The organism is Neobacillus bataviensis (assembly GCF_019969725.1).
The window spans coordinates 461,372-519,042 of sequence record NZ_JAHXYW010000001.1; the positions used below are offsets into that span (position 1 = coordinate 461,372).

The following is a 57,671-nucleotide window of genomic DNA, read 5'->3' on the forward strand; positions in this document are numbered from 1 at the left end:
TTGGTTTTTCCTGGCCAATGAATGAGATAGAGGTCCAAATAGTCCAGCCCAAGTTTCTTTAAGCTTGTTTCGTATGCTTTTAGAGTGGATTCATACCCTTGATCAGAATTCCATACTTTAGAAGTAATAAACAATTCTTCTCTTGGTACACCTGCCTCTCTAATCCCTTGACCTACGCCTTCTTCGTTTTGATAAATGGCGGCTGTATCAATGCTTTTATAACCATTTGTAATTGCAGCCTTTACAGATTCAATTACTTCCGAACCTTCTTTAACTTTAAAAACACCGAGTCCGAACCATGGCATTTCAACGCCATTATGTAAGGTTGTTGTATCCTTTAAACTTGTTAGCATCGATATTCTCCTTCCTTAGGGAAAAATTTTTCCTACTTAAAATACTATAATAAATTGTGAAATTTATCCAAGAACTATGCTCAAAAAATAAAGCACCCAAAAGAGTGCTTGTCCGAAACCTTATTCTACTGCTCTTTGAATAACAATATCCTCTATTACACGGTGCTTACTTAATTGCCCAGTGTGAACAATTTGCTGACCACGATTTTGCCTTTTGAGCACCTTTTGATTTACTTCATTTAATAGCAGACCAGAAAATAATAAATACGGGACTACAATTACCCTTCCGGCCGCACCGGTGCTACTATTCTCTAAACCTTCATCCAGTCTCGGCTCAGCTGCTGCCAAAAAACAAACGGAAACACGCTCAACACCAAGACGCTGACGAATACCTAAGGAAATTTCTTTAAAGGCATCGTGAATAGTTGGATCACTGCTGCCTCTCCCGACAATCAGGATAGAATCGTTTGAAGATATATCTGATACAGTATCTCTAACAAGCTCAGCAATACCATCAAGGAGGATCCCCTGTACTCCGAAAGGATCCTTTACCTTTATCGGAATGTGTGGAAAATTCTCACGTAAGGCAAAAATAATATTAGGGATATCTTCTTTTATATGACCAGCAGCTAAAAGGAACAGCGGAACAACAGTTACTTCTGTTGCTCCCCTTTCCACACATCGCCGAAAGCCCTCTTCAATAAGTGGGTGAGTCAACTCAAGGAAACTGATTTCCTGAATCGGAACATTAATCCTTTCCATTACCCTTTGGATAAAAGATATGGCTTCCTCCGCCCCTTTTTTTGAACGAGTTCCATGGCCAATGTATAGAATCGCCTTCACCGTGACTGCTCCCTTCGCACGAAACCTTCTAAATTATGTTCTTCTCTCGCAGGTAATTTAATACCTGCTCCACTGCTTCTCCAACCGTAAGCAGATTAGAATGAATGGTGATTTCCGGTTTTTCAGGGGCTTCATAAGGAGAATCAATCCCTGTAAAATCTTTAATCTCACCACGGCGTGCTTTTGCATAAAGCTGCTTAGGATCGCGTTTTTCACATTCTTCGATTGGACAGCTAACAAAAACTTCAATGAATTCTCCCTCTTCAAATAAATCCCTTACTTGTTCCCGATCGGAGCGGAAAGGAGAAATAAAGGCGGTTGTGACGATTTTCCCGCTATCCACGAAAAGCTTCGCCACCTCCCCAATACGGCGAATGTTTTCTGTCCTGTCATGGTCTGAAAAGCCAAGGTCTTTGTTTAAACCGTGTCGAATATTGTCACCATCTAGAACATACTCGTTAATTCCCTGGCGGAACAATTCATTAGAGACAGCATTAGCGATTGTCGATTTGCCAGAACCAGAAAGACCAGTAAACCAAAGTGTACAGCTTCCGTGTCCATTTTGTGCATTGCGATCAGCTTTCGAGATAGTTGTATCATGCCATGTGATATTCGTTGATTTACTCATCTTAGTTCACCCTTAAACAGTTGTTTTTTCTCTCATGCCTTCAATTAGAACTTCGACCACTTCTTTTCTGCTGAAGGTGGACGGTGGAAGCTGTCCGGCACGAAGTAATTCTCTAACCTTTGTACCTGAAAGAATCACACGATCTTCCTTACCATGCGGGCAAGTTTTATCCGATGCCATACCATCACATTTTGTGCAGTAAAAGCTATGCTCAAAGAATAAAGGTTTAATTCCAAGTTCCTCTTCTGTAAAATTGCTAAAAATGTACTGCGCATCGTAGGTTCCATAATAGTTGCCTACTCCGGCATGGTCACGGCCGACAATAAAGTGGGTGCAGCCAAAATTCTTCCGGGCAATCGCATGGAAAACCGCTTCTCTAGGACCAGCATAGCGCATTGCGGCAGGGTAAACTCCAAGCTGAACACGTTCTTTTGGATAGTAGTTTTCTAGTAATACACGATAGCTTTTTAGGCGAACATCTGCTGGAACATCGTCAGACTTTGTTTCACCAACAAGCGGATTAACAAACAGTCCATCGACCGTCTCAAGAGCAGCTTTTTGAATATACTCATGTGCGCGGTGAATAGGATTACGAGTTTGGAAACCAACAACAGTCTTCCAGCCTTTTTCTTCAAATAACGCACGGGTTTCTTTTGGCTCAAACCAAACATCTCCGAAAACGCCTTTTTCCGGTTTTTTAACGAGCACTACATCACCTGCAACATAAACAGGGCCTCTTTCAAATAGACGCTTCACACCTGGATGAGCAAGTTCATTTGTCTTATAAACTTCAAGTGCTTCTTTCTCTAAGTCTGGCTCATACCATTCAGAAACCTTAATGACTCCATAAACTTCATCATTATATTTTAACTTAATTTCTTCCCCCGCAACCAACGTAGCCGCAAATTCATAGGAAACTGGAAGGGTAACAGGAATTGACCAAATTGTATTATCCGCCAAACGCATATTGCTTACAACTGACTCATAATCTTCTTTCCCAAGGAAACCTTTTAATGGACTAAAAAGCCCAATGCCAATCAATTCAAGGTCACTTAATGCAATCGCATCAATTATAAGTTCTTTTTCAACATTAGAGAAATCATAGTAAGGATCGAATGCTTCTACAAGCTTTCCTCCATGAGGTTTAGGTAAAAATGACATAATAATCAACCTTTCTTCACTAGTTTGAATTCATTTGTGATTGTTGTATTGGAAGCCGCACCAGACGGTGAAGACTTTCTCATTAAGGATAGAACTCCGAAAACGGAGATGAGTGCACCTAGCATTACAATGATTGGGTAAAAATTTTGGACAATTACTAATTGGATGATCGTATAGGAAAGCACCATTGATAATACGGGTGAAACAATCCAAACTTTCAATAACTGTACAACGATGTCCTTTTTCAAAACGGATTTCCCGTGCTTGGCAAAACCAATTCCTATAATCGAAGACGTAGTGATTTGCGTTAAAGGCACCGGTATTCCGAAAATGGAAGCAGCAGTGACAATGCTTGCTCCAGTACCTGAAATGACACAGCCTTCCTCTAACTTAAGCGTAGTAATTTTTTTGCCATTTGTTTCAATCACTTTGTGACCAAGAAGGAAAGCACCTAAGGCAACAGCCAGACCGCCCCAAAGAACTCCACTTCCTTTAGACATTAAACCCGCAGCCACTAATGGTCCAACAGCATTTGCCACATTGTTCATTCCTGCTGAAAAGGCTTCGAACAATCCCATGATGATAACCATAACTGCTAAAATGGGCCCAGCCTTTGACTTTTCAACAAAGGACTTTATTGGTTTTATTTTTAAAAAGCTTGCAGCAAGGATGGCAATCACAAAGGCTGCAAAGGGTGTAAACAGCCAAAACAGGGCAATCCATAAAAGCTTCCCTAAGTATACCGATTGATAGACAATGCCTGCGCCAACCACAGAACCTACTGTCACTTCACTGGTGGATAGCGGGATTCCAAATACATTTGCTAAAAATAAGGATAAGGCTGCTGCAGCTAACACAATTAAGGCAATCGCATTTGTAAAAGTACTGCTTGGAACAATACCGCTGCCAATTGTTTTGACAACTTCTCCACCACCAAGCCAGGCACCCAGGAAGACTACTATTCCACAAAGGAACAAGGCCACTTGTTTTTTAATTACTCCAGCACCATAGGAAATTCCCATTGAGGCGGCTGCCCCGCTGGCCCCAATATTTACGGCAAAGAATAATCCGATGGTAACAGCAATGATTGTAAGCGTTAGAACCCCCTCCTTACGATGAGTGCAAACCGCACTCAGTCTTGCTGCTTCCAGTCCAGCGCCCTTCACGTGAATCACCATTAGAGCTTACAGCCTGAGTACAAGGAAAACATCCTATACTTGGATAATTACGATCGTGCAGTTCGTTATAAGGAAGGTCTTTCTCGCGGATATAGGACCAGACTTCATCCCATGTCCAGTGAATCAATGGACAAATTTTAATATTTTCAAATTTGTCATCCTTGTTTAGAAATTGAGTATTTTGCCTTGTTGGAGACTGCTCGCGGCGAAGCCCCGAAATCCATGCTTCCTTCTGGGTCAGTGTTTCCCTTAACGGAATTACTTTTCGAATTTGACAGCATTGGTTTGGATCCCGTTTCCATAAAGCTGACCCATATTGGGCAGATTGTTCATCCAATGTAAGTGCCGGCTGTTTCTTTTCAATTTTCAATGTTGGGAAACGGGCTTGGATTTTATCAATGACATCATAGGTTTCCAGAAAATGCAGCCCTGTGTCTAAAAAGACGATATGGGCATCCGGATTTACCTGTTGAATCAAATCAATTAATACAATTGCTTCCGCACCAAAACTGGATGCATAAACAATTTTCTCCTCTGGGTAATTGTTATAGGCCCACTTTAGAACGCCAAGAGCACCCTTAGTTTCATCTTCTATAGAAAACGTATCGGAAATTTGATTCCAATTTTCATAAGTTACTGAACTCGTCATTTCTTATTAGCCTCCTCTCAGTCTATAAAAAAAGCAGTCTTCCATCAGAATTTTGGTGAAGACCGCCTCTAGTTTATCTAGTCAGCGCGTTTTATTTGATTGAAGACGAACCTTTTCATTTTTCTCAATTTGTATTACCTTTCCATCTTGAACCACTAGGGTGATGGATCCGAATTTTAATGTGCCAAGCATTTGCTCAAGGTGTGAAGCAATTTCTTGCCATTCTGATGGTTTCAGATAATTCGCCCCCCTTTTCACAAAAACGCCTTTCCCATTAAGGAAAGGCGTCTTCACTTATGTAAAACACCTTATCTCCCAAAATGAGCACATTTTGCTGGAATTGGCACCTTTCTTCGTAGGTTGCCGGGCTTCAACGGGCCAGTCCCTCAGCCGCTCTAGATAAGCGATATTTAGTTGATGACATTAATCCTACTATACCAATAGGGATTCGTCAATATAAATGATTAAAATATTTTAACAATTTATTTTGTTTAAAATAACTGCGTTTAGAATAATTTAAAGCTGCTGGGAAAAAGCTACTATCAAACCATTTAATGATAAGGAGATCCCCAATGGATAAAGAACTATCTTATGGAGATGATTATAAATTTATTCCCGCCACTTCTATAGGAAGCGGCGTCGGGATTGATGTATTACCAGATTTGTATTGTCACACCATTCAGATTGTCAATATTTGCTTTATAGGTAACCCTGATTCAAAGTCATTTGTGTTGGTTGATGCGGGAATGCCCGGATCAGCAGATGAAATTATCTCGGCAGCAGAGCAGCGTTTTGGTGCTGGGAGCAGGCCGCAAGCGATTATTTTAACACATGGACATTTTGACCATGTGGGTGCGATTATTGAGTTAATGAATCATTGGAGAGTCCCAGTTTATGCGCATGAAATGGAATTACCTTATTTAACAGGTAAAGAAAGTTATCCAGAACCAGATCCGACTGTAGAAGGCGGAATGGTGGCGAAGATGTCTCCTCTATTTCCAAATGAGCCAATCAATCTCGGAACGAGAGTTGAAAAACTCCCTTCTGATGGAAGCGTTCCACATTTACCTGGATTCCGCTGGATCCATACACCTGGCCATACACCTGGCCATGTTTCCTTTTTCAGAGAGGAAGACCGTGCTCTAATCGCTGGAGATGCTTTTATTAATGTAAAGCAGGATTCTTTATATAAAGTCATTACACAAGAACAAGGTATTAATGGTCCGCCAAGATATTTTACAACCGATTGGCAAGCAGCATGGGAATCAGTTAAAAAATTGGAAGCTTTGAAGCCTTCTGTTGCTGTAACCGGCCATGGATTGCCAGTGACTGGAGATGTATTGGAAGATGGCTTGAACAGCCTAGTGAATGAGTTTGATCGAATTGCAATTCCGAATTTTGGTAAGTATGTTGATCGGAGCCTGCATTAATTAATAAAAAAGGATTGCAAGCTTCGCTTGCAATCCTTTTTTATTTAAACCATGATTTTGCAAATATCATTAGTAAACTCAACCGGATCATTAATCGGCAGACCTTCAATTAACAAGGCTTGGTTGTACAACAGGCTGGTGTATAAAGACAATTTTTCTTTATCATTCGCAAATGAATCCTTTAACGATTTGAATACTTCATGATTTGTATTAATCTCTAATACCTTGTCCGCTTTTATGTTTTGGTTGCCAGGCATAGCTTTCAAAATTTTCTCCATCTCAATCGTTACTTCACCATCAGTGGTTAAGCATACCGGATGGGTCTTTAATCTTTTTGAAACCCTAACATCCGTTACTTTGCCGGATAAGATGTTTTTCATATAATCAAAGAGGTCCTTGTTTTCAGTCTCTTCTACTGAATCATTCTGCTTATCATCTGCCTCAATTCCGAGATCACCACTAGAGACAGATTTGAATTCTTTTTCCTTATAGTTCATGAGCATTTTAATCGCAAACTCGTCAATATCATCGGTGAAATATAGAATCTCATAACCCTTGTCTGCCACTAGCTCCGTCTGCGGCAATTTTTCAATTCTTTCAATGGAATCACCGGTAGCATAATAAATATATTTCTGGTCCTCCGGCATTCTTGAAACATATTCATCTAAGGTTACCATTTTCTTTTCTTTAGAAGAATAGAACATCAAAAGATCCTGCAATTCTTCTTTATGTGTTCCGAAATCACTGTATACACCGTATTTTAGCTGTCTGCCAAATGACTTGTAAAATTCATCATATTTTTCGCGTTCATTTTTCAATAAAGCCTGTAATTCGCTTTTGATTTTCTTGCTGATATTTTTCGCGATCAACTTTAACTGGCGATCATGCTGCAGCATTTCACGTGAAATATTCAGTGATAAATCCTCCGAGTCGACCATACCCTTAACAAAGCTAAAGTAGTCCGGAAGTAAATCAGAGCATTTGTTCATGATTAATACTCCACTGGAATAAAGCTCTAAGCCTTTTTCAAATTCAGGTGAATAGTAGTCGAACGGAATGTTTTCTGGGATATAAAGGATGGCATTATATCTTACAGCACCATCGACACTAATGTGGATATGTTTTAAAGGCTTATCAAAACCATAATGCTTTTCTGCATAGAAATTAGTATAATCTTCGTCCGTCAGGTCCTTTTTGTTTTTGCGCCAAATTGGAACCATACTATTGATGGTTTGTTCTTCTTGATAATCCTCGTATTCATTTTCGCTGCCTTCTTTAAGTCTTCTTGAAGAAACCTCCATTTTAATTGGGTAGCGAATAAAGTCTGAGTATTTTTTAATGATTGATTTTAAACGATATTCCTCTAAATACTCATCGTAATTCTCGTCTTCCGTATTCTCTTTAATTTTTAAAATAATTTCGGTACCTACGGAATCTTTCTCACATGGCACGATCGTATATCCTTCCGCTCCACGAGATTCCCATTTGTAAGCCGTATCACTCCCTAACGGTTTGCTGGTAACTGTAACAACGTCAGCTACCATAAAGGCAGAATAAAACCCGACTCCAAATTGACCAATGATTTCATGGCCATCTTTCACTTCATTTTCGCTTTTAAAGGCTAAAGAGCCGCTCTTAGCAATAGTTCCAAGATTATTTTCAAGCTCTTCTTTCGTCATCCCAATCCCAGTATCTGTGATCGTAAGAGTTCTGGCCGCCTTATCAGCCGCTACCTTTATGTAATAGCTATCTTTATCAAAGGTTAAAGAATCATCTGTTAACGCTTTATAATAAAGTTTGTCAATGGCATCGCTGGCATTGGAAATTAACTCTCTTAAAAAAATCTCACGATGAGTATAAATGGAGTTAATCATCATGTCTAATAGTCGTTTAGATTCTGCTTGAAACTGTTTTGTTTCCATCATTTAAGATATCTCCTTTCAAATTTGAACTCGTTAGCACTCCATCACTTTGAGTGCTAACCATTATTTTAAATAACATAAATATTTTACTTAGTCAATCCCTCAAAGGAAAATAAAAAAACTGCCCAAGATAATCCTCGGGCAGCTGGTTTATTTATTTTTTATTGGAATCAGCTGTATCTTTTTTATTATAATCGTATTTTGAACGATCAACGGGCGTAAAGTTTTGAGGGGTGTAGAAACGTAATAAATCCCCATTCACAACTTTATCCGAAAGTAATAATTTTTCTTCTACGATTTTCTGATCTTTCTTAGCCTCTTCTATCTGTTCATCATTTATTTTCATACCGTTAGTTGAATTATAGAATTTACCATCAACAGAGGTAATCGTTGGACTAACAAAATCTCCATTGCGGAATGGAATCAGATCATCGTGCTGTTCTGACAATAAATCAGTTCCAAATTGAATATAATTTTTTGTATCAATACCTACCAAATGCAGCAGTGTAGGAAGAATATCAACTTGTCCACCATATTCGTGATTTACTCCGCCTTCCATACCGGGTACACGAATGAAGAATGGTACACGTTGTAATCCAGTGCTTTCAAAAGGAGTAATTTCTTTTCCAATCACTTTTTCCATAGCTTTATTATGGTTCTCTGAAATACCGTAGTGGTCACCGTACATAATAATAATGGAATGATCATATAGACCTGATTTCTTCAAGTAATCAAAGAATTGCTTTAACGCTTCGTCTGCATAACGGGCAGTCTGGAAGTATGAATCAACTGATTTATCCCCCGTAGTAGCTGGTGCGATGGTAGCTTCTTTTTCATCAAGAGGATAAGGATAATGATTCGAGACGGTAATAAATTTTGTATAAAATGGCTGCGGCAAGGTTTCTAATAATGGAATGGATTGATTAAAGAAAGGCTTGTCCTTTAGTCCATATTCCGCCAAGTTATCAGAGTCCAATTTATAATATTGTGAATCAAAAAATTTGTCATAACCAAACGATTTATAAATTTCATTTCGGTTCCAAAAACTTCCCGAATTCCCATGGAAAACGGCTGAAGTATATCCATTCTGTCCTAAAATAGCTGGAGCTGCCTGGTACGTATTTAAACCTTTAGTAGTATAAGCCGAGCCCTGTGGTAACCCGAATAACGAGTTTTCCAGCATAAATTCTGCATCAGATGTTTTACCTTGGGCAGTCTGATGGAAAAAGTTATCAAAATATTGAGTATTCTTATCTTTCGTTAATGAATTTAAAAATGGAGTCACTTCTTCTCCATTTAACTTGTAATTAATCAAGAAGTTTTGCATGGATTCAAGATGTAAATAAATCACATTCATACCTTTACCGGCACCAAAGTACTTCGGATTAGGACTAGCATAATTTGATTGTGTATAATTGAGGACTTCTGTAACGTCATCACTGTTTGCCATAACTCTTTGGGCAGATGCTTTTGTACTATTAATTGCATCGTAAATCGTATAATTATACATCCCTAAGTACTTCACAATATAGTTACGGTCAAATCCTCTTGTTAATAATTGAGGACGATCAACTTCAGCTAATGCAAGATTGGTACATGAAATGAATAATGTCATGGAAAATAAGGCAGCTAATTTATGGCGGCCCATATCTTTGACCTCAAGTTTTACAAAACGAAAGGCCATTAAAGCAATCAAAACAAAGATATCCACAAAAAACAAATAATCGTAAGGCCTTAATAAGGAAGTGACACTGCTGCTTACGTCACCAAAATTTTGTGTCTGAGTTAATGTCGGGAGTGTAATAAAATCATTAAAGAAACGATAATAAACGACATTTGCATATAAAAGAAACGACAAGAAAAAGTCGATAATAATAAGCCATATATATTTTTTACGGCCCTTAGAAAAGGATGCCAATCCTAAAAAGAACAGAGATGATCCTAATGGATTAATAAATAATAAAAACTTTTGTAAATAATTTTCTATCCCTAAGTCAAACTGTGTTAGTTGAACTATATAGGTTTTTATCCACAGGAAAATAACGGCCAATAAGAAAAAGCCAATATATTTATTAAAAATACCTTGACTCTTTTGAAATAAAGTATTCATTTATTAACACCTACCTTCTAGAACAGTATTACATATTTTTAGAACACAGTTCTATATCATATTCAAACCAATCCATCTATCTTTTATCATAATTGCTAAATATGTCCTATTTATGAACGAATTAAGAAATAAGGAGAATTTTTAATAAAAAAAACGCACTAAATCATAGTGCGTTAATGCTCTATATTTTTATTTAATGCCTAGCGCTTTTTTCGTTGCTGGTCCAACAATCCCATCAACTGTCAGCGATCGGGCTTTTTGAAATTGTCTTACTGCATTTTCTGTCTTTACTCCAAAAATTCCATCTGTCCCTTTCGTATTATAGCCTAAGGAAGTCAACTTTCGTTGAAGTTCCATTACGGCAGGACCCTGGCTTCCTTTCTTAAGAATCCCTCCATTTGTACTTACTGGAACTGCCGGTGTACTAGACCCTCCTGAAACCTTATAGCCATTGGCTGCAGCAATTGTATTAAAGGATTTTCCCGATGAGGTGATTACAACTGGAGTATTGATCGGCACTTGACTGAATAGCCACTCTACCTCGTTATCATACATCCGAATACAGCCGCTGCTCACATACCCTCCAATGGAACTTGGATTATTATTTCCATGAATGGCGTACGTTGTTCCCCATGTACCTCGTGCATTTAGTCCGAGCCAGCGGTTGCCAAGGGGATTACGTGGGTCTCCTCCAGGTATATGCCCCTTATAGTATGGCCGGTTCACAATCTTATTCACAATTTTAAATTTTCCTTCCGGCGTTAACGAATTGCTTCTTCCCGTCCCAACTTTAAACTCGCGGATAAATCGACCATTGTCATAGTAAGCAAGACGATTATTTGCCTTATTAATGATAATAAGCTTGCCCCCAGAAGCCGCATACCCCTTGGGAATCCCAAAAGTGAAATTTGCCAACATCAAAAAAGCCAAAACGAACAGTAACACCCATCTTCTTGGCACTTTTCCCCCTCCAATATGATGTTTAATTGACCAATCCGTGTATCATATGTTGGAGGGGCTTGTTTAGATTACAAAAATATTAAAATTATTACATTTACGAAAAATAAAAAACACCCAAATATTAGACACTTAATTATTTCAGTGGCCAACATTTGGGTTATAAGTTATTTCACATTTAAGAGACAGGCTTTTTTGAGAACTTTAGTGTAAACCCTTCATAACCATTTGCCGCAATTTCATCGCATTTTTGGCGATATGCACCAACACCGCCAAGATAAATCAAAAATCTGCGCGGTTTTCCTGGAATATTCGCCCCCATATACCAAGAGTCAGTCTTTGTAAAGAGCGTTGCTTCTGCAACCTCCCTGCAATGTTGACTCCATGCTTCTTCAGCATCAACATTTGCCTCAATCGTTTCCATACCATTTTCACGAAGATACTCGATGCAATCCCCAATCCATTCCACGTGTTGTTCAATTGAAACAGGCATGTTGCTTAGAACGGAAGGACTTTCTGGACCGGTAATCATAAAGAAATTGGGAAAGCCGGAATTGGCTACTCCCAGGTAGGTTCTTGTCTGGGATCCTCCCATCCATTTTTCCTTAAGGGACACACCATCTTTACCCCTGATATCCATTTTTAACAATGGTCCTGTCATACCATCGAATCCCGTTGCAAATACAATCGCGTCAAGTTCATACTCTGCTTCAGTGGTTTTGATCCCCTTCTGTGTAATTTCTACAATCGGTGAACTTTTTACATCAACCAATGAAACATTGTCACGGTTGAATGTTTCATAGTAATTGGTATCAATGATTGGCCTTTTAGTACCGTAATAATACGAAGGAAGTAGCTTTTGGGCCATTTCTGGATTTTTTACTATTTCGCAAATTTTAGAGCGGATAAATTCAGCCGCCGTTTCGTTAGCAGCTTCATCTATGGTGATGTCATAATAGGAGCTAAAAATGCCTAAACCGCCATTTTCCCAGGCGTCGTTGTATACCTGCTCACGTTCTTCTTTGGAAACTTCAAGTGCCGACTTGGTTGGAGTCGGTACAGGCTGACCTCCTTGGGACTCACGCATTTGCTTTTTGATTTCTTTAAAGTTCTCTTTTGATTGCCGGATGTATTCAGGGTCATAAGGATGATTCCTCGCCGGTGCACTGTACTGTGGTGTCCGTTGAAAGACTGTAAGCTCCCCCGCCTCATCAGCAATTACTGGGATTGCCTGGACCCCACTTGAACCAGTACCGATGATTCCAACCCGTTTACCTGTGAAATCAACTTTCTCATGTGGCCAGTGCCCTGTATGGTACCACTTACCTTTAAAATTTTCTAAGCCTTTAAAATTAGGCAGATTGGCAGCAGATAAACAACCTACGCCGGTGATGAAATACTTTGCCGTCACAGTTGCCCGATCATCTAGCTGAATCCTCCAGTTATTTTGATCTTCATCGTAATGTGCCTCCGTGATGCGTGTTTTGAACTGGATATCGGGACGCAATTTGAATTTGTCCGCAACGAAGTTTAGGTACTTTAGTATTTCAGGCTGTTCAGGATATCGCGATGACCAGGTCCATTCTTTATAAAGTTCTTCCGAAAAAGTGTAGTTATAGTAGATGCTTTCCGAGTCGCAGCGCGCTCCTGGGTAGCGATTCCAATACCAAGTGCCACCAACTCCTTCTCCTGCCTCAAAAACCCGAGTGGAAAAACCTGCCTCGCGTAAGCGATACAGCATATACAAACCCGAAAAGCCTGCCCCAACCACGACCGCGTCGAAATTGTTAAGCTTATTGGTCATTGATCCCTACCCCCACACTAAGAATTATTGATTAAACTCTACTAACCTTTTGGTCAATTTCACTTAAAAATTGGGTGAATTTAGAAATAGATTCTTTAATTCGCTCAGGGAAAACAGCCATGTTCGTAAAGTATCCGTGGACTAAACCTGCTTCAATGGTTGTTTCAACTCTTACTCCAGCCTGCTTAAGGCGTTCAGCATAGGCCAAACCTTCATCTCTTAATACATCATTTTCTGCTGTTAGGACATAAGCCGGCGGTAAATTGGTTAAATCCTCAGCCAATAAAGGCGCCACATATTTATTTTTTGTATCCTCTTCACTATTAATATAGTAATTTCCAAACCAAATCATTAAGTCACGATCCAACCCAAAGCCGTTTTCGAATTCTTGATAGGATTTCGTGTCGTATCCCAGGGCTGTTACTGGATATATCAATACTTGTGCCGCTATTTTTGGTCCATTTTGTTCCTTTGCAAGCAATGATACTACGGCAGAAAGGTTTCCACCTGCACTATCTCCGCCCACCACAAGATTGGAAGCGTTTCCATTTAAAGTCGCATCATTTTCACTGACCCACTTCAAAGCTGCATAGGAATCTTCAACAGGCACTGGGAACTTAAATTCCGGAGCCAATCTATAATCCACGGAAACTACAACTCTTCCTGTCCTATTTGCAAGCATTCGGCAGCTGGCATCTGCTGTTTCAAGATCCCCGATCACCCAGCCTCCGCCATGGTAATAAACAAAGAGAGAAAATGGTCCTTGGCCTTCAGGGGTATAAATTCTAACTTTAATCTCAGCATCATCGGCGACAGGAATCATTCTATCCTCCACCTTTGCAAGTGGAGCTAGTTCCACTTCAACAGGCGGTGCTAGAGCAAACATTTCTCTAACTGTCTGTGCGTCTAAGGACTGGAGTGCGGGCATTTGGCTAAACATTTCTAAGTATACTTTTGCTTGTGGGTCTAAATTGGCCAAAACACATCTTCCCTTCTTAATTGAATATTTTTCATACATTAAGAGATACGATTTCTCATAATGCCTATCTATAGGATATAATTATTTATATAATTAGAATATTCCCAATTTAATACGTACTATATCCCCTAAAAGGAGTTGATAATTTGGCTTCTCAGTATACCTTACAGCAGCATATCCATAAGCTGGATCATGCTTCATGCCATGAGGAAAGGTTATATAAAATCCTCGAATCATATATGGAGCTCTTTCCTGTCAAGAATGCCTACTTATTTAGATTTTCTCCATTAGGCTACCTTGGAGAAGGTATCATATTATTGACTCAAAATGGAATTGTGCATATAGGCGAAATTCGTGATGATATCCGTTCATTACCCATCATTTATTCCGCTATTCGTGAGAAAAAAGCGAAGCATTGCACTGGTTTGGATCTGCTGAAACAAATTAGCAGTAAGTACATAACGACCTCTAATATGAATTCTGTCGTGGTTGTACCCATTTGCTACAGGTCTGTGGTTATTGGATATATTTGTTCAAATGAGGTTTCTGGGGAAGCAGTTTTTGACGATAAAACTCTGACAGCACTGACCCTTTATGGCAAATTAGTCGGAAAATACCTTGAAAAGTATGAGATTGCTGAGGATTCACAGGTATTAAGCAAACGGGAATTAGAGGTCATGAGAAGAATCGCATGGGGAGAAAGCACAAAAGAAATGGCTGATACTATGGATATAAGCGAGTTGACGGTTAAACAATATGTGAAATCAGCCATCAAAAAACTGGGAGCGCAAAATCGTTCACATGCTGTCGGAGAACTATTTCGAAAAGGGATTATTTCTTAAAATATTGAAAGCGCTTTATTTCGTGTCAGGGGGAGAAAAATGAAGTGGATTTTTCCATTTATTTCATTTGTCGGTGGTGTTGCAATAGCAATTCAAGCCCAAATTAATGGAGGATTAGGTAAAAAAACTGGAGCCTTGGAAGCATCATTCATTTCGTTTTCAATAGGTTCACTTGCCCTATTTTTTCTTGTCCTTTTCTTTGGCAAAGGTAACCTTGGAGCTATTTTTTCTGTACCAAAATGGCAGCTGCTTGGAGGGTTACTAGGAGCATTATATGTTTGCATTATGGTGATAGTTGTTCCAAAAATTGGGGTAGCCCCCACCATGGTTGCTGTAATAGCAGGGCAATTAATCATTGGAGCCTTAATCGATCATTTTGGCCTTTTTGGTGGAAAAACAATTCCAATCGATACAAAAAAGATAGTAGCTATTATCCTATTATTTACTTCTGTCTTACTGTTTCAAAAAAAATGATTTTCTTAATTGGTACAATTATATTGACTTTACGCATTGTGACTTAATCACAATGCGTTTTTTGTTTCACTGTTTAATTCATAACCTGCCGTCCTGAAAAATAAACTTTATAAGATAAAGGCCATTGTCCAAACTAGGAGGGAGTTTATGTTTAAATTTTTTTCTTTTAGAAAAAAACAGAAAGAAAATAATATAAACTCTCAAATTGTTACGAAACTTGACCGGATCATTGAGCTGCTTGAACAGGGTCAAAAGCAGAGCAGCGATAAAAATCTCCATTTTGATCATGTTCAAATTGATTACTTGGAGAATATTGTTTTCCGCTTGGATAATATTGAAATTGACGAGCTGAGTGGGAAATTAATTATCGGGAATAATATCAGCAGCACCGAAGACTTGATAGAACCGCTTATTCTAAAGGTTGACAAGGAAAGTGTCAAAAAAGAAGCAAGGTCTGAACACGCTTCTAATCACCAAGAAAAAATGGTTAAAACCTCAAAAGGATTTCGATTCCGAAACGATTTATAGATTATTCCTTCATGATATTGGCAATTTTGATATCCTGGTCTTCAATGATCGCATCAATTGTATCTTGATCATAATTCAGATTGAAATTATTTGATAATTGATTGCTATTACCAAATAAACTTCCTTGCGAATGATTCACTTTTTGATTTGCGTCCATCCCCGTTACATGTCCTTTTCCTACGAAAATTGAGCTATTATCCACTTGTGTATTTACATTAATGCTATCAAGATTGATATTTGAAGCTTGATTTTCTTTCCCCGGAAAATCAAAGGATAAATTTATATCCCGATCATCAATTGGTGTATCAACAAAATCAGGGTCCAGTAATATCGAAGTATTTTGATAGAGAAAATTGGATCGACCGCTAATACTTCCAATTACATTATTCTCCTTTCCATGTGCGCTCCAGCCAATAGCATTGTTATGTTCCCCGATAAATATGCCGGATTGTCTCTGCATGGTTTGGACATTTATTCCCCCGATAAAATTAAATTGTGAAGTTTTCAACATAAATGGTTCACCACATTTTAAATTTGTATGAAATTACTGTATGTTTGCGGCTGCTGGATGGTGATTTCCCTCAGAATAGTGTCATTAGCCCACGGATTGAATACCCTAATATATAATGAAGCAAGGGGATGGCTACGTGATTAATCTCTCACTTGGAAAAATCGATATCATGAATTTGAGTAAATCCGCTGGTATTTTTATCGGTAATAATAACAAGCTAAAAAGTTTTCATGCCACTGAGGTCACAAATGAAGTAATGGGTGTTATTTCAGGAGATGAAAATAGCATCAGAGAAAATCAATGGGTTAAAACCAAAGTGATAATGGAGGATGAATAAAAATGGCGTCACCTATTTTATCCCCAACTTTTCATATTGGAACGATAAAAATTGGAAGCATTGAAGGAGCTTCCTGCTTTAGCATCGGAAATAATTTTATTGAAGACTTTAAAAATAACAAAAAACATTATCAAGGATTAGGTAACATCCATGGCGATCGAAACAATCTTGCCCGTACGAGTGCATCCTTAACGAATTATGAACAAAAAGCGACGAAAAGAAAACAACTAAAAGAAGAACACAAATTGCAAAAAATGGCCAAAAACAAACAACAAACCCATTTATAAATTGGGTTTGTTGAGCTATCCCTTCTCTATGCATTTCCACCAATACTTGGTTTAAAGTCTTGGTCAAATATAACCCCATCCATAACTTCAAAACTATCTGCATTATTAACGAGGTTCCCTGTTACAGCATTAAGAGAACCATAAATTCCCCCAATCCCTAAATTATATTTTCGGTTCGCGTCCATCCCTGTTACGACAGATTCCCCGATAAAGATTGCCGCACTTGGCTGCTGGGAATTAACATTTAACATTCCTAAATTGATTACTGAGGGCACCCAATTTCCTCCTATTCCAAACACTCCGTAACTGTTAACCATTTTATGTTCTAAACACAAAACCGGTGACGAACAACCTTAATGATTAATTTTATTAGGAGGAAATGGTTCCTCAAATTTGTTCAGCGAATTACAACAGGTTTATGTTTTTAGGTAATTGAACGGAAGTCAAAATTTCTAGTTCAGTTAATCTTTTCTGAGTATAGGAAGACCCATTTAATAAGTGATGATCAAGATATGCTGGGTGACACATGACTTCAACTGTTAGCCCATCATATATCCCATCATTTAGCCTGTAAAAGTAATCTGCTCTTACCCCGTCCCCATAGAAATCGGACAACGAAACATCAGTGAAGGATTCAACATTAGGAATGGAAATGAATCCATTGGGCCGAACAGGCAGCCCGTATTTATGAGATAAGTTTTTAACCACAGGATACAATTCTTTCATCGTATGAACATGGTGGTGACTATCAAGATGGGATGGTTTTAGATCTGAACGGATAAACCGGTCAATCTGAGCAGTCCACTCTCTTTCTAGTTCCTCTAATGAAATATCAGTTGGATTAAAAGCCGACAAGGAATAAAAGTACCCTCCTTCATCAACTAATGATGGTACGTTATCAAGAATGGGTTTCCCGCATGTAAGATTGAGATGAATTCCTACGCGCAATTCTGGATTATTTTTCGCCAATTGAATGGCATGTTCTGTACCGTCCATATTCATCATCATCGTCGTTGAATTTACAATTCCATACAAAAAGCTGTCAACTATTCCATGGTTTACTCCATGGCTAAAGCCAAAGTCATCAGCATTTACAATTAAATTAATCATTTTTAATTCGTCCCTTAGGTAATTTCTCTTAAAGGTTTAGAAATCATTTGATTTTCTGATAAAGCTCAACCATTTCTGCAGCCAGATCCTTCACTGTAATAGCATTCATTAAATGATCTTGAGCGTGAACCATCAAAAGAGAAATCTCCGTTTTTTCTCCCCTAATTTCCCGCTGAATGAGCGAGGTTTGAATATGATGCGCTTCATTTAAGGCATTTTCTGCTTCCGTTAATTTTCCCTCTGCCTGTTCAAATTCTCCTTGTTTTGCGGCTTGTATGGCTTCCATCGACGCGCTTCGGCCATTGCCGCCATGTAGAATGATTTGAAAGATGACAGATTCTAAATTTTCCATTCTATCTCTCTCCTCTTTTGAAATTGCGGCAGGTAGTCTTTGTGTGCTTCGAGCATCTCGTCTAAGATAACCTTTGCCAGACGATCACTTGGTACAAGAGGGTTAATGGTCATGGCCAGTAATGCCATTCCATAATTACCACTGATGGCAGCTTCAATCGCAACCCTTTCAAAAGATTTGATTTGCTGTACAAGTCCTCGAATTTGTATTGGTAATTCACCAACAGAAATAGGTTTCGGTCCATCCTTCGTAATAACACAGCTGATTTCAACAGCTGAATCATAGGGCAGACTTGAAATAGCGCCTCTGTTGATCGTGTTAACTGCCTGTATGTCCCGTTTATCGGTATACATCGAATGAATCAGCCGAACAGCAGCATCGCTATAATAAGCACCGCCCCTTTTCTCTAATTGAGGGGGCTTAATGGCTAAATCAGGATCTTTATATAGCTCAAACAGCTCATTCTCCAGCTTTTTTACGACCTCTGCGCGGGTGCCGCCATCTTTATAGTTTTTCAATTCTTTCTCTAACATGTCTCCTGATTTATAATAGTAGTTATGATACGGGCACGGAAAAACATCTAAAGCTTTCAGAAATTCAGGCTCCCATCCCATTGCATGGATGTTTTGCATGGTGATGCTGTTCTTCGGGTCATTAATGAGGGAAATCACCTGATCTTTAACAGATACACCATCGATAAAAACATCTAATCCATAAACCATGTGATTTAATCCAGCAAAATCAATTCTGACCCTGTGATGGTCCACTCCTAACAGATTGGCAACGCCCATTTCCATCCCGATAGGTACATTGCACAGCCCTACTACTCTACGAATATTACTGTAACGAAGCACTGCCTCCGTTACCATACCCGCGGGATTGGTAAAGTTAATGAGCCAGGCATTGGGACAAAGCTCCTTTATATCCCGGCAAATATCAAGAATAACAGGAATGGTCCTAAAGGCTTTAAATAAACCTCCCGGCCCATTTGTTTCCTGACCAAGTACACCATGCTTTAATGGAATACTTTCATCTTTTTTACGAGCTTCCAGTAATCCTACACGAAATTGAGTCGTTACGAAATCGGCAGACTTTAATGCTTCTTTACGATCTAACGTTAAATAGATTTTAATCGGAACTCCTGCTTTTTGCACCATTCTTTTTGCTAGATTTCCGACGATTTCAAGCTTTTCCTTCCCTTCCTCTACATCAACCAGCCAAATTTCGCTTACAGGAAGTTCAGGATAATATTTAATAAAACCTTCTATTAATTCAGGGGTATAACTGGAGCCTCCCCCTATCGTTGCTATTTTTAAACCTTTTTTCATTCTTCCTCACCTCTGGTTGCTTCGATTAGATATTTAATGTGTTATTAGGTTGTGATGCTTCTTCTACCTTTTCTCTCCTTGCATTCATACGTCCTTGAGCAATAACAAAAGGCAAATATATAATGATCGATATGCCTAAATTTACTGCCGCTAAAATCGCGCCGGAAATATGTCCTCCGGTTGCTAATAAGCCGCCCACGATTGCTGGTGTTACCCAAGGGATATCTGCGACAACGGGATGGACCAAACCTAAGCTGATAGATAGATAAGATACAATGGTCATAATAATTGGTCCTAAGATGAAAGGAATAAACCAGATGGGATTTAATACAATCGGCAATCCGAAAAGAATGGGTTCATTAATTTGGAATATCCCCGGAGGAGTACCTAAGGCAATTAATTGCTTATTACGCCTTCGACCGGCAATAATCATGGCTACAAGCAAGCCTAATGTGGCTCCTGAACCTCCTAAATAGACAAAAGCATCTAAGAATGAGCCAGATAGGACGTGATATTTGCTTAAATCATCTACACCTTGGGCATACATGTTGACATTTTCCTGCCCCAGCTTTGTCATTAAAGGAGTGGTAATTCCCCCAAGGATGTTTGGTCCGTGAAGACCAAGAATCCAAAAGCCATGTACCAAAAATACGATTAAAATAGCAAACAGGATGGAGTCCACTGCGCCTGTGAGAGGTGAAACAAGTACTTTATTGATCCAGTCGTTTAAATAAACTCCGTCACTAATAAATTTGCGTAAAACTAGACCAAACAATCCAATGATAAAAATCGTTGCCATTCCAGGGAGGAGCTTAGCAAATGATCGTGATACTGCCGGCGGAACGCCATCAGGTAATTTAATGACCAGATACTTAACTTTAGCTAAACGGACAAAAATTTCAGTAGCAGCAATCGCAACAATAATACCAGTGAATAATGCCGTTGCATTGAAATAATTCCAGCCAATAAACCCCCAGGCACTGCCTGTTACAGCTTCACCGCCCTCAGGCGTAATCGATACGTTAGCAACTTGAGGAATGAGAACAAAGAAGGCTGCTCCAGCAACAAGCATCGCTTCAAAACCATCGTCTCCATAAGACCTTGCCAATTTATAGGCAATTCCAAAAACCGCGAAGATGGTCATAAAAGCAAGGGTGCCCCACCATATATCCCCGCCTAATGTTGTCCAAGTTTCCCCGAAAAGGGATACCATTAGTTTTTCATAATATTTTCCGATCCCTGGGACTTTTCCTAGATTGTTTAGGAGCACTGCCAAGGAACCGATCATGGTAATAGCGATCATCCCGACTAATGCATCGCGTATAGCTAGAAGGTGCCGATTGTTCCCCAATTTATTTGCAAAAGGCATAATAAATTTATCGATAAAATTCATCATCGTATCTACTCCCCTTTTATTAATTGAATGGCCTGCTTTAAAACTTCCTCTCCATTGCAAAGACCATAATGCATCGGGTTAATCAATTCAACCGGAATCCCCAGCTTTTCTCCTGTCTTTTTTAGCTGAGAAAGCATATAGCGAACTTGCGGTCCGAGAAGCAATACATCTGCCTTATTGATTTGTTCATTGATTTCAGTAGAGCCCACGGCCCAAATGGTACACTCTATTCCTTTGGATTTTGCGCTAGCTTCCATTTTGGCAACCAATAGACTCGTAGACATACCAGCTGAACAGCATAATAAAATGTTCATTCATATCCCCCTTGTGAAAGCGATTACATATTTTAAATGATTGCAAAAGCATGTTTTGTTTATAGGAACCTCCTTTCACCAGATTGCAAAAATGAAACCAATTTCAGATAAAGCTATATGCGATGTTATACCCATTGTAATAACAATTCAGAATATTTACAATACAATTTTAAATCATTTGTTATTATTTTTTATATTTGTAATAACAAATATAAAAATTTGTATTTTACTAGTACATTTCCTTCCAGTTTTTTGATATTCTATAGATATTGAGGGGGAAGTTCAAAATGATTGAAGATGTAAAAGACGGAAGCGCGCTGCACCTTAAGGTAAAGGATGCAATCATCCAGTTGATAAACGAAGGAGAATACAAACCAAACTCTCAGCTGCCGACAGAGGCAGAATTTTGCGAAAAATACGGAGTAAGCAGGACAACCATTCGAACTGCCTTACAACAATTGACAGTGGAAGGCTATGTCTATCGTAAACGGGGCAGCGGAACATTCGTATCGGCAAATAAAGTAAAACAAATTTTAACTACTACGGTTGACCATTTTTCCAGTCAAATTTCAATGCAGGGAAAAAAACCATTAATCAAGGTATTGCAATTAGATGTGATACCTGCAGACGAATTTCTAAGTGAGCAATTAAAGATTCCAGAAGGTGATCCTGTTAATGTCCTTGAAAGAATCCGGTATGTAAATGAAGAAGCGATTCAGTATGAAACCGCTTATTTACCTTGGTATAAAACGCCGGCTTTAAATAAACAAGGGTGTGAAAAATCATTATATAACCAATTGGAAACTCAATTTGGATTAAAAATTGACAAGACCATAGAAAGTCTTGAGTTGTTTATCGCAGACCAGGAGGCAGCTGAAAAACTCCATATTAAAATCGGTGATCCATGCTTTGTACTTGATACCTTTGCCTATCTTCAAGATGGATCAATCATAGAATTTTCAAAAACCATCTACCGTGGTGATTTGGCCCATTTTGTCATTGAACGAAATTACTAACGATAAAAAAGAAGGAGCAATGATTTATTCATTGCTCCTTTACATCGATCCTATTTACTATTACACGAAATTCTTATTGGGTACATTTTTTTGAAGTGAATGTTTCGTACGTCTTTTTGTTAATCTTCTGTTTTTTTCCGTTTCGTAAAGGTAATGAACAACAAAGTAAGAAGCTATTCCTAGAACAATCCCGAAAAAAGTCATACCGATTAAAACATGAACTCCTCCATGCAGGAGCGTTAATAATGAACGGAAATCGCCATGCATTAAACTTTGAAACGAGAATGGTGTATGGTGCCCAACCCTAACTTTCATTGGCAGGATTAACTTCCCTATTTTTCTAGCAAAGGGTAATAAAATGATTGGTAAGAATGTAAGCTTTCCAATCACGTTGCCAATAACAGACGCGGGTAAAGATCCTTTAGCCAAACGTACTGCCGGAATGAATAATATATATATAAGTGATGCTGTTGAAATCACTAACATTTCTAAAGCAAATCCAATCGCAAACCCTAACGATACCTTTTTTGCCCCTCCTGAAGACCGTAAAAGCTTTACATAATTCAGCTTAAAAGCCCTTCCAATTCGTGTGAGAATATTATATTTTTTTTGATTTATCTTCATAGGTCACCCCGTCTTGAAAATAAGTATAGTCATTTTAGTTAAAGTAAATTATTCAAGGCCAGGCCTAAACTCTAAAGCGTTGTCACTTGAAATTAATTCTTCTTACTTACAATATAGCATAAAATAAGCCTTTTGTTCTAAAATGAAAATTAACAATTTCAGGGGATTTTTAATTTTCTTAAATATTAAAAAACCTCCGCCCAATTTTTAGGAAAGAGGTCCATAGAACTAACTGCGTTTAAAGCCTTCTTCAACTAAAAACATCTCAGCTTCCTCATAAGTGCTGAAGGTTTCTTCCAGGTTAAGTCCAAAATAAATATTCCAAGCTTCGTCTTCATTTATTAAAAGAAGTTGTTCATTTTCTGCGTTAACCCAGCGTTCTTCTTGATTTTCCCCAATAATTGCCGTCTCTGACACCGGTTTTTCAACAGCAGTTAAGCTAATGATGGATTCTTTAATGATTTGTTTTAATTCTTTCGCAGAAAAGTCACGGATATTTGCCATGCCTTTATCATTAGTCTGATAATTTTGCAGCCGGCCAGCATAAACAAAGCCATTTCCATTTGGATGAAGGTGATAAACAACATTTTTCTTATCGGAAACACTTTCGTTAAATTGGAAATTAACCCTGCCAAGCGAAACATTTACTCTCTCAAGTTCAGGAAATTCTTCTATAATTGCAAGTTTTTCTTCAAAATTTAGCATATTTGCCTCCAGACGATAATAAATACCATATTCTTATATTTGATTATTTTAACACTTTTTGTCTAACATAATCCAAATGTAAATACATTTGATGAAACGCCTCGAACGGATCCCTTTTTGCCAATGCCTCGTAAATCGCAGTATGATGTTGAATAGTTCGTTCCGGTTCACGAATTTTAATTTCACTATTTATTTTCACATGTGTAACTATTAAAGAATCTATCATACCTTCGACGATCGGATTATTTGCACTTAGGGCAATCGTCCGGTGAAACTCAATATCTGCTTCACCATAGTCTTTGTCTTTATTATTAGCAATAAAATCAATTGTTTGTTTTAATGTAGCAAGCTGGTCCTCATTAATTTTTTCAGCAGCCATTGTCACTAAACCTAATTCCAGTGCCATTCGGGCCTCAACCATTGCCGGCAGATTGTCATAGGCAAGAGCCAGCATGATCGTAAATGGATGACTGCTGATCTTATTGTTAAAAAAAGTACCTTCACGCGTTTTACGTGTTATAACGCCTAAGGACTCTAGTGAACTGAGGGCCTCACGCAGGACGGGGCGGCTAACATTTAGAATTTCCATCAATTCCATTTCAGTCGGAAGCTTATCTCCCGGTTTCAATTGACCGGATATTAATAGCTGGACAATGCTTTCCAGGACCTGTTTTGCCAGGGTATTACGATTCACCGATTCGAATGTAATTTTTTTTGGAGAATCACTCATATGCTCTTTCCTCGTATATGTATATTTGTAAGACTAATTATATAATATCTCCATAACTGTTTGTACTAAATGATGCAAAAAGCTGCCAAAAACTTGGCAGCTTCAAACAATCGAAAAGATATTATTTTTTTATTTCAATAAACGGCAAATGTTTTCAGATGAAAATGCCAAATTTGCTTCACCATTATCCAATGCATCTTTTAAGGTTGACACTTCGTTTAAAATGCCGACAATCGCCGTAAATCCACTATCATATAATGGCTCCACTCCAGAGCCAATCCTTCCTGCAAAAGCAATGACGGGAACAGAATGTTTCCTCGCAATGGAAGCTACCCCGTATGGTGTCTTGCCAAACAAGGTTTGCCCGTCAATACTGCCTTCACCAGTAAAAACATAGTCAGCACCTTTGATGCGAGCCTCTAGAGCAGTATATTCAATAACAAGGTCGATACCTTTTTTTAACTGTGCGTTTAAAAAGGCCATTAATCCGGCACCAAGTCCACCTGCTGCACCTGCACCGTTAACTAAGGCAATATCCTTACCCATTTGCTGTTTTATTATATCGGCAAAATGAGCTAAATTTTGATCAAGGATTTGGACAACTTCAGGTGTCGAGCCTTTTTGGGGACCAAAAATGGCTGAGGCACCGTTATCACCAATCAATGGATTGGTTACATCACACGCTACATCAATTTTGACGGTTTTCAATCTTTCATCCATTCCGCTTACATCAATGGTATGCAGCTGATTTAGTGCTCCACCGCCAAATGATAGTTCTTCTCCGTTCTGATCTTTAAACGAGACACCAAGTGCCTGGAGCATCCCTAATCCGCCATCATTTGTCGCGCTTCCACCAATTCCAATCAAAAATCTGCTCAAACCTTTATCCAAGGCATGTTTGATCAATTGGCCAGTACCATAGGTTGTGGTCAACAATGGGTTTCGCTCTTCTGGTTTGATTAATTCAAGCCCGCTTGCACTTGCCATCTCAATGACCGCAGTCTGCCTTTCACCTAAAAGACCATATACCGCCATCACTGGTTTTCCTAAAGGTCCAAGGACCTCTGTCTTAACCAATTCACCATTCGTCATACTTACGAGCGATTCAACCGTTCCTTCACCGCCGTCCGCCATCGGAACTATCTCACAATTCGAATCAGGAAAAACTTTCTTAATTCCTTTTTCCATTGCAAGGGCAGCTTTTTTCGCCGTCATACTTTCCTTAAATGAATCAGGCGCCAGCACAAACTTCATTATAATCTGTCCTTTTCATTTATTTTAGCTTGGAAAAAACAGGGATGACCAATCAGCCACCCCTTAGATTTGTTATCGTACAAGGCAAGGTCGTTTGTTATCGAACTTCCAGCCCGGAATGTAGAATTGCATACCTACTGAATCATCACGGGAGTTAAGTCCCATGTTGTTGTATAGTTCATTAGCCTTCAGGATTTGATCCATATCCACTTCAACACCCAAGCCTGGTTTGTTAGGGATGGATAAATGACCATCCACGATTTGGAATGGGTCTTGCGTCAATCGCTCAATACCTTCCTGCCAAATCCAATGTGTATCAATGGCTGTGATTTCGCCAGGTGCTGCTGCAGCCACATGAGTAAACATAGCAAGCGAAATATCAAAATGGTTATTGGAGTGTGAGCCCCAAGTTAGACCCCATTCATTACACATTTGCGCAACACGAACAGAACCCTGCATGGTCCAGAAATGTGGATCGGCAAGTGGAATATCAACAGATTGCAAAGAAATCGTATGCCCCATTTGACGCCAGTCCGTGGCAATCATATTCGTTGCTGTTGGAAGTCCAGTTTGTCTTCTAAATTCTGCCATTACTTCGCGGCCAGAGTAACCATTTTCAGCACCGCATGGATCTTCTGCATAAGTTAGAATACCATGCATATCCTTACATAATTCCACTGCTTCTTTTAAGGACCAAGCGCCGTTAGGATCTAAAGTAATTCTAGCATCTGGGAATCTTTCTTTTAGAGCTTTAATCGCTTTGATTTCTTCCTTACCTTCTAACACGCCGCCTTTTAATTTAAAGTCTTTAAAGCCATAAAGTGCTTGAGAGGCTTCTGCAAGTTTTACGACAGCTTCCGGTGTTAGTGCTTCTTCATGGCGGATACGATACCATTCCACGTCAGATTCAAGATTACTGTAGTAAGGTAAATCTGTTCTATTCCGGTCGCCAATGTAGAACAAGTAGCCTAGCGTTTTTACTTTATCACGCTGCTGACCTTCTCCCAATAGGGCAGCCACAGGTACATGTAAATGCTTTCCTAATAAATCAAGGAGGGCAGCTTCAATTGCAGTTACAGCATGGATGGTAATCCGCAGGTCAAAAGTTTGTAATCCACGGCCGCCTGAGTCACGACTAGCAAACGTCTTTCTTACATTATTTAAGATATTATTGTAATTACCTATAGAAGATCCAATAACTATTGATTTTGCGTCTTCCAGGGTTTTTCGAATTCCTTCCCCGCCAGGTACTTCCCCTACACCAACATTACCGTTGCTATCCTTCAAAATGACAATATTTCTAGTAAAATAAGCTCCATGTGCACCGCTAAGATTTAATAGCATGCTATCACGGCCGGCAACAGGATATACTTCCATTTCTGTAACAACTGGAGTAACATTAACAACATTTTGTACGGTATTCATCGTGATTTCTCCAATCTAAATGGTTTTATATTATCGGCTTACTTCCACATTTGCTAATTTTTCATAATATTTTAATAGACTGCTATGATCATCGAATTCATGTCCATCTACTTTTAAGGCATACATCATTTCTAGTACAGCGGCTGTTAATGGAGCTGGAGCACCAAATTCATGGCTTGTTTCCAATGCATTGGTCAAATCTTTTATATGCAAATTAATGCGGAAGCCTGGATTAAAGTTTCTATCTAGCATCATTGGTGCTTTTGCATCTAGAACCGTACTTCCTGCTAAGCCGCCACGGATTGCCTGATAAACAGATTCTGGGTTTACTCCAGCTTTTTGAGCTAGCACAAAGGCTTCAGATACGGCTGCAATATTTAACGCAACGATTACTTGGTTAGCAAGCTTTGTTACATTACCAGCACCGATTTCACCAACGTGTACAACGGATCCAGCCATAGCTGCTAATATTTCTTGAACTTGTTCAAATACTTCCTTCTTGCCGCCAACCATTACAGAAATCGTTCCATCAATTGCTTTAGGCTCACCGCCGCTTACTGGGGCATCCAGCATTTCTACTCCTTTTTCCACTAGTGCTCGATAAACTTCCTGTGATGCTGCAGGTGCAATAGAACTCATATCCACATAAATTAAACCTTCGTGTGCTCCATAAATAAGACCATTTTCACCTAAAGCAACTTCCTTTACGTTTGGAGAATTGGGAAGCATTGTGATCACGATATCAGCTTTTTCAGCGATCGCCTTTGGAGTTGATTCTACTTCTGCTCCTAATTGTTCAAGTTCTTTTACTGCATCCTTGTTATAATCACTAACAATTAACTGATAACCAGCCTTGATTAAATTTTTGCTCATTGGTTTACCCATAATTCCTAGTCCAATAAATCCAATTTTCTTCATTATTTATTCACTCCTACAAATTTTTTTATTTAAAGAGCGGTACAAGTAAGTACCATTCTTATTTAGAAATTTTGAAACCATAGCGGACAGCAAACTCCCAATATAATGGGCCATATTGCTGTATTTGCTGCCCGGTTGACTCAAAAGATCGTAATTATCCGACGAACATATTAAGAATTAATACCCCGATTAACCCCAAGATAGCAAGTGTGGTTGTATAGGTTGTTCTTATTTTTATTGCTTCACCGACCGATAAATTAAGGTATTCCTTAAACATCCAGAATCCTGGGTCGGTTACGTGAGAGAATGCAAGACTTCCGCATGTAACCGCAAGAGTCATTAATTCCATGCTTATTCCTGACGCTTGAGCGATAGGTAGTACCATCCCAGCAGCAGTCATAACAGCTACCGTTGCTGAACCAAGAGCAATCCGTAAGAGAGCAGCGATGATCCAAGCTAGAATGATTGGAGACATATTCCAGCCAGCTGTTATATCTTTGATATAATCTGCAATTCCACCATCAACAAGAACTTGCTTAAATGCGCCGCCCGCACCAATAACCAAGATGATCATTGCCATTGGCTTAACAGCATTAGAACAAGACTGCATAACATCTTTTAATGGACGGCCAATTTTTGGTCCTAAAAGCCACATAGAAATCAACAGGGCAATTAATAATGCCATTTCTGATGAACCGATGAAATCCATTACGTGCCTAAAACCGTTGCCTTCTGGTAAAAATAAAGTTGAAATAGCATCAATCGCCATAAGTACCACTGGAATTAGAGCAACGAAAATACTTGATACAAAGGATGGCATTTCTTCTTCTTTAAACGTTTTGTTCGTAATAAGGCCTTCCGGAATCACTGGATTAATCTTTTTAATAAATGAAAGTCTAGGCCAAGTAATTGCGATAAAAGAAGCTACAGGTATAGCAATAATTAAACCATATAAAAGAGTTAAACCCATGTCTGCATGGAAGACGCCAACAACGGCTGCTGGCCCCGGGTGTGGCGGGAGAAAACTATGACACGTTGATAACCCGATCGACATTGGTAAAGCAACCCATAAGAGATTTAACTTTGTTTGACGAACAATGACAAACACAAGTGGAATTAATAACACAAAAGCTACTTCATAAAACATGGTTACGCCAAGTACGAAGGCAGCGATTAATATTGCAAATTGAACTCGTTTAATGCCCATTTTGTCTACTAAAGTTGTAGCAATCCGCTGTGCAGCTCCCGCATCAGCCATCACTGTTCCAAGCATCGCCCCAAGTCCAACAATAAGAGCCGTGCCGCCCAACTGACCTCCGAGACCATCACCAATGGTTTCCCAAATCTTATCCAATGGCATTCCTACAAGGAAACCGACAAATAAAGACGTTAAGAGAAGAGCAACGAACCCGTTCATTTTTAGCGGAATCATTAAAACTAGTAAAAGGACAACTGCTAAGGCAACATACAATAGTGGCATGTTTTTTCTTCCTTCCCTTAGGAAAATTAATAGATTTCGTAAAGCTCTAAGTCTTTTAATACATTAGCTAATAATTGCTTATTTTCAGGGCTCATCTCTGCTGCAGGACCAAAGGCGTAACCTACATCGATTCCTACCATTCTTAAACCTTCCTTTAACACAACAGGGAATGTTGCTTTATCGACAGCTAATCGTAAGGGAGCAAGTTTAAACTGTAATTCTAGTGATTTTTGATAGTCACCGGCCACAAATGTGTTGTAAATATCAGCTACTAATCTCGGAGCAATATTTCCTGTACTTGCAATCGCACCAGTCGCGCCGTGACATAAACCCGCATAAATGAGTGTGTCGCGTCCTAGTAAAACCGAAAATGATTCGCGAGGAGTGACCCGTAAGTATTCAGCTGTCTTCGTCATATCTCCACTTGAGTCTTTAATACCGATAATGTTGTCTACCTTACTAAGTTCTTCGCAAGTCTTCACATCAATTTTCACTTGGGTGCGGGCTTCGTTCCCATAAAGAATAATTGGTAAGTCGGTTGACCTGGCAATCGCTTTAAAGTGCTCAACTAACTCCGTTTGAGTAGGTGACATAAAATATGGAGTTAGGACCGATAATGCGGATACGCCGCCAATTTCCTTCACCATTTGAGCTGTTTGAATACAATCTCTCGTAGTGATTTCACTAGCCCCACAATAAACTGGAACTCTTCCAGCGGTGTGATCCACTGTTACTTCCACGACGCGGCGTTTTTGCTCAGGTGTTAAACCGTAAATTTCGCCGCTGCTCCCTAAAATAAATAGTCCATGGACCCCACCTGCAATGGTGTAATCAATTACTTTTCTTAGCGCCTCTTCCATCAATTTTCCGTTTTTGTCCAAAGGTGTTACTAATGCTGGAATGACTCCTTCTGGCCTAAACATGATTGACTCCTCCTAACTCTCAACTATTCTTGCAGTTCAGATAACAGATTTGAAAAATGATTTAATTGCGAACAACTTCACATACGTTGTTTTTATAAAAAGGATTATTATGTCGATTAATGCTATTTAAAACTTTGTAATCTAATAATAACCTTTACAGTCCAAACAATTATGCGAAATTTGTTCCAACTTCAAGACACGATTCCAAGTTTATTGGTTTGTGAAACTCTTCACGTATCTATCGTAAACGGTTTTGAAGAAAATAACTTCGTTCAACTGAATGAAATTTGTTTACATTTTATTAGGCATTTGAACAAAGGTTTTGTTGGGATCATCACTGAATATTAGAAATAAAAGTTAGTCAAGCGTATATTTAGTGACGATGAATCCAACTTTTTTAAAAATTTTTAGCATTTCGAGTAACCGTTTACATTTTTATTGTATAATTGTCTTACAAATAAATCATCATTCAAATTCATAATAAATTGAATATTTTTTTGGGCAATTGAACAATTTTGTGGAGGTTCTCAAAATGAAAATGAACAAAGTGCTGGCTCAAGAGATTGCCGATAAAGTAATGAAAGTTATCCCTTATAACGTAAATATTATGGATGAAATTGGATTGATTATCGGAAGCGGTGATGAAGAAAGGATCAACACTTATCACCAAGGTGCCATTTCAGCAATTGAACGAGGCACCATTGTTGCAATCTATGATACAGATGGCGGAACAAAGCCAGGAGTAAATATTCCCATCCGCTATAAAAATAAAATAATGGGCGTAATTGGTATCAGCGGTGACCCTAATATTGTTGAACCCTTTGCAGAATTGGTCCGCGTTACATCTGAGTTATTAATCAATCAAGAATTTTTATTTAAAGAGCGCAGAGTAAAAGAACAAATGAAAGAGGAATTTTTATATCAATGGATATTTAGGAAAGATGAATATGATACTGCCTTTATGAATAGCGGCGAAGCCATCGGGATTAACCTTTCATTAGTAAGAAAAGCAGTTATTGTCAAGGGAAGCATACAAAACGTCCCTTACTTACTTGACCAGGAATTTACCTTTAAACTAACCCCAGATACCCTATTATTTATCGTACCTAGTGAGAGTGATATAGTAAAAAGATTAGAGACATCTATTTCCCCTGACAATACGAGAGTCGGAATTGGGAGCAATGAGACACATACGGCAAAGTCCGTTGAGGAAGCTAACCGTGCGATTGAAATAGCAGAGAAAATGGAACTTCCACAAACCCTTTGCTATTATCGAGAGTTGAAATTTTATGATTATTTAACAAAAAAAGATATTTCCCTAGCTGAAATGAGTTATTTATTTAAGGAGCTGGATGAAAATCCAAAAGGCCAAGAGCTGATAGAAACACTCATCTGCTTTATTAAATATAATGGCGATATGAATGCCATTTCCAAGGAATTACATATTCATCGGAACAGTCTGGCCTATCGCTTACAAAGAATTGAAATCCTCACAAACAAAAACCCAAAAAAGTTCACTGAATTATTTCAACTGTTTGCTGGATATGTCCAATATAAAATGAGTTAAAAATAGGCCTTCACACCTAAAATGTGTGAAGGCCTATTTTTTATCCAATAATTGAAATAATGGTAATTCCGATTACAGCAATGATAGTTAAATGAAGACCATTTGCTCGAAGGCCTGTTTGCACCCCTGAAATGCCAGCAAATCGGCTGACCATTAGATTTAGACCCGAAAATGGGCTAAGCGCTGTGGAAATAGACCATGTAAGCAATAAAAGAAGAGCCAAGCCAATATTACTCATACCCAATTCTGCCGCATTTAATTGCATAGCGAGGGCACCTACGGCAGCAATCTGGTGAATGCCGATATAGGTGATGGATAAAACAATCACCATGATGGCTAGGGCGAATAAGAAAAATGATTGCTGTGCTAAAGCACTCAGGAAGGAACTAATGCCATTTGCGGCAGTTGTGCCTTTCATTGCAAAGGCTAACATACCTGCACTCATAAATAGCATAATTTCATTGTTCATCATTGGTACTGTCCTGTCGCGGAAATCCACTAATGGCGAGATTAATCGCTTTCGATCTGCAGAAAACACACCAAACAATAGCGGGACAATGATAGAAATAAGGAAAACAATGACAATCATGGACCAATGCGTGAAATTCTCGATTACTAAACAGGAATTCATAATGACTACGACAAATAATACTAGTTTTATAAGCTGATTGCGATGATTCCTTTCTAGTGGTTCCACTATTGCTGCTTCATCCTTTAAAGGATGCCTTTTCTCCCAAATAGCGAACAAAATATTCCCAACTAATAAAGACAACAAAGATAAGCCAATTCCATAAACAATATACTCTTTGAATGAAACATTTAAGTAATGAAGGACAAGTGAAACCGATGCAAAATATGGCGACCATAAAACGGCAGTGGAAAAGCCAACAAGATAACTTTTCGCGGACATGGCCGAAGGAAGTTTTAACTCCTCTAGGAATTCATTAATAATTCGAACGGAACCCAGATTTAATATGGGCCCCAATAAAAAAAGTGTCCCTGTTATCCCAGCATATAATTTTATGGGCTGATGCAATAAATTGTGCAATAAAACAGACACCGATTCAAAGTAGCCGCCAAGCCTCAGTGGAATGGAAAGAAGCGGTGCTAATGTAATCAAACTAAGCAAAGGGAGAATTAAAAAGATCCCCTCACTAATTCCGTTCACACCCGTACCTTTATTCCATTCAATGATGATTCCACCTGCCATCATGATTAGGCCCAAAACACGCGGAAAGCGGTCTGCTTTAAATGCACTCCCCAAAAAGGCAAATAAAGATAAGGCCACAACTACATATTGAAGCCATTGAACTTCAATAAAATATTGTACCAAAAATAATGCACACATCCCCAATATGAGATAACTTCGCATACACTAATCCTCCTTGATGTTTGAATAGAATATTGTTTTTATTAAAAAAATAAATTTATATCCATAAGGAGGTCCTTACGTTTGGAAAAGCAGTCTGGAAAAGATAATTCATTAGAAACCAATAGCAACCTTTCTTTACTCGAACAAGTCAAAAGAAAAAATTTGATGGATTGGGGAGAAATTGAGCTTGCCGAAAGTGTCCTGAACAATAATACACGGGAAGAATAAACTGCTCCCAATTGTTAGACTTAACCTAACAATTGGAGAAGCAGTTTCTTTATGGCTAAAAAAATTAGGTTATTGGTGCTGGATTAAAAAGAGTAAAATCGTTATGAAGTTGATACTTTTCTGCTAAACATTGTTTTCGTCCACTTGCCACATCGATAATTTCGTTGAAAAGTAATGTTCCAATTTCTTCAATTGATGCTTCTCCTGTGGCAATCGGTCCCGCATTAATATCAATCAAATCTTCCCACATATCTTTCATATCATTTCTAGAACATACTTTAATAACAGGTGCCGCTGCCAAGCCATAAGGAGTTCCTCGTCCTGTCATAAATACCTGGAGGGCCATTCCACTTGATAACTGACAAGAACCACACACAAAATCACTTGCTGGTGTTGCAGCAAAAATCATTCCCTTTTTGGTGGGTCTTTCTCCAGGGGAAAGAACTTCAACAATTGGCGAAGATCCTGACTTCGCTATGGATCCCATCGCTTTTTCTACAATATTGGATAGCCCGCCTTTCTTATTTCCAGGTGTCGGATTGGCAGATCTGTCAACTTTGCTATTTTCAAGATATTCATCATACCATTTCATTTCTGATACTAATTTTTGTCCTACTTCCTCGTTCACACAGCGTTCTCCAATAATATGTACCCCATCGCGCACCTCGGTTACTTCAGAAAACATTACCGTTGCACCGGCCTGGACTAACATATCCGCCGCATAGCCTGCAGCCGGATTCGCGGTTACACCAGAAAAAGCGTCGCTGCCCCCGCATTGCAATCCGATACATAATTCTGAGAGAGGAAGTTCGACACGCTTTCGTTGATTCAATTTTTTGAGTTTTTTATCCGCCATGTTCATCATTTCAGCTATGATTGCATCATGACCCTTAACATTTTGTAGAATGACCACATTATCTGGAGAAATATAGGCTTCATCCAATAACATGTCCAGGGTAAGTTTTTCACACCCCAAAGAAATGACCATGGTTTCTCCCCCGAAATTCGGATGTTTCACCATGTTTTGAAGCATACGAATCGGAATAACTGCTTCCGGGGCATTTATCGCTACACCGCATCCGTAAGCATGATTAATAGAGACAACATCATCAACATTTGGATAAAGAGGAAGAAGCTCCTCTTTGATCTTCTTGACTGCATTATTCAAAATACCTGTTACACACTGAACCGTTGTGACGATTCCTAAAATATTCCTGGTTCCAGCGTATCCATCATTGGAATTTGGATAGCCCATGAATGTCTTTACTACCGATTGAGGCAAATTTGTTACCAAATTGGTTGCAAACTTCATTTCATCTAATGAAGGTGGGATCGGGAGTTCAAGCATATGCTCATTAATCCAATCACCTTTTTTTATTGGCTGCAATGCATAACCTAAAATAACACCATAGCGAATGATGGCTCCACCTTCCGCTATATCTTGCAAAGCAATTTTATGTCCTTGGGGAATATGATGATTAGCTGTGATATCTTCCATCACAATAGTGCCTGATGGAATCGCGTTAACTGTAATGGCAACATTATCATTTTCATTGATTTTTATATAATGATTTAATCCCACAGTCTTGCCTCCTCACTCTTGTTCTTTCCTCAAAAAAATTGTAATCTGAGAACAAAACAAAGTAAAAGTTATATATTTTAGATTTCTCTTAATAAAATTAAGAGTTAAGTGAGGACATTCTCGAATATGGACACAAAACAACTGGAATATATGATTAAAATTGCCGAAGAAAATAATATAACGAAAGCAGCAGAAAAACTTTTTATTACCCAGTCAGCCTTAAACCAGCAGCTTTTAAAACTAGAGAATGAACTTGGAACCCAATTATTCGTTCGTTCTCGAAGCAATTGGCACTTAACAGAAGCAGGAAAAATTTATGTGGAAAACGCAAAAAAAATAGTGCGAATTAAAAAAGATACGTACAATCAAATAAACGATATGATTGATTTAAAAAAAGGAAAATTAACAATTGGTCTAACCCCGGAACGTGGAACTGAAATGTTTGCAACCATTTATCCTATTTTCTATAAAAAATATCCAAATATAAAAATAGAACCTATTGAAATGGCTGTAAAACAACAACAATATGAAATTTCATTAGGAAATCTTGATCTTGGTTTCTTAACTTTACAAGATTCTCAAAAATCTAATGACGAATATATCCATCTTTGTTCTGAAGAAATTATTTTAGCTGTTCCCAGCTCACACCCCCTTGCTGATAAAGGAGGAAAACTGGGTGAAAAACTTCCTAAAACTGATTTAAAACATTTTGAATATGATTCTTTTGCTTTAATGCAAAAAGGATCAACACTTCGCGAAATCTATGATCATCTTATTATGGAAGAAAAGCTTAATCCAAATATTCTTCTAGAGACCAGAAGCTGTCATAATTTATTTAAAATGGTCGCTGAGGGTATTTGCTGCTCTGTATTTCCGCTTACTTACGCAGAACATAGTCCTAATGTCGTCTATTTTTCTATTATTCAAAATCCAGGATGGGAAGTATATGCGAGTTATAAAAAGGGGAGCTACCTAAGTAATATTGCAAAAGACCTGATTGAAATTGCTAGGGACTATTGGTTAAAAAAAATGGAGAAATATAGTTAAGTCAAGGATGTTTTCTTTACAAAAAAACTGCTCTCATTTTTTTGAGAGCAGCTTTTTACACCATTATAATTTTTTCATTCTTTTCATTTAAATTCGTCTTATATTTATTTTTCAACTGGTTCCCCGGCTTTTCCCCAATGTGTTTTAGGAATTTCAGTGACAAGTACTCTAATATTCTCCTTCGGTGAATCTAATGTTTCGGATACAGTTTTCGTAACGTTACGGATTAATTCGGCAACTTTTTCTTTTGGTCTTCCTTCCATCATTTGAACATGAATAATCGGCATCTAACCACTCCTTCCTCGTTCCTTACTATATTACACTGGAGTATATAAAAAAACTACACAAGTGAAATCACTGTGTAGTTTAGTTTTTTATGATATTTAACTAATCAGCTAAACTTTCTTAAAAGTGCTTAGATCCCGGACTATTTTTTGTAACAAAGAAATTTCATTATCTATTTGTTGGCTGATTTTTATGACTTCCGGATGAGACAGCCCTTTGCTTTTGGCCAAAACATACAAGGCATTTCGATGTTCGCGTATGTCCTTCCTTAAGTCAAGAGCATTCTTTAGCATCATGAATCTTGCTCCTCCTTAAGCTTTTACCCTTCTAATAATAGGGAATGTGGGTCTTCCAGCAATTCTTTTACTGTTGCCAAGAAGCTGACAGCTTCTTTTCCGTCAACAATCCGATGATCGTAAGACAGGGCAATATACATCATAGGGCGGTTTTCCATTCTTACTTCATCGATTGCTACTGGTCTTGTTTGGATTTTATGCATGCCGAGAATCCCTACTTGAGGGCTATTCAAGATTGGTGTGGACATTAAAGAACCAAACACTCCACCGTTTGTAATCGTAAATGTCCCACCCTGTAAGTCATTTAACGTCAAGGCGTTATCACGGGCTTTTTTACCAAGATTGCTGATTTCCCCTTCAATTTCGGCAAAGTTTTTCTTATTGGCATCACGTACGATTGGAACGACCAAGCCCTCTGGTGCTGCAACAGCAATTCCGATATCGTAAAACTTCTTGAGAATTAATTCGTCTCCTTGAATTTCTGCATTTAAAAGCGGGAATTGTTTCAAGGCAGAGACTACGGCTTTTGTAAAGAATGACATGAAACCAAGACGAACACCATGTTTTTCGAAAAAGGCATCCTTCCGCTGATTACGTAGATTCATAATCGCAGACATGTCAACTTCGTTAAATGTGGTTAACATCGCTGCAGTATGTTGAACTTCAACTAGACGTTTGGCGATAGTTTGACGTCGGCGAGACATTCTTACGCGTTCTACTGGTTTATCAAAATCTTCATCTATTTGTTTTTGTACAGCTGGTTTTGCGCTAGTTTTTTCGACTTTTGGCGCTTCCTGTACCGCAGGAGTTTGAGTATGTGCTTTCACATCATCTGGTCTAATTCTTCCAAGTGGGTCACTGCTGCGTACTTGGCTTAAATCGATTCCTAGCTCTCTTGCCATTTTTCTTGCCGCTGGCGACGCAATCGGACGTTCAGCTTTCGGAAGTTCTGGCTCAGGCTGGGTGCTTGGTTGATTGATCGTTTCTTGTGCCGGTTTTTCAGGAGCTGCTGTCGATGAAGCCGGAGCAGAGCCTTCAGCTGCATTCTCTTCTATAATGGCAATAACATCGCCTACTTCTACCGTATCACCAGGCTCTTTTAATACCTTTGTGACAACCCCTGAATCTTCGGCATTCAATTCGATATTAACTTTGTCAGTTTCCAATTCTACGATACTATCACCCTTGGCAACTTTATCCCCAATATTAATAAGCCATTGTGAAATCGTTCCTTCTGAAATGGATTCCGCGAGTTCTGGTACTTTGATTTCAATCATGTGTCAAATCCTCCTGTGAAATATGTTAAGTCCACTATTAAACTTGTTTTGTGACGATGGTGTGGCTCTATGGGACTATCCCACTGGTTTTTTCTGTGTTTTGTCCCATAGAGCTCTCCTATAGGACACTTTCCATCCGATTCGCCAGTGTTTTGTCCCATAGAGCTCTCCTATGGGACACTTTCCATCCAATTCGCCTGTATTTTGTCCAATAGAACTTTCCTATGGGACAAAACCTAGCAAATATGCAATATTTTGTCCTATAGAGTTCCTCTTAAGCACTTTCCATTATTAGCGTGCATATAACTGAATTTCTTGTCTCTGTGTATTAGTATCTACTAAACTCTCAGAATTTAATGTTTGTTGGACAATGCGTTCTTGTTCCTTTTTATGAACAAGTGGATCTCCGCCTGCTGTGCTGGAACGGTATTGACGTCCAATGTAACCGACTGATAGTCTGCCAGATGCAAGTTCAAAAAGGGTTGGGGCAATATAATGCCACGCTCCCATATTCTTCGGCTCTTCCTGCACCCAAACGATCTCCTTCAAATTAGGGTAACGCTTTACGATGGCTTCTATTTTTTCCTGCGGGAAAGGATACAATTGTTCAATACGAACGATGTGTACCTCATCCAAGTTTCGCACTTCTTTACTGGATTCGATTTCTACCGCTAAATCGATGGCCATCTTACCCGTTATTAACACTAAACGCTTTACTTTATCAGTTTCTTTCCCAAGCTGCGGTTGTTCGATCACCGTTTGGAATCCGCCTTCGCTAAGAGCGGCTGCTGGAGAAGCGACCTGTGGGTGACGAAGCAGACTCTTTGGTGTCATAATCACCAATGGACGAACAAATTCTGATCCTAACGTAGCGGCCTGACGGCGTAAAATATGAAAATATTGAGCCGCACTTGATAAGTTCGCAACCGTCCAGTTGTTTTCCGCTGCCAACTGTAAGAAGCGTTCCGGACGGGCGCTGGAGTGCTCAGGACCTTGACCTTCATATCCGTGAGGCAGGAGAAGGATCAGCCCTGATTTTTGCCCCCATTTTGCTCTTGCTGATGATACAAATTGATCAAAGAGTGGCTGTGCCGTGTTGGCAAAGTCTCCGTACTGCGCTTCCCACATGACAAGCGTTTCAGGTGCAAATACGTTATAACCATATTCATAGCCTACTACTGCAGCTTCTGACAGCGGACTATTATGAACCGCAAACGATGCGGTAGCTTGCGAAAGATGGTGCAATGGCGAATACATTTCGTTTGTTTCCGCGTCATGGAGTACAATATGACGCTGTGCAAACGTTCCACGCTCGGAATCTTGACCAGTTAAACGGATCGGAGTGCCGTCTTTTAACATTGACGCGAAGGCTAGCACTTCGGCTACCGCCCATTCCACTTTTCCGTTCTCATCCAAGGCATTTTCACGGCGCTCGAGAATCCGCTTTAATTTTGGATACACACGAAAACCTTCTGGCCATTTCAGCAACTCACGATTTAATTCTTGAAGAGTGTCAAGCGGCACTTTTGTCTCCAACGGTGGAATTCCTTTTGCAATCACACCCGGAACCGCTACTTCTGCTGGTGCTTCACCCTGCTGCTTCTCTGATACTTTGTCATACTCTGCATGTAATAGTTCTTGAACACTACGATTGATTTCATCAACTTCTGGTTGATTTAGAGTGCCCTTGTTTAACAGCTGTTCAGCATACAATGCTCTAACTGTTGGATGGTTCGTAATTTTTTTGTATACCTGTGGCTGGGTGACCGCTGGATCATCCATTTCATTGTGGCCAAATCGGCGGTATCCGACTAAATCAATCACAAAATCCTTTTGGAAACGAGCACGGTATAAATAAGCAAGACGAACAGCCTCTAGGCAAGCTTCAGGATCGTCTGCATTAACATGCACAATCGGGATCTCGAATCCTTTTGCTAAATCACTAGAATATCGAGTAGAACGAGAGTCATGGCTGTCAGTCGTAAAGCCGACCATGTTATTTGCAATAATATGGATCGTTCCACCGGTTCGATATCCTTTTAGACCGCCTAAATTCAATGTTTCCGCTACAATTCCCTGGCCTGGGAAAGCTGCATCTCCATGGACCAAAATGGCAAAGGCTTTCTTTACATTCTGCTCTGGATAACCTGGTTTCTGTCGTTCTTCTTGCGCGGCCCTTGCGAAACCTTCCACAACCGGATTGACAAATTCGAGATGACTTGGATTATTCGCTAAGGTAATACGTGTGCGGACCGTACCTGAACCTTCCACAAATCGGTCCCGGCCTAAATGGTATTTCACATCCCCTGTCCAGCCTTCGCTAATGTCGACCAAATCTGCTGACGGACCTTGCTGCTTAGCATAGGAATGCTGGAACTCAGAGAAGATTTTGCTATATGGTTTTTTTAACACATGCGCGAGTACACTTAAACGTCCGCGATGGGCCATTCCAATTACGACATTGCGGGCTCCCTCTTCAACGCCTTCACGAACTGCTTCATCCAACATTGGAACAAGCATGTCTACCCCTTCAATGGAGAATCTTTTTTGACCAACGAAGGTCTTGTGTAAAAACTGTTCAAAGCCTTCGACTTCTGTCAGACTCTTTAAAAGGTTTGTTCGTTCTTCTTTCGATAAAGAACGCTTCAAGGAATCCTTTTCAACCATCTGAGACAGCCAAGTCCGTTCTTGTTCATCACTAATGTGGTTAAACTCGAAGGCAAGGGAGGATGTATAACTTTCCATTAAACGATTCATGGCATCAAATGCGGTTTGTATGCCTTCCGGTGCATCCTCCCAAACGAAGTTCGCTGGAATCGCTTTCAGGTCATTTTCATTCAGCCCATACTTTCCAAGGGCAAAAATCTCATGATTTTGTGCATTCGCCTCTAATGGATACATGTTTGCCGCTAAATGTCCATTTGCGCGAATGTCTTCCAAAAGTTTTACCACTTTCATTGCTTTAGCAATATTTGCCGAAGGGGCAGACGATTCATGTTCAACAATACCTTCTAATTGAGTTGTTTCATAAGAAAGAGGTGAGCCCCATTGAATGAATAGCTCGTTTAATTTAGGATCAATGGTTTCTTCCCCATTTGCAAAACGCTCATATTGTTCGATTACATAACCAAGGTTCGGACCATTAAATTTTCTCCATGGATTTGGTTGGTTTTTCCGTTCTCCCATTCACATTACCCCCATGATTGGTTCATTAATTTATGTTATATTTAAATAGTTTTAATGAAATACTTTATCAATTGCCTAAGAATAAGGATAATGTAATAATTGAAATAAATAAAATGCGAAAAAATTATATTTATTTATAAAAAATATTTATATCAGATAGATGGGTGAAACAATGGATTACCGTGATTGGGAAATACTGAAAGAACTATATAATCAAAAAAATCTAACAAAAACAGCACGACTATTATTTTTAACTCAACCTGCATTAACAAGTCGGTTAAAGCATATGCAGGAAGAGCTGGGTGTTCAAATTGTAACCCGTGAAAGCAGGGGCATACATTTTACCCCCCAAGGAGAATATCTTGTCCATTGTGCTGAAGAAGCGCTCGCTCATTTAGAAAAGATTAAAGAAAATGTCCAAAATATGAGTAATAACGAGAGTAATCTTATCGCAGGAACGTTAAAATTGGGGGTATCTAACTTTTTTGCGAACTATGAACTTCCATATATATTAAAGCAATTTAAAATCAAATACCCGCATGTGGAATTCAAAGTCATTACGGGATGGAGCAGAGATGTAACCCAACTGATTCACAATAAGGATGTTCATATTGGCTTTGTTCGAGGAGACTACGGTTGGAGAGGATTATCAACGCATCAGCTATTCGAGGAGACCATCTGCATCGCTTCCAAGGAACAGATCAATATTACTGATCTCCCTCGTCTGCCAAGAATCGAATATCGAGGAGATTACTTATTAAAATCTGTCATTGATCATTGGTGGGCGGAAAATTATGCCGAAGCTCCCTTTATTAGTATCGAAGTCGATCAAGTGGATACGTGTAAGGAAATGGTATTAAACGGTTTAGGCTATGGAATCTTGTCCAGCAGGGTCCTGGCCGGGATAGATGACTTATACAAGACCCAATTGAAGGATCAAGATGGAAATCCGATATTACGAAGAACGTGGATGTATTATCATAAGGAATCTCTGGAGTGGAATGTTGTTAAGGCATTCGTCCAATTCATTGAAGATTTTGGTTGGATGGATAGTTAATTATTTTTGTGATGAAATAGGGTCACGTAGATTATTTCTACGTGGCCCTATTTACGTCAATCCATACATACTTCTGCATCCGATGGAAATACTTTCTAATGTTGTAAATTAAGGAGGCTCATTTATGTTGGAAAAACAAAATAATGAAACAGAAGATATGTTAACAAACCAGCAAGGACATCCCGTCACCAACAATCAAAGTGTCCGTACAGTCGGTAACAGAGGTCCTATGACATTAGAGAACTATGATTTCTTAGAAAAAATCAGTCATTTTGACCGTGAACGAATTCCTGAGCGGGTCGTGCATGCTCGGGGTGCTGGGGCCCACGGGTATTTTCAATCGTATGGGACCGTTAACGGCGAGCCAATTTCCAATTACACCCGTGCCAAGGTCTTTACCAACACAGATGTCCAAACACCTGTATTCGTTCGCTTCTCCACGGTTGTTCACGGCGGTCATTCTCCTGAAACATTGCGGGATCCAAGAGGTTTTGCAGTTAAATTTTATACGGAAGATGGCAACTGGGATTTAGTCGGAAACAATTTAAAGATATTCTTTATACGTGATCCATTAAAGTTTCCTGATATGGTTCACTCATTTCGTCCAGATCCGGTAACAAACGTTGCAGATCCTGAAAGAACCTTCGACTTTTTATGCCAAAGTCCTGAATCTGCCCATATGGTAACCTTTGTCAATTCCCCTTGGGGCATACCTGCGAATTATCGGCAAATGCAGGGATCGGGAGTACATGCTTATAAATGGGTGAATGAAGAAGGAAAAGCTGTATTAGTTAAATATCATTGGGAGCCGCTTCAAGGGATTAAAAACCTTACCCAAAAAGAAGCCGATGAAATTCAAAAGACCGATTTCAATCACGCTACCTTGGATTTGTATAAAGCCATTGAAAAGGGCGACTATCCAGAATGGGAGCTTTATGTTCAAGTCATGGAGGACGGAGAGCATCCAGAATTAGACTTTGATCCACTTGATCCAACCAAGCTTTGGTATAAAGATGACTTTCCATGGCATAAGGTTGGAAAAATGGTGTTAAACAAAAATCCTGAGAATTACTTTGCAGAAGTGGAACAAGTAGCATTTGGAACCGGTGTACTTGTCGATGGACTGGATTTTTCTGATGATAAACTTCTGCAGGGCCGTACCTACTCCTATTCGGATACACAGCGTTACCGAGTTGGCACAAACTATTTACAACTGCCAATTAATAGCCCAAAGAAACATGTGGCCACCAATCAAGAAGGCGGACAAATGGACCATCGGACTGATTTTGGGAAAAGCAAAAACATTCATGTGAATTATGAGCCTTCGTTAATAGGCGGATTAAAGGAAGCGAAGAATCCTGGAAAAGAACATGAGCCTTATGTTGAAGGAAACCTAAAAAGGGAAACCCTTCCGCGAGAAAACAATTTTGGGCAGGCAGGCGAAACGTATCGGAGATTTAGTGATTGGGAACGGGACGAATTAATTTCCAACCTTGTCGGCGCACTTAGCTCATGCCGAAAAGAAATTCAGGACAAGATGATTGAAATCTTTACAACTTGTGATGAAGACTATGGAAAAAGAGTTGCGGAAGGCCTTAAAAACGCTGGAACGAATGAAAATACTAAAATGGAAGAGGCCGTCCAACAAGCTGAACAAATGGGGCAGCCTTCTGATCCTTATTAAAAGCGGAAAGAGCTAAACTTAATATGTTTAGCTCTATTTTTCTATCTTATTTCAAAACCATTTACAATCCCCAAATTGACCACTCTTTACTGAAAAAGAGCAATAAATTCATTAAACAGAATAGAATCTCCTTCTATATGTAGTTCCCCTGTTTGTTTTGCCACGTCACTGGTTCTTGCTCCTATTATAATTTCCTTCCAAATCTTTTCGTCCGCTTTAATAGTAAGAGCTGGTTCTTGGGCTACTCCTTTTCGAATTTCTGCAATCCCTTTTCTAATCTCAATTTTATAATCTGCAGCTTGATCGATAATCCCAACATTTACAGAATACGCTTTATCGAGGCATTTCTCGGGTTTAAGGAGAATAGTCATATTTGAAAAGAAGCTGTCAAGCGGCATTGCATGTGCATAAGACATCCTAGTTTGTAAAGGTTTGGTTTTCGGTGATTTGGAGTTGCCTTTTAACTCATTAGCCTGTGAAAGATAATAGGAGCGATTATTGGAATTAAAAGATCTTAAACCAAGTTCAGTTAATGCACCTATTTTTATTTGTTTAACATCATCATTGTCAGGCAATAATTTCAAAAGCAGATCCGAAAGCTCTGCAGCCCATTGATACTCTTCTTTTTCTAGTGCCTTTTTCGCCTCTTGAACTAAGACGTCCGCTCCTCCTGCTAATTGGGCAATTTTCTGTGCATAAATTCTTGGAGGCAGTTTTTCCAGATTTGTAGCGTTCCCATCAAACCAGCCTAAGTAACCATCATAAATAGCTCGAACAGCTTGCGAAACACTTCCATAAAGTTCCCGAAGCTCACTATACTCCAGCAAATGGTTAGGCAGAGTAATCTCTTCAACAAGCTGGTCCGGAGTTTTACCTTTATTCATTCCACGAACAGTGCTATCATGAACGAATTGAATGGCATCTCTATACATGGTTAATAGCTCAGCGATTTGTTCGGAACCAAAGACCGGTTCCGTATGCCCGAGGACTAAATATTCTGCTTGAAGATCCCTCATTTTATCTAGGGAATGAACCCATTGCAAAACAGGTCTTGGAGAAGTTCCTCTAATGGTGTACAAATTTGGGAAAGCAGGATAATAATTATCTGCACCCAGCAATACTTTCTGCTCTGGAATCCAAATAAAAATTTGATCATCTGTTTCCCCAGGAGCGGAAACAAGCTGTAAGGTTATATCTCCAATGGTTAATTCCAACGAATTCTCAAAGACCTGTGTCGGGAATATTAATTTTTGTTTAGTTGGACTCACCCTTAATGAAGGACCTAATCCGCTGCATGGTGTATGTTCAGGCGGCAGGTAAACCCCAAATTGTCTTCCCCCGCGTCTGTCTAGAATGTTTTTAAGTTGGTTGAATTGAGTAGTAAAAAATTCAACTGTTCTTATATTAGAATAAATTTCTGTATGTTCATTCATGAATACTGACGCACCGTTCACATGGTCTGCATGTCCATGGGTATAAATGATTGCGGCCGTTGGAAGTGGTGAAATTTTATCAAACTCTGCCTTAATCTCCTCTGCAGCCTCAATGCTTTCAGTCGTATCGACAATAATATTTCCATCTTTAGTAACAATAAGAGTTGAATTTCCAAGGCCATACCCTACAGCACAATAAATGTTTTCGGTAACTTTCTGTATCCTTTTTTCAAAACGTTTTTTGTGCTCCTCTAAATAAGCAAGAGCTTTCGCTTTCTCATCTATAATCATTTTTTGCATTACATTTTCCTCCCTATTTATACGAATCAAAAGATCTTAGCTAACGGATGATGTAAATTTGTTTGAAGATTGAATATTATTAACATGATCGTGAGATGGCCTTGCAAAAATCGCAAAAAGAGCCGCACCAACAACTAAAAGAACTGCGAGTACGTGAATATTAAGATTGAAGCCGTTGTTTGCCCCTGCCCCTTGAATGACCTTACCAAAAATGATGGGTCCGATGATCCCTGAAGTAGTGGCAATGCCCATCATAATCCCGGACATCAGCCCTTTTCTCTCAGGAAGGAGACTGTTAACAACGATCGGGCAAATGGTAAACAACAATAAAATGAAGGCATTCTCAAAAATTAAAGCAATAATCATTAGCGGTACTGAATTTGTTATAGTGTAGATGTAAAATAAGACTCCTGCCGCGGAGACACATATGGAGGATAACAAAACACGTGATAACCAAACATTCTGGGTTTTCTTATAGATTCTGTCAGAAATAACGGAAGCAAAAACCGATAATACCGCCCCAGCACCCCCGCTAATAGCTTTCATGTATCCCATTATTTGTGGAGAAACATGTTTGACCTCTGTTAGATATGCTGGGCTAAAAACAAGGCTGAAAGTAATCACTGCATATCCAATGAAGGCAATCAAGGTTGTAAAAACAAAGGTCGGTGAACGTAAAATTTTGAAAGTTTTTCCCCAATCTATTTTGGCAGGAACAGTGTCTACCTTATTGACTGTTAATGGGGGTTTCACCCTGCCTAACCATAGCCAAAAGATGAAAAAGGCCAAACTTACAACCCCAAGGCTGAAAAACGCTTCGCGCCATCCGAATTTGGCTATGAGGAGCACTAGTATTGGAACAGATACTGCCTTTCCGATGGTATTCCCTAAGTTCAAAATGGATAAAGCGAATCCTCTCGATTCGGGTTTGAACCATTTACTTAAATGACTAACAGCCGTTGCAAAAAATGGACCTTCCCCAGCACCGAGCATTACGCGCGTCAATATCAATAAAGGTAACCCTGCCACAAAGAGAATCATAGATTGGGCAATCGTCCAGACAAGCGCCATAATCAAGAGCATTTTTCCAGTGCCAATCCGGTCAGACAATCCAGCACCAACTATCCCTGCAATTGAAAATAACCAGAAAAAACTGCTGCCGACTATCCCCCATTGGCCATAGTTTAGATTCAAATCATGCATTATCGGAACCGCTGCTAATCCCGTGATTGTCTTATCAGCAAAATTAATAACCGCCAGTACGAAGATTGAGAATAATATAAGCCAACGCACGTCTACCATCCTACCTTTCAACACACAATTCATTTTGAGGAAACGCTTCCAAATCAGAATAAAAAATAATAACTATCTATTAAAGCTGTTCTAGAAAACCTTTGGTCCCCCACCTCTTTTCGTTTAATTTTACAAAAAATTATGAAATGCTTGAATTTATTATACAATCTAGATTATCATTAATAAAATTAAACATTTTAATAGATACATTAGATAGATTTATAGAAAAGGGAGAAATCCATGCAGATTGAACAATTAGAATACGTGATCGAAGTAGCAAAAGCAGGAACCATTTCAACCGCTTCTAAAAACCTTCATGTTACTCAATCCGCTGTCAGTCAATCTATTTCATGTCTGGAAGAAGAACTGGGGGTTACGTTGTTCCATCGTTCTCGTACAGGGACCATTCCAACCGATGAAGGTAAAAAAGTTATTCAAAAAGCCTATGAAATTATCACGAAAATCCAAGAATTAAAGCTTGAAATGCAAAGTGTAAAAATGGTTGTGAAGGGTGAATTAAAGCTAGCTTCTATTCCAACATTCATGACCTTTCTCCTCAATCCGCTCGCTGCATTTAAAGCAGACTTTCCTAACGTGAATCTTGAAATAAAAGAACAAGAAACACAAGAAGTGGTAGATTCGGTCAATCAAGGTAATGTTGACATTGGGATGATCGCCATTCATGAGGGACTCAAGGATAAAACGGAGGATTTAGAGTTTTTACCGTTAATTAAAGGAGAAATGAAAGTTTATGTGCCCAAAAATTCTCCACTCGCGATTTATGATACGGTTACACCACACGATTTAATTAATCAAACCATTGTGATGTACGACGGGGACTATGTTAAATGGTTTGTCAATAATTTCTTACAACAATTCGGTCCATTGAATATCCTTTTTAAATCCAACAATACAGATGTTATTAGAAAAGCGGTCTTAAAAAATCTAGCCATCACCTTTTCTCCCGATTGGTACCCAAGAAACCACGAGTTACCGTTAAAAGATAAGATAAAAATGCTACATATCATCAATCATCATCCAGTAAACATGGCATTTGGACTAGTTTATTCAAAGAAAAGACCCCTTTCTGCATCGTCGGCAAAATTCATTAAGTATGTAGAAAAAGCATTCCAAACAAAGGATCATTTTACAAACTAATTCAAAAAGAAAGAAAGCTGGGAATGAAATCACATTCCCAGCTTTCTTTCTATTAAACGGTTAACAGCCCTTGGGCATACTTATGTTTTATTTCCTTCTTATCAATCTTTCCAATCGGAGTAAGTGGGAACTTATTCTGGAAATAGACCACTTTAGGAACCATATACTTCGAAGTGCTCTGCTTGCAAAATGCGATGATTTCCTCCTCCGTACAGTTGAAACCTTCTCTTATGGCTACAACGACGCAGACCGCTTCGCCCCAATCCGGATCGGGAACACCTATACACGCACTCATCGCAACAGCGGGATGATGATTGACGACCCTCTCCACTTCTGAAGAATAGACGTTCATTCCGCCAGATATAATCATATCCTTCTTCCGGTCTACAATATAGAGGTAACCATTTTCATCCATCCTCCCAATATCACCCGTATAGAACCAACCGTCACGAATGGCTTCTTCAGTAAGTTCGGGTCTTTGATAATATCCCGCCATCATGGCAGGAGATTTTACGATGATCTCTCCCAGTTCATTTAACTCAACATCCTTCCCTATATCATCAATAAGGCGGATCTCTGTCAAAAGGCACGGTTTCCCGCAGCTCTTCAAGACTTCCTGATTGTGATGGTAGGCCCAAAAATGGGCACTTTTGGATAATCTAGAAATAACAATATTGCATTCTGTCATTCCGTACTGCTGGCGCATAATAGGTCCAAACACTTCAAACGCTTCCTTCAAACGCTTTGGTGAAATAGGAGAAGCACCGTAATAAATATTGCGCATCGAGCTTACATCATAATCCATTTTCTTCGTCTGGTCGAGAAGCCTGTACAGCATGGTTGGAACCATGAAGGTGGTTGTAATTTTATATTCCTTAATGTTTTCGATAAACTGTTCAGCATCAAAGGAACGCATGACATAGATATGGACGCCTGAGGTTAGAGCCCTCCAAAGCAGAGAGCCGGCGGAATGCACGATTGGCGTGCTCAACAATACCTTGTCTCTGTCGTCTAGCGGGTCTTCAATGGCAGCAGAAAGAAGGCCGGCGGCCAATCCTTCCTGTGTATGCATGACGCCTTTGGGGGTGCCCGTCGTCCCTCCTGTGTACGATAGGACAGCTAGATCTTCCGGCATGGCGGCAGGCAAAGCGAATTGCTTTTTTTCCTTTGGCCACTGGAATTGCTCAAACTGGTCTGGATACTCAACTCCAAATTCGGGAAGCCCAATAATATGGATATTCGGACTATTAGATTCTTCCAAGTATTCAAGAATGGTTGCAGTATGTGCTTGGGAAGCCATAATGACCACTTTTGGTTTTGCTTCCCTCAAAATGAAACCAACTTCACGAGTCCCCAGTTTCTCTCCTAACGGGACTAACGTTCCTCCACTTTGCTGGACTGCCAAACCAAATAGAACCGCCTCTAGGCTATTAGGAATCAGAGTGGCAATATGGGTGCCCCTCCCGCAACCTAATTCGAATAAATATGAAGTTAGGAGTTCTGTTTTGGCCAACAACTCCTTATATGTCAACGTCTCCTCTGATGGAAGCAAGGTCACTGCGGGCAGTTCGCCAAATCGTTTTAATCCTTTAAGAAGCAATGACTGGAATGTCATCTTTTGCATCATCAATCTTCCCCTCCTCCAAAACTATCAAACTATGATTAATCCCTTAATAATTCTTTTGCAATCGTATTTTTTTGAATTTCCGAGGTCCCAGTAAGAATTCGGTACATTCGTGAGCTTCTGTACATTTTTTCGACCTGATGCCCTTTAACCAATCCCTGAGAGCCGAATATTTGAATAGCTTTATCAGCGACACGGTTAACTACTTCTGATGCAAAGAGTTTGGCCATCGAGGCACCTGAACGCTCTTCCTCTCCCCGATCAATTTTTTCAACCACATCGTAAACCATACATCTTGCTGCGTAGATATCTGTAGCCATTTCCGCTAACATGTGCTGAATGGCTTGAAAATCCGCAATAGGCCGTCCAAATTGTACTCTCTTTTTAGCCTGTTCTACTGATAAATCAAGAAGGTGCTGAGCCATCCCGACAAAACCGGCAGCGTGGGAGGCGCGATTCGTGTTTATTCTTTTCAACCCAAGGAGCAAGCCTTTTCCCGGTGCTCCGATAATGTTGGAGGCAGGTACACGGCATTGGTTAAAAATTAATTCAGCATGAATGCGTTCTCCCGAGATTGGAACTTGAATGTTCCCCAGTTCAAAGCCGGAATGGTGAGGTGTTTTTTTATCTACTAGAAAAGCTGTGACTCGTGGTTTCTCTCTGTCTACTAATTCTTTCGCTATGACTATAGCAAAATCAGCATAAGGGGCTGCACTGATAAAGTGCTTTTTCCCAGTTAATATATAGTCCTCTCCATCTCGAACGGCTGTGGTTTCAATTGCAAAGGCATCCGAACCAGCATTTGGCTCCGTAAGTGCAAAGCAGCAGCCTGCATTTCCGGCAACCACTGGGATGACATATTTTTCGATTTGCTCCTTTGTAAAGCTTTCCAGCATTTGACCAATTCTTAACGGCCCGCCAATTTCCCCAAGTACTTGACCCCATAAAACGGCTCCAGAGCGAGCCAATTCCTCTTTTAATTGGCAAAGTCCTTTTAAGCTGATATCCTGTCCCCCATATTCAATCGGGAGGTTAATTCCATAGAATCCTAATTCTCTAGATCGCTGCCTTACCCAGTTAATCGCTTCCCTTGGAATATCTTCCTCTGCATTCAGCTGGTGCTCCTGTTCATATGGAAGCAATTCAGTTTGAATAAAATCCTGCAATTTGGTACGTAGCACCTTTACGTCCTCTCCCAGCGTCGTTAACATTGGTTTCCCTTCTTTCAGTTTTTTTATCATTGTTTAAATATTTTAAATCTTAAACCAATTATAAATATAAATTATTTTTAAGTAAAATAAACAATTATTATGTATGCATAAGTGTAATTTATGTAAATCAAATAAAAAAATTAGTTCCCTATCCTTGTAGGAAACTAATATTTTAAGGTAGTAGTATAGGATTCTAGGCATTTGATAAATTCCTTGGCTGCTTTTGAAAAATTCAGTTTCTTCGATCGTACGTAACCAAGCTCCATTAAATTGAGATGATAATTGGTCAAAGGAATAGGCACAAGCTCACCGCTCATGTAATACGGATCATTGTTAATACCAATTTCGTAAGATAGCGTGATCGCTAATCCCTCGGCAACCGTTTTTTTAATAACCTCTGTATTATTGGTTAGAAATAAAATATCGATCTCGCCATATTTAGTAAAAAACTCTTGGAGAAATGCTTTCATATTGGGCCCGTTATAAAAAACGAGAGTTTGATCCTGCAATTCTTGTGGTGTTATACTTTTTCTACCGGCCAAAGGGGAATTTCTACTGACAGTCACAACCACCTTAGCTTCCATCAAGGTTTGAAAATCCAACTCTTCCTCTTTCGGATTTTCTCTCGCGATATTTAACAAGCCAATGTCGATTTTATTTTGTAAAACATCCTGGATAATCTCTTGTCCCCCTTTTTCTTCTATAACAATTTTTACATTGGGATACTTTTTCTTAAACAAAGCCAAAGATTTGGGCAGCACCGTCAGAAATAACCCCTGTGTGGCTGAAAGTCGTAATTCCTTCTCCATCGTGCCCGTATGCGCTTGTGCGCTATCTTTTATTTCTTCCAGCTTGCTTAAAACTTCGTACGCTTTTTGAATGATGTCCTTCCCTTCATCCGTTGGTACTGTTCCCAATCGCGACCGCTTAAAGATTTTGATGCCCAGTTCTTTTTCAAGACTTGTAATTGCCATGCTGATTCCGGCCTGTGATATATGGAGACTTTCAGATGCAGTAGAAATCGAACTAGTTTCAGCGACCTTAATGATATATTCCAATTGTTCAATATTCATGAATGATTCTCCTTCTATTTCTCTTAATTGAATCATACAACGAATAGAAAGCGTGTTCAAATCACAGAGAATATTTGTTTTATTAAAATTTTATACAGCTGCTGTTTTATTTTCATAGCCTTTTGTTGACTTTGCTGAATTACTTTTTATGGAAAGGGCAATTACCGTTCCTACTAACGCTGAAATAACTAAAAACCAGAAGGCTGCATTATAGGAGCCCTTAAATAAGCTAATAATTAAGCCGATTGCTGAAGGGGAAACCGCTCCGGCAATTTGGCCAGCAAATGTTACTAGCCCAGAAGCAGAACCCGTAAGTTCCTTTGGCGAATATTTAATAATAATCGTATAAAGAACAGTTCCGAAGAAAGATAACGCTATGGAATTAAGTGTTAGAAACGTAATAATCATTGCAATAGACGTGGCATTTGCCATTAAATAAAGGAAAATTGCGGAAGCAAGAGCACCTGCAGCAGCAAGATGTTTCTCCCGGCCGGCCATAAATTTATCGAGAACCCATCCACTAACATTAAACATTAGAAAGCCGATAATATAAGGAATGGCCAATAAACTGCCTGCCGCTACAAAATCCACTCCTTTTTCTTTCACTAAATAGATAGGCATCCAGGTGATCAGACCGTAGTTAATAATATTAGATAGAAATTTAAAGGAGATAATCTTCCAAATGTTTTCTATTTTTAATAATAGCTTCAAAGGAACTTTATTTTGTTTCTTGCTGCCTTCCAACTTGTCCTGGATACGTTGCGGCTTCAGGATAAACCAAATTCCGAATGCTATAATCATGCCTAAAATACCAGCAAATGAAAACATCCCTCTCCATCCGATTGCTGCCACCAGGGCCGCAGCAAGAGCGGTACCTAATATTCCTCCTATGTTTTGAGCAGAAAGGAAAAAGGAATTGGCCCTCCCACGTTCTTTTAGAGGGAAATGATCGCGAATGGTAGACATACTAGAGGGATAAAAAGGACCTTCTCCTAATCCAAAAATAAATCGGATGAATAATAATGAAACAAACGACCAAGCAAATCCAGTCAATAACGTAAACAAAGACCAACTAAAGAGGGATAAAGTAATCATGACCCTTGCACCAAATTTATCTGTCATCCATCCGCCAAGCGGCTGCATAAGCGAGTAACTAATAAAAAATATACTAATCAGCAAACCTGTCTGGGACGTTGTAAGATGAAACTCCTGCCCCATTGGAATAACCGCTACATTAATGGCTACCCGGTCAAAAAAACTTAAAACCATTCCCAAAAATAAAAGACCCATAATCATCATTTTTCGATTTCTACTAGCATACATCTCCATTCCTTCTCACTCCAATATCTCATTTTTTCGTTAGCAACTTAAACGGAAGCGTTTTCAATTAATAGTTCAGAATTTTATTAATGTTAGATTAATTCTAACATAAATCCAATTTAATTAAATTCAATGATTGTTATGTAATCATAAGTTATATTTATATATGTACAATAAAAAGAGGCCGTCAAACGGACCTCCTTTCATCCTCTTTTAGTTTGTGATCGGCTGGACAAAAAGCCCATCGCCCTGCAGCCATTCGGCTAAAAATACTTTTTTGTAATCCGTTATATTTTGCTTTTTCAATTGTGATTGCAGCCAGGATTCATCAAAGCCCAATTCCATAATTTCATCCCATAAAACCTCACCGTCCCGGATGATGGTGACAGGAACAAATACTGCTTTTGAAGGGAAATTAAAATCTTCCTGGGTAGTTTTTTGAAATTTTGTCTTTTTTAGAATACTTAAAGACCCGTTTGCCTCTAAATAACAATAGGCCACTTCCCGAATCGAAAAGGTTTCACTTTGCCTCAACAAACTTTGCAGCTGATTAATATTCATCCTATTTTTCCTTAATTCTTCACGATCAATCATTCCATTTTTAATGAGGGCAGAAGGCTTCCCTTCTACCGCACCCCTAAATGATAGGAACTTTTGACTTAGATACTCAACTGTAAAAAGTAATCCTCCCCAAATTGCCATGGAATAAACAATATAGAACACTCCTATTTTATGATCGTATAATGCATTTCCAAGAAGTTCTCCCAATACAATCGCAGCGATAAAGGTAAAAGGTGTGATTTGACTAATAATTTTTTTCCCAACAAACTTCACTATTATGAACAGCGAAAAAAATCCAATGATAAGTTCTAATGTAAGGTACATAATTTTCATTAAATAACAAACTCCATTCAACACAAGGCCTTTAAAGTATTTGTTTAGTATTCTCAAATATTGTGAAAATAATGAAAGGGATGAGGCTTTTATCTCATCCCTTTCATTATTTCATTTATATAATTGCTTTAACACATACAAATATAAATTAGCATTCGATTGGCTCTTCACTAAATCAATTGCCGTCCAGCCATTTTGAAAATAGTGTGTAAATACTTGCCGGGTGCTCATTCTCCACGATAAGGCAAGCTCTGAGCTATATTTCTTAAGATTTTGCATATCACTTGGGACTGGTACAAAAAGAAAACTTGACTCTAAATTCTTCTTGTATTCCGCTTCCAATGGTACGGGGTATCCGTTGGAATCATTCCCTACCTTAATTAATAGGGAATCGCTATTGATTTCATACTGGTTTGGTTTTTCAACCGCTTCATCCTTAATCCACCATTCTACAGTAAAACGATCAGACGGCATCCCTTCATTTAGTTCATCCTGCATTTCTCCATAGCAGTTTTCAACATATGTGTTACATCTTGCTCCAAGCTTATGCAGATTCAAATTTCCATTGACGGTTTCCAAAGGATCGTATGTCCAGGTAATTAAATCATACCCCTTTTTCGATGCTTCTTCTTTTTGCAGGCGTTTCAGTTTTTCACCAATCCCTAATTTCCGATACTCGGGATGGATCCCTAATATATGGGAACATAAATAGACCTTTTCTCCATTAAAACCCGGAAAGCTAAATTGAAATCCAATAAGTTCTTCATCGATAAATGCCCCCAGCATGATTCCCCCATTTTTAATCGCTGTAAGGGTTTGGTGGATTGGTGTGGACTCATACTCACTCCAAATGATTGACTCTAGAACTCTGACATTCTCAAGTTCTTCGATGGTTTCGATAGCACGAATACTGATATTTTTTGTATCGCTCATTCCATGTCTTCCTTTTCCTATTGATTTCACCATTCTACTTCTAAACAACCCTTTTTAGGAAGCTTTTTAACCTGTCGCTTTTCGGACTGCTGAAGAGTTCTAATGGCGGCCCCTGTTCTTCAATGACACCATCACACATATAAATCACCCTGTCTGCCACCTCTTTAGCAAACATCATCTCATGCGTTACCACAAGCATGGTCATGCCGTCCTCTGCCAATTGCTTCATGACCGTCAGAACCTCACTCACAAGTTCCGGGTCTAGCGCAGAGGTTGGTTCATCAAATAACATAATTTTTGGATTCATCGCAAGGGCGCGTGCAATGGCGACTCGCTGCTGCTGACCACCTGACAATTTGCGGGGATAAACATCCTTTTTATCCCTAAGTCCCACTTTATCTAAAAGGGATAATCCATTTTCTATCACTTCAGCCTTCGATTTTTTCAAAGCATGGATTGGTGCTTCGATTATATTTTCCAATACCGTAAAATGGGGGAATAAGTTAAATTGCTGAAATACCATCCCCACTTCACGGCGGATTTTCTGGATAGTTCTTGGCGAATAATTGAGTTCGGTTCCATCAATCAAAATTCGGCCGCCTGATAGGGTCTCAAGGCCATTTAGGCAGCGAAGGAGCGTACTCTTTCCCGAACCGCTTGAGCCGATAAGAGCTACTACTTCGCTAGGATACACCTGTAAATCAATCCCTTTTAGGACTTCCAGCTGATTGAAACTTTTATGAACATCTTCAATTTGGATGATCGGATGAAGATGATCTTTCACTCGATTGGACATTGCCCTTCTCCCTTCTTAATGTTCGCTGATAGACAATTTAAATTCTACCTTCCTCAGGAAAAATGATAGGATTGTTGTCATAATTAAATATAAAAGTGCCGCGGTAATATAAAATTCGATAAAGGCATAGTTCGTTGCGGCAAATCGCTGGGAAGTCATCATCAGTTCCGAAACCGTTACAAGCGAGGCTAACGATGAATCTTTTAATAAAGTAATAGATTCATTGCCGATAGCCGGGATGCTCACTCGTAAGGCCTGAGGAAAAATAATCCTCCGCATAATGGTAGGATAGCTTAGTCCCAACGACTGTGCAGCTTCCATTTGCCCCTTAGGGATGGATAAAATCCCTCCTCTTAAAATCTCCGCAATATAGGCACCTGCATTGATTCCAAGAGCTAAGACGGAGGCAGTGAACGGTTGTAATTCAATCCCAATTTGCGGTAAGCCGAAATAGACTAAAAATAATTGAACCAGTAAGGGTGTCCCCCGTAAAGACCAAATATAAAAACTAGCAAACAATGATATCGGCTTAAATTTTGATAATTTCATGACGACAATGACGATTCCCAAGAATAATCCTAAAATGATGGAAAGAATGGAAATTTCAACTGTTAAGACGGACGCTTTTAGCAAGAATGGGATATATTCTTTTACAAGAGAGAAATCTAACATATGTTTAGCCCCTTATCGGATGTCTTTGCCGAACCACTTTTTACTAATCGCTTCAAAGCTGCCGTCTTTTTGCATCTCAGCAATTACCTTATTGATTTCTTCACGAAGTTCATTGTCATCTTTTCGGATGGTGATACCAGCCTTCTCCGTATTCAATAAGCCATCCACTGCTCGGAATGAATAATTCCGATCGATAATAATTTTTGCCCCAACGCCTTGGTCGGTTGCAACCCCATCAAGTCTGCCAGCTACTAAATCCTCAAAAGCTAGGAAATCATTTTTATACAATTTGACATCTGCCCCGTTCTTAGTGGCCATTTCTGCAGCTGTTGTTGAAATCGTTACGCCGATTTTTTTGCCTTTCATATCCTTTGGAGTTTTAATGGCAGAATCCTCTGGGACAAACAGCTGATTACCGGTGGTGAAATAAGAATCGCTGAAGGAAACCTTTTTCTTTCGTTCTTCCGTAATCGCCATATCAGATATAATAATATCAAACTTTTTACCTATTAAAGCTGGAATCATACTATCCCATGGGTTTGCTATAAGAACAGCTTTTACACCAAGTTTTTTCGCAACCTCATTCGAAATGTCCACATCAAATCCTTCTAATTCGTTGCTTTTGTTGATGTAGTTATACGGAGGGTACGCCCCTTCAATAGCAATATGAATTTCACCCTTACTTTTAATTGCCTTTAGAGTCCCACCGTCTGCTGAACCACTCGTTTCTTTACTGCCGCCACATGCTGCCATGATTAACATTAAAACCATGATTCCCATTCCAAGTACAGCTTTTTTCATCTCTCTTCTCCCCC

Annotated in this window: 57 protein-coding genes and 1 riboswitch (1 of these 58 cut by a window edge); of the genes, 13 read left to right on the forward strand and 44 right to left on the reverse strand. The window is 39.2% G+C overall.

The genetic code is table 11. The features are described from left to right. The 7 genes from LC455_RS02320 to LC455_RS02350 all read right to left on the reverse strand — a co-directional run. Positions 1–353, reverse strand: partial view of an aldo/keto reductase gene (locus LC455_RS02320; protein ID WP_223587941.1) — the beginning only. Its footprint begins 490 nt before the window's first position; only the first 353 of its 843 coding nucleotides appear in the window; its start codon is at positions 351–353; the stop codon falls past the left edge of the window. Between the two features lie 120 nt (positions 354–473). Then, a complete protein-coding gene (locus LC455_RS02325; protein ID WP_223587942.1) occupies positions 474–1,196 on the reverse strand; it encodes a sirohydrochlorin chelatase in 723 nt (240 codons plus the stop codon). Between the two features lie 28 nt (positions 1,197–1,224). Continuing rightward, on the reverse strand, positions 1,225–1,824 hold the full coding sequence (gene cysC / locus LC455_RS02330; RefSeq protein ID WP_223587943.1) for an adenylyl-sulfate kinase: 600 nt from the start codon (positions 1,822–1,824) through the stop codon (positions 1,225–1,227). A 12-nt stretch (positions 1,825–1,836) separates the two neighbouring features. Continuing rightward, the gene (gene sat, locus LC455_RS02335) at positions 1,837–2,985 is read right to left on the reverse strand and encodes a sulfate adenylyltransferase (protein ID WP_223587944.1); all 1,149 of its coding nucleotides are present in this window, start codon (positions 2,983–2,985) and stop codon (positions 1,837–1,839) included. Between the two features lie 5 nt (positions 2,986–2,990). Continuing rightward, positions 2,991–4,163, reverse strand: coding sequence for an inorganic phosphate transporter (locus LC455_RS02340; RefSeq protein WP_223587945.1), 1,173 nt, complete (start codon positions 4,161–4,163; stop codon positions 2,991–2,993). After that, positions 4,096–4,812 carry a phosphoadenylyl-sulfate reductase gene (locus tag LC455_RS02345; RefSeq protein WP_223587946.1) on the reverse strand — a complete coding sequence of 239 codons (717 nt, stop codon included), beginning with the start codon at positions 4,810–4,812 and terminating at the stop codon, positions 4,096–4,098. Before LC455_RS02345 ends, LC455_RS02340 begins: the two co-directional genes overlap by 68 nt. Positions 4,813–4,893: 81 nt before the next feature. Further along, on the reverse strand, positions 4,894–5,004 hold the full coding sequence (locus LC455_RS02350) for a YezD family protein (protein ID WP_223588674.1): 111 nt from the start codon (positions 5,002–5,004) through the stop codon (positions 4,894–4,896). Positions 5,005–5,117: 113 nt separating this feature from the next. Further along, a riboswitch (SAM riboswitch) is annotated at positions 5,118–5,218 on the reverse strand. Positions 5,219–5,384: 166 nt separating this feature from the next. Between LC455_RS02350 and LC455_RS02355 the strand changes: the two genes are divergently transcribed. Next, positions 5,385–6,242 carry an MBL fold metallo-hydrolase gene (locus LC455_RS02355; protein ID WP_223587947.1) on the forward strand — a complete coding sequence of 286 codons (858 nt, stop codon included), beginning with the start codon at positions 5,385–5,387 and terminating at the stop codon, positions 6,240–6,242. Positions 6,243–6,286: 44 nt separating this feature from the next. Here the strand turns inward: LC455_RS02355 and htpG are convergent, their stop codons facing one another. The 5 genes from htpG to LC455_RS02380 all read right to left on the reverse strand — a co-directional run bounded on the left by htpG (position 6,287) and on the right by LC455_RS02380 (position 14,014). Beyond that, a complete protein-coding gene (gene htpG, locus LC455_RS02360) occupies positions 6,287–8,164 on the reverse strand; it encodes a molecular chaperone HtpG (RefSeq protein ID WP_223588676.1) in 1,878 nt (625 codons plus the stop codon). A gap of 154 nt (positions 8,165–8,318) precedes the next feature. Continuing rightward, positions 8,319–10,274: an LTA synthase family protein gene (locus LC455_RS02365; protein ID WP_223587948.1), complete on the reverse strand. Its 1,956-nt coding sequence runs from the start codon at positions 10,272–10,274 to the stop codon at positions 8,319–8,321. A 189-nt stretch (positions 10,275–10,463) separates the two neighbouring features. Continuing rightward, entirely contained in the window at positions 10,464–11,234 is a 771-nt protein-coding gene (locus LC455_RS02370) for a L,D-transpeptidase family protein (protein ID WP_223587949.1), read from the reverse strand. 175 nt (positions 11,235–11,409) lie between these two features. Continuing rightward, on the reverse strand, positions 11,410–13,035 hold the full coding sequence (locus tag LC455_RS02375) for a flavin-containing monooxygenase (RefSeq protein ID WP_223587950.1): 1,626 nt from the start codon (positions 13,033–13,035) through the stop codon (positions 11,410–11,412). A gap of 31 nt (positions 13,036–13,066) precedes the next feature. Further along, complete coding sequence (locus tag LC455_RS02380) at positions 13,067–14,014, reverse strand: alpha/beta hydrolase (RefSeq protein WP_223587951.1); 948 nt, start codon at positions 14,012–14,014, stop codon at positions 13,067–13,069. 146 nt (positions 14,015–14,160) lie between these two features. Here LC455_RS02380 and LC455_RS02385 point away from each other — a divergent pair, with 146 nt between their 5' ends. The 3 genes from LC455_RS02385 (at position 14,161) to LC455_RS02395 (ending at position 15,858) form a co-directional block, all read left to right on the forward strand. Beyond that, positions 14,161–14,856, forward strand: a complete 696-nt coding sequence (locus LC455_RS02385) for a LuxR C-terminal-related transcriptional regulator (protein WP_223587952.1) — start codon at positions 14,161–14,163, stop codon at positions 14,854–14,856. A gap of 39 nt (positions 14,857–14,895) precedes the next feature. Continuing rightward, positions 14,896–15,330: a DMT family transporter gene (locus LC455_RS02390; RefSeq protein WP_223587953.1), complete on the forward strand. Its 435-nt coding sequence runs from the start codon at positions 14,896–14,898 to the stop codon at positions 15,328–15,330. Between the two features lie 147 nt (positions 15,331–15,477). Beyond that, positions 15,478–15,858 (forward strand): hypothetical protein, encoded by a 381-nt coding sequence (locus LC455_RS02395; protein WP_223587954.1) that lies wholly within the window; start codon positions 15,478–15,480, stop codon positions 15,856–15,858. A 1-nt stretch (position 15,859) separates the two neighbouring features. On the opposite strand, the gene LC455_RS02400 is transcribed toward LC455_RS02395, so the two are convergent. Beyond that, positions 15,860–16,369, reverse strand: coding sequence for a hypothetical protein (locus LC455_RS02400; protein ID WP_223587955.1), 510 nt, complete (start codon positions 16,367–16,369; stop codon positions 15,860–15,862). A 136-nt stretch (positions 16,370–16,505) separates the two neighbouring features. On the opposite strand from LC455_RS02400, the gene LC455_RS02405 reads away from it, so the two are divergent. Continuing rightward, positions 16,506–16,706: a hypothetical protein gene (locus LC455_RS02405; protein ID WP_223587956.1), complete on the forward strand. Its 201-nt coding sequence runs from the start codon at positions 16,506–16,508 to the stop codon at positions 16,704–16,706. A gap of 2 nt (positions 16,707–16,708) precedes the next feature. Beyond that, positions 16,709–16,993 carry a hypothetical protein gene (locus tag LC455_RS02410; RefSeq protein ID WP_223587957.1) on the forward strand — a complete coding sequence of 95 codons (285 nt, stop codon included), beginning with the start codon at positions 16,709–16,711 and terminating at the stop codon, positions 16,991–16,993. Between the two features lie 26 nt (positions 16,994–17,019). Here the strand turns inward: LC455_RS02410 and LC455_RS02415 are convergent, their stop codons facing one another. The 6 genes from LC455_RS02415 to LC455_RS02440 form a co-directional block, all read right to left on the reverse strand. Then, positions 17,020–17,268 carry a hypothetical protein gene (locus LC455_RS02415; RefSeq protein ID WP_223587958.1) on the reverse strand — a complete coding sequence of 83 codons (249 nt, stop codon included), beginning with the start codon at positions 17,266–17,268 and terminating at the stop codon, positions 17,020–17,022. A gap of 130 nt (positions 17,269–17,398) precedes the next feature. Continuing rightward, positions 17,399–18,103 (reverse strand): chitin disaccharide deacetylase, encoded by a 705-nt coding sequence (gene chbG, locus LC455_RS02420; protein ID WP_223587959.1) that lies wholly within the window; start codon positions 18,101–18,103, stop codon positions 17,399–17,401. Between the two features lie 43 nt (positions 18,104–18,146). Beyond that, positions 18,147–18,455, reverse strand: a complete 309-nt coding sequence (locus LC455_RS02425; protein ID WP_223587960.1) for a PTS lactose/cellobiose transporter subunit IIA — start codon at positions 18,453–18,455, stop codon at positions 18,147–18,149. Further along, on the reverse strand, positions 18,443–19,783 hold the full coding sequence (locus LC455_RS02430) for a 6-phospho-beta-glucosidase (RefSeq protein ID WP_223587961.1): 1,341 nt from the start codon (positions 19,781–19,783) through the stop codon (positions 18,443–18,445). Before LC455_RS02430 ends, LC455_RS02425 begins: the two co-directional genes overlap by 13 nt. Positions 19,784–19,808: 25 nt before the next feature. Then, entirely contained in the window at positions 19,809–21,179 is a 1,371-nt protein-coding gene (locus LC455_RS02435) for a PTS sugar transporter subunit IIC (RefSeq protein ID WP_223587962.1), read from the reverse strand. 5 nt (positions 21,180–21,184) lie between these two features. Further along, on the reverse strand, positions 21,185–21,493 hold the full coding sequence (locus LC455_RS02440) for a PTS sugar transporter subunit IIB (protein WP_223587963.1): 309 nt from the start codon (positions 21,491–21,493) through the stop codon (positions 21,185–21,187). A 287-nt stretch (positions 21,494–21,780) separates the two neighbouring features. Between LC455_RS02440 and LC455_RS02445 the strand changes: the two genes are divergently transcribed. Further along, positions 21,781–22,509 (forward strand): GntR family transcriptional regulator, encoded by a 729-nt coding sequence (locus LC455_RS02445; protein ID WP_223587964.1) that lies wholly within the window; start codon positions 21,781–21,783, stop codon positions 22,507–22,509. 60 nt (positions 22,510–22,569) lie between these two features. Here the strand turns inward: LC455_RS02445 and LC455_RS02450 are convergent, their stop codons facing one another. From LC455_RS02450 to dapA, 8 genes are all read right to left on the reverse strand, one after another. Then, positions 22,570–23,133 (reverse strand): DUF2062 domain-containing protein, encoded by a 564-nt coding sequence (locus tag LC455_RS02450; protein ID WP_223587965.1) that lies wholly within the window; start codon positions 23,131–23,133, stop codon positions 22,570–22,572. 228 nt (positions 23,134–23,361) lie between these two features. Further along, positions 23,362–23,838, reverse strand: a complete 477-nt coding sequence (locus tag LC455_RS02455) for a hypothetical protein (RefSeq protein ID WP_223587966.1) — start codon at positions 23,836–23,838, stop codon at positions 23,362–23,364. 43 nt (positions 23,839–23,881) lie between these two features. Further along, positions 23,882–24,568 (reverse strand): FadR/GntR family transcriptional regulator, encoded by a 687-nt coding sequence (locus LC455_RS02460; RefSeq protein WP_223587967.1) that lies wholly within the window; start codon positions 24,566–24,568, stop codon positions 23,882–23,884. A gap of 129 nt (positions 24,569–24,697) precedes the next feature. Next, positions 24,698–25,822: a glycerate kinase family protein gene (locus LC455_RS02465; protein WP_223587968.1), complete on the reverse strand. Its 1,125-nt coding sequence runs from the start codon at positions 25,820–25,822 to the stop codon at positions 24,698–24,700. 72 nt (positions 25,823–25,894) lie between these two features. Continuing rightward, positions 25,895–27,247, reverse strand: coding sequence for a glucarate dehydratase (gene gudD / locus LC455_RS02470; protein ID WP_223587969.1), 1,353 nt, complete (start codon positions 27,245–27,247; stop codon positions 25,895–25,897). A 30-nt stretch (positions 27,248–27,277) separates the two neighbouring features. Beyond that, complete coding sequence (garR, locus tag LC455_RS02475) at positions 27,278–28,165, reverse strand: 2-hydroxy-3-oxopropionate reductase (protein WP_263297652.1); 888 nt, start codon at positions 28,163–28,165, stop codon at positions 27,278–27,280. Positions 28,166–28,319: 154 nt separating this feature from the next. Continuing rightward, complete coding sequence (locus LC455_RS02480) at positions 28,320–29,645, reverse strand: gluconate:H+ symporter (RefSeq protein ID WP_223587970.1); 1,326 nt, start codon at positions 29,643–29,645, stop codon at positions 28,320–28,322. Positions 29,646–29,671: 26 nt separating this feature from the next. After that, on the reverse strand, positions 29,672–30,568 hold the full coding sequence (gene dapA / locus LC455_RS02485; protein WP_223587971.1) for a 4-hydroxy-tetrahydrodipicolinate synthase: 897 nt from the start codon (positions 30,566–30,568) through the stop codon (positions 29,672–29,674). Positions 30,569–31,100: 532 nt separating this feature from the next. Between dapA and LC455_RS02490 the strand changes: the two genes are divergently transcribed. Continuing rightward, positions 31,101–32,135, forward strand: a complete 1,035-nt coding sequence (locus tag LC455_RS02490; protein ID WP_223587972.1) for a CdaR family transcriptional regulator — start codon at positions 31,101–31,103, stop codon at positions 32,133–32,135. A gap of 40 nt (positions 32,136–32,175) precedes the next feature. Here the strand turns inward: LC455_RS02490 and LC455_RS02495 are convergent, their stop codons facing one another. Continuing rightward, on the reverse strand, positions 32,176–33,507 hold the full coding sequence (locus tag LC455_RS02495) for a hypothetical protein (RefSeq protein WP_223587973.1): 1,332 nt from the start codon (positions 33,505–33,507) through the stop codon (positions 32,176–32,178). Between the two features lie 81 nt (positions 33,508–33,588). Here LC455_RS02495 and LC455_RS02500 point away from each other — a divergent pair, with 81 nt between their 5' ends. Continuing rightward, positions 33,589–33,735 carry a hypothetical protein gene (locus LC455_RS02500; RefSeq protein ID WP_223587974.1) on the forward strand — a complete coding sequence of 49 codons (147 nt, stop codon included), beginning with the start codon at positions 33,589–33,591 and terminating at the stop codon, positions 33,733–33,735. 64 nt (positions 33,736–33,799) lie between these two features. On the opposite strand, the gene garD is transcribed toward LC455_RS02500, so the two are convergent. Next, entirely contained in the window at positions 33,800–35,317 is a 1,518-nt protein-coding gene (gene garD, locus LC455_RS02505; RefSeq protein ID WP_223587975.1) for a galactarate dehydratase, read from the reverse strand. Between the two features lie 126 nt (positions 35,318–35,443). On the opposite strand from garD, the gene LC455_RS02510 reads away from it, so the two are divergent. Further along, positions 35,444–36,364 (forward strand): LysR family transcriptional regulator, encoded by a 921-nt coding sequence (locus tag LC455_RS02510; RefSeq protein WP_223587976.1) that lies wholly within the window; start codon positions 35,444–35,446, stop codon positions 36,362–36,364. Positions 36,365–36,468: 104 nt separating this feature from the next. Here LC455_RS02510 and LC455_RS02515 read toward each other — a convergent pair whose 3' ends face one another. From LC455_RS02515 to LC455_RS02530, 4 genes are all read right to left on the reverse strand, one after another. Then, positions 36,469–36,651 carry a 4-oxalocrotonate tautomerase gene (locus LC455_RS02515; RefSeq protein ID WP_223587977.1) on the reverse strand — a complete coding sequence of 61 codons (183 nt, stop codon included), beginning with the start codon at positions 36,649–36,651 and terminating at the stop codon, positions 36,469–36,471. Positions 36,652–36,759: 108 nt separating this feature from the next. Further along, the gene (locus LC455_RS02520; RefSeq protein ID WP_223587978.1) at positions 36,760–36,945 is read right to left on the reverse strand and encodes an aspartyl-phosphate phosphatase Spo0E family protein; all 186 of its coding nucleotides are present in this window, start codon (positions 36,943–36,945) and stop codon (positions 36,760–36,762) included. A gap of 23 nt (positions 36,946–36,968) precedes the next feature. After that, a complete protein-coding gene (odhB, locus tag LC455_RS02525; protein WP_223587979.1) occupies positions 36,969–38,222 on the reverse strand; it encodes a 2-oxoglutarate dehydrogenase complex dihydrolipoyllysine-residue succinyltransferase in 1,254 nt (417 codons plus the stop codon). A 291-nt stretch (positions 38,223–38,513) separates the two neighbouring features. Continuing rightward, positions 38,514–41,408: a 2-oxoglutarate dehydrogenase E1 component gene (locus LC455_RS02530; RefSeq protein WP_223587980.1), complete on the reverse strand. Its 2,895-nt coding sequence runs from the start codon at positions 41,406–41,408 to the stop codon at positions 38,514–38,516. Between the two features lie 172 nt (positions 41,409–41,580). On the opposite strand from LC455_RS02530, the gene LC455_RS02535 reads away from it, so the two are divergent. Both LC455_RS02535 and LC455_RS02540 read left to right on the forward strand, forming a co-directional pair. After that, positions 41,581–42,465, forward strand: coding sequence for a LysR family transcriptional regulator (locus LC455_RS02535; protein ID WP_223587981.1), 885 nt, complete (start codon positions 41,581–41,583; stop codon positions 42,463–42,465). A 124-nt stretch (positions 42,466–42,589) separates the two neighbouring features. Then, positions 42,590–44,149: a catalase gene (locus LC455_RS02540; protein ID WP_223587982.1), complete on the forward strand. Its 1,560-nt coding sequence runs from the start codon at positions 42,590–42,592 to the stop codon at positions 44,147–44,149. An 86-nt stretch (positions 44,150–44,235) separates the two neighbouring features. Here LC455_RS02540 and LC455_RS02545 read toward each other — a convergent pair whose 3' ends face one another. Together LC455_RS02545 and LC455_RS02550 are read right to left on the reverse strand one after the other, a co-directional pair. Beyond that, entirely contained in the window at positions 44,236–45,882 is a 1,647-nt protein-coding gene (locus LC455_RS02545) for an alkyl sulfatase dimerization domain-containing protein (protein ID WP_223587983.1), read from the reverse strand. Positions 45,883–45,918: 36 nt separating this feature from the next. Further along, the gene (locus tag LC455_RS02550) at positions 45,919–47,175 is read right to left on the reverse strand and encodes an MFS transporter (RefSeq protein WP_223587984.1); all 1,257 of its coding nucleotides are present in this window, start codon (positions 47,173–47,175) and stop codon (positions 45,919–45,921) included. Between the two features lie 240 nt (positions 47,176–47,415). On the opposite strand from LC455_RS02550, the gene LC455_RS02555 reads away from it, so the two are divergent. Next, positions 47,416–48,333: a LysR family transcriptional regulator gene (locus LC455_RS02555; RefSeq protein ID WP_223587985.1), complete on the forward strand. Its 918-nt coding sequence runs from the start codon at positions 47,416–47,418 to the stop codon at positions 48,331–48,333. Positions 48,334–48,385: 52 nt separating this feature from the next. Here the strand turns inward: LC455_RS02555 and LC455_RS02560 are convergent, their stop codons facing one another. From LC455_RS02560 to LC455_RS02600, 9 genes are all read right to left on the reverse strand, one after another. Then, positions 48,386–49,960, reverse strand: a complete 1,575-nt coding sequence (locus LC455_RS02560; protein WP_223587986.1) for a class I adenylate-forming enzyme family protein — start codon at positions 49,958–49,960, stop codon at positions 48,386–48,388. A 35-nt stretch (positions 49,961–49,995) separates the two neighbouring features. Further along, positions 49,996–51,168 carry an acyl-CoA dehydrogenase family protein gene (locus LC455_RS02565; protein WP_223587987.1) on the reverse strand — a complete coding sequence of 391 codons (1,173 nt, stop codon included), beginning with the start codon at positions 51,166–51,168 and terminating at the stop codon, positions 49,996–49,998. A gap of 164 nt (positions 51,169–51,332) precedes the next feature. Next, positions 51,333–52,241, reverse strand: a complete 909-nt coding sequence (locus LC455_RS02570; protein WP_223587988.1) for a LysR family transcriptional regulator — start codon at positions 52,239–52,241, stop codon at positions 51,333–51,335. 90 nt (positions 52,242–52,331) lie between these two features. After that, on the reverse strand, positions 52,332–53,564 hold the full coding sequence (locus LC455_RS02575) for an MFS transporter (RefSeq protein WP_223587989.1): 1,233 nt from the start codon (positions 53,562–53,564) through the stop codon (positions 52,332–52,334). A 210-nt stretch (positions 53,565–53,774) separates the two neighbouring features. After that, a complete protein-coding gene (locus LC455_RS02580; RefSeq protein WP_223587990.1) occupies positions 53,775–54,455 on the reverse strand; it encodes a YetF domain-containing protein in 681 nt (226 codons plus the stop codon). Positions 54,456–54,566: 111 nt separating this feature from the next. Then, on the reverse strand, positions 54,567–55,388 hold the full coding sequence (locus tag LC455_RS02585) for a GNAT family N-acetyltransferase (RefSeq protein ID WP_223587991.1): 822 nt from the start codon (positions 55,386–55,388) through the stop codon (positions 54,567–54,569). A gap of 40 nt (positions 55,389–55,428) precedes the next feature. After that, entirely contained in the window at positions 55,429–56,184 is a 756-nt protein-coding gene (locus LC455_RS02590) for an amino acid ABC transporter ATP-binding protein (RefSeq protein WP_263297654.1), read from the reverse strand. Between the two features lie 15 nt (positions 56,185–56,199). Beyond that, entirely contained in the window at positions 56,200–56,856 is a 657-nt protein-coding gene (locus LC455_RS02595; protein WP_223587992.1) for an amino acid ABC transporter permease, read from the reverse strand. 12 nt (positions 56,857–56,868) lie between these two features. Then, positions 56,869–57,657 carry a transporter substrate-binding domain-containing protein gene (locus tag LC455_RS02600; RefSeq protein ID WP_223587993.1) on the reverse strand — a complete coding sequence of 263 codons (789 nt, stop codon included), beginning with the start codon at positions 57,655–57,657 and terminating at the stop codon, positions 56,869–56,871. Positions 57,658–57,671: the final 14 nt, after the last annotated feature.

What these genes read in the sequence shown, in the direction of transcription:
- LC455_RS02560 (WP_223587986.1), bottom strand. Translation starts at nt 49,960, where the DNA reads ATGATGCAAAAGATGACATTCCAGTCATTGCTTCTTAAAGGATTAAAA.
- LC455_RS02455 (WP_223587966.1), bottom strand. Translation starts at nt 23,838, where the DNA reads ATGCTAAATTTTGAAGAAAAACTTGCAATTATAGAAGAATTTCCTGAA.
- LC455_RS02495 (WP_223587973.1), bottom strand. Translation starts at nt 33,507, where the DNA reads ATGCGAAGTTATCTCATATTGGGGATGTGTGCATTATTTTTGGTACAA.
- LC455_RS02430 (WP_223587961.1), bottom strand. Translation starts at nt 19,783, where the DNA reads ATGAAAAAAGGTTTAAAAATAGCAACGATAGGGGGAGGCTCCAGTTAT.
- LC455_RS02600 (WP_223587993.1), bottom strand. Translation starts at nt 57,657, where the DNA reads ATGAAAAAAGCTGTACTTGGAATGGGAATCATGGTTTTAATGTTAATC.
- LC455_RS02520 (WP_223587978.1), bottom strand. Translation starts at nt 36,945, where the DNA reads ATGATGCTAAAGAATGCTCTTGACTTAAGGAAGGACATACGCGAACAT.
- LC455_RS02595 (WP_223587992.1), bottom strand. Translation starts at nt 56,856, where the DNA reads ATGTTAGATTTCTCTCTTGTAAAAGAATATATCCCATTCTTGCTAAAA.
- LC455_RS02350 (WP_223588674.1), bottom strand. Translation starts at nt 5,004, where the DNA reads ATGCTTGGCACATTAAAATTCGGATCCATCACCCTAGTGGTTCAAGAT.
- LC455_RS02590 (WP_263297654.1), bottom strand. Translation starts at nt 56,184, where the DNA reads ATGTCCAATCGAGTGAAAGATCATCTTCATCCGATCATCCAAATTGAA.
- LC455_RS02460 (WP_223587967.1), bottom strand. Translation starts at nt 24,568, where the DNA reads ATGAGTGATTCTCCAAAAAAAATTACATTCGAATCGGTGAATCGTAAT.
- gudD (WP_223587969.1), bottom strand. Translation starts at nt 27,247, where the DNA reads ATGAATACCGTACAAAATGTTGTTAATGTTACTCCAGTTGTTACAGAA.
- LC455_RS02480 (WP_223587970.1), bottom strand. Translation starts at nt 29,645, where the DNA reads ATGCCACTATTGTATGTTGCCTTAGCAGTTGTCCTTTTACTAGTTTTA.
- LC455_RS02365 (WP_223587948.1), bottom strand. Translation starts at nt 10,274, where the DNA reads ATGAATACTTTATTTCAAAAGAGTCAAGGTATTTTTAATAAATATATT.
- LC455_RS02510 (WP_223587976.1), top strand. Translation starts at nt 35,444, where the DNA reads ATGGACACAAAACAACTGGAATATATGATTAAAATTGCCGAAGAAAAT.
- LC455_RS02400 (WP_223587955.1), bottom strand. Translation starts at nt 16,369, where the DNA reads ATGTTGAAAACTTCACAATTTAATTTTATCGGGGGAATAAATGTCCAA.
- LC455_RS02580 (WP_223587990.1), bottom strand. Translation starts at nt 54,455, where the DNA reads ATGAAAATTATGTACCTTACATTAGAACTTATCATTGGATTTTTTTCG.
- htpG (WP_223588676.1), bottom strand. Translation starts at nt 8,164, where the DNA reads ATGGAAACAAAACAGTTTCAAGCAGAATCTAAACGACTATTAGACATG.
- LC455_RS02340 (WP_223587945.1), bottom strand. Translation starts at nt 4,163, where the DNA reads ATGGTGATTCACGTGAAGGGCGCTGGACTGGAAGCAGCAAGACTGAGT.
- LC455_RS02515 (WP_223587977.1), bottom strand. Translation starts at nt 36,651, where the DNA reads ATGCCGATTATTCATGTTCAAATGATGGAAGGAAGACCAAAAGAAAAA.
- LC455_RS02575 (WP_223587989.1), bottom strand. Translation starts at nt 53,564, where the DNA reads ATGTATGCTAGTAGAAATCGAAAAATGATGATTATGGGTCTTTTATTT.
- LC455_RS02545 (WP_223587983.1), bottom strand. Translation starts at nt 45,882, where the DNA reads ATGCAAAAAATGATTATAGATGAGAAAGCGAAAGCTCTTGCTTATTTA.
- LC455_RS02425 (WP_223587960.1), bottom strand. Translation starts at nt 18,455, where the DNA reads ATGGAAAATTTAGAATCTGTCATCTTTCAAATCATTCTACATGGCGGC.
- LC455_RS02535 (WP_223587981.1), top strand. Translation starts at nt 41,581, where the DNA reads ATGGATTACCGTGATTGGGAAATACTGAAAGAACTATATAATCAAAAA.
- sat (WP_223587944.1), bottom strand. Translation starts at nt 2,985, where the DNA reads ATGTCATTTTTACCTAAACCTCATGGAGGAAAGCTTGTAGAAGCATTC.
- LC455_RS02435 (WP_223587962.1), bottom strand. Translation starts at nt 21,179, where the DNA reads ATGATGAATTTTATCGATAAATTTATTATGCCTTTTGCAAATAAATTG.
- LC455_RS02410 (WP_223587957.1), top strand. Translation starts at nt 16,709, where the DNA reads ATGGCGTCACCTATTTTATCCCCAACTTTTCATATTGGAACGATAAAA.
- LC455_RS02390 (WP_223587953.1), top strand. Translation starts at nt 14,896, where the DNA reads ATGAAGTGGATTTTTCCATTTATTTCATTTGTCGGTGGTGTTGCAATA.
- LC455_RS02555 (WP_223587985.1), top strand. Translation starts at nt 47,416, where the DNA reads ATGCAGATTGAACAATTAGAATACGTGATCGAAGTAGCAAAAGCAGGA.
- LC455_RS02490 (WP_223587972.1), top strand. Translation starts at nt 31,101, where the DNA reads ATGAAAATGAACAAAGTGCTGGCTCAAGAGATTGCCGATAAAGTAATG.
- LC455_RS02445 (WP_223587964.1), top strand. Translation starts at nt 21,781, where the DNA reads ATGATTGAAGATGTAAAAGACGGAAGCGCGCTGCACCTTAAGGTAAAG.
- LC455_RS02540 (WP_223587982.1), top strand. Translation starts at nt 42,590, where the DNA reads ATGTTGGAAAAACAAAATAATGAAACAGAAGATATGTTAACAAACCAG.
- LC455_RS02375 (WP_223587950.1), bottom strand. Translation starts at nt 13,035, where the DNA reads ATGACCAATAAGCTTAACAATTTCGACGCGGTCGTGGTTGGGGCAGGC.
- odhB (WP_223587979.1), bottom strand. Translation starts at nt 38,222, where the DNA reads ATGATTGAAATCAAAGTACCAGAACTCGCGGAATCCATTTCAGAAGGA.
- LC455_RS02440 (WP_223587963.1), bottom strand. Translation starts at nt 21,493, where the DNA reads ATGAACATTTTATTATGCTGTTCAGCTGGTATGTCTACGAGTCTATTG.
- LC455_RS02530 (WP_223587980.1), bottom strand. Translation starts at nt 41,408, where the DNA reads ATGGGAGAACGGAAAAACCAACCAAATCCATGGAGAAAATTTAATGGT.
- LC455_RS02355 (WP_223587947.1), top strand. Translation starts at nt 5,385, where the DNA reads ATGGATAAAGAACTATCTTATGGAGATGATTATAAATTTATTCCCGCC.
- cysC (WP_223587943.1), bottom strand. Translation starts at nt 1,824, where the DNA reads ATGAGTAAATCAACGAATATCACATGGCATGATACAACTATCTCGAAA.
- LC455_RS02465 (WP_223587968.1), bottom strand. Translation starts at nt 25,822, where the DNA reads ATGAAGTTTGTGCTGGCGCCTGATTCATTTAAGGAAAGTATGACGGCG.
- LC455_RS02345 (WP_223587946.1), bottom strand. Translation starts at nt 4,812, where the DNA reads ATGACGAGTTCAGTAACTTATGAAAATTGGAATCAAATTTCCGATACG.
- chbG (WP_223587959.1), bottom strand. Translation starts at nt 18,103, where the DNA reads ATGATTAATTTAATTGTAAATGCTGATGACTTTGGCTTTAGCCATGGA.
- garR (WP_263297652.1), bottom strand. Translation starts at nt 28,165, where the DNA reads ATGAAGAAAATTGGATTTATTGGACTAGGAATTATGGGTAAACCAATG.
- LC455_RS02565 (WP_223587987.1), bottom strand. Translation starts at nt 51,168, where the DNA reads ATGTTAACGACGCTGGGAGAGGACGTAAAGGTGCTACGTACCAAATTG.
- LC455_RS02585 (WP_223587991.1), bottom strand. Translation starts at nt 55,388, where the DNA reads ATGAGCGATACAAAAAATATCAGTATTCGTGCTATCGAAACCATCGAA.
- LC455_RS02570 (WP_223587988.1), bottom strand. Translation starts at nt 52,241, where the DNA reads ATGAATATTGAACAATTGGAATATATCATTAAGGTCGCTGAAACTAGT.
- LC455_RS02450 (WP_223587965.1), bottom strand. Translation starts at nt 23,133, where the DNA reads ATGAAGATAAATCAAAAAAAATATAATATTCTCACACGAATTGGAAGG.
- LC455_RS02395 (WP_223587954.1), top strand. Translation starts at nt 15,478, where the DNA reads ATGTTTAAATTTTTTTCTTTTAGAAAAAAACAGAAAGAAAATAATATA.
- dapA (WP_223587971.1), bottom strand. Translation starts at nt 30,568, where the DNA reads ATGTTTAGGCCAGAAGGAGTCATTCCAGCATTAGTAACACCTTTGGAC.